A 42,518-nucleotide genomic window follows, 5' to 3' on the forward strand; every position below is an offset into this window, starting at 1 on the left:
AGCCCTGAGCATACACGGCCGCACCCGTGTGCAGATGTACAAAGGCGAAGCCGACTGGAGTCTGATAGCCGAAGTTAAGAACAACCCCCGCATGAAGATCCCGATCTTTGGCAACGGCGACATCGACACACCTGAAAAAGCACTAGAGTACCGCAACCGCTACGGTGTGGATGGCATCATGATCGGCCGGGCCTCTATTGGCTACCCCTGGATTTTTAACGAGATAAAGCACTACATGGCAACCGGGGAACAACTGCCGGGGCCAACCCTGGAGGAGCGCGTAGCTGTTTGCCGCCAGCACTTTACGCACTCGCTGGAGTGGAAAGGCGAAAAACTTGGCATTTTTGAAATGCGCCGCCACTACACCAACTACTTCAGGGGGTTGTCGCACTTTAAGCCGCTGCGCATGCGCCTGGTGCAGTCCGAAGACATAAACGAAATTTACGATACGCTGGAGGAGATTGCCCAGACCATGAGTTTCGTTTAATAAACCTTTTTATAAATTATTTGAATAAAAATGTCCTCCAAAAGGTTTTTTAGCCTTTTAGACTCCAGGGCGCTGGCAGCACCTGATCTGTTACCGGTGCCCTGCATTTGCATGAAAAGGTTTCGACCCTTGGCATAGAAATGGTTGTAAAGGTCTCCGAAGGGCATTTTCATTCGAATAATTTGATTGTTGATTTGAAGGCGCAACGCAGCTTTTACATTTCTTAATAACAACCAACAATCAGCAACCATCAATTAACTAAACACCATCAAAACAACTATTCCTCCCGCACAAGTCAAAACTGCCGTTCCGGTACTTACCTGGCTGCTGATTATCGTGCTCACCTTTATCTGGGGCACTTCTTTTATTCTGATAAAAAAAGGACTTGTCGTTTTTGCCTCCGATGAGCTGGGAGCCTTACGCATTGTCATTGCCTGCCTTTCGCTGCTGCCCTTTGCCATTGCCAACCTGCGCAAAATAGCGCCCGACCGCTGGAAGTTCCTGCTGCTGAGCGGGCTGCTGGGCAATCTGTTCCCGGCGTTTCTGTTTGCTTATGCCGAAACTGAGCTGGCAAGCGGACTGGCAGGTGTGCTCAATTCGCTCACGGCCCTGTTTACTCTTTTGATTGGTGCAGCCCTTTTCCGGCAGCGCATTACCTGGCTGCGTATGGCAGGCATTTTAGTGGGCATAGCAGGCACCGCCATGCTCATTTTTACCGGAAACGGAAATGCCGAAACGAGCAATGCCTTTTATGGGCTTTTTATTGTAATCGCCACCATCTGCTATGGCGGCAGCGCCAACATCATCAAGTTCAGGTTGCAGGGCATACACCCGGTCGTGATGTCGAGTATGGCTTTGCTGACAGTGGGACCTTTGGCAGCTGTTTACCTGGGCACAACAGATGCCTTTCACAAACTGCAGGTTACCGAAGGAGCCTGGGAAGCCTTGCTATATATTGCCCTGCTGGCAGTTTTCAGCACCGCCATCGGCCTGATTCTGCTCAACAAGCTCATCCATATCTCCACGCCCGTTTTCGCCAGCACCATCAACTACCTCATCCCGATTGTGGCGCTCATGTGGGGCGTGCTCGATGGCGAAACCATTCAGACCTGGCACTACCTGGGCATGGTGGTTATTCTGGCAGGCGTTTTTATTGTGAACAGGGCCAGGTAAAAATGCGTGCTTAGCAGCACCACAACTCACGGCATTGCTTATTTCTATTTCTGGTGGTACTTCAGCCTCCTACACCTCCTGCAACGGCACCTTTTTGGCTATGCTCATGCCAGGTTACAAAAAATGCCGGGCAGTTTTTATGGAGTTTATCGAAAACGACCTATCTGGCAGCAGTATATTTTCGTTTACGCATATTATTTACTTATTTGTGGAGTTAAAAACTTATCTATCCTGTTAAATGACGTTATTCCGGACAGTTCTTAGCTTCTTGTTAATTCTTTTAACTGCTTCTCAGGTCTTTTCACAGGAAGAAAACAAAAAGACTGCCATTGCTGAGCTTAAACTGCAGGCCGTAAACGATACGGCCTTTATGTTGCGCACCACCACCGAAACCGGAAACCTTGTAAAATATAACGGTCCGCTGCCACTACGCATAAACGGGTCATTGCAGGAAACCAGCTTCACCGAGGGCGAGGCAGTACTCTCACTGGCAGCCCCTGCCAACCTTATCCAGGTTACTGCCAACCTGGACACGCGCACCATTGCCCGCCTCTACCAACCTAATGCCGATTCTGAGCACGGGGTAAGAGAATTCCCGATGTGGGTCTCTATTCTGCCGCCGCTCCTGGCCATTGTGCTGGCGCTTATTTTCCGGGAAGTACTGCTGGCGCTGTTTGCCGGTATTTGGGTAGGAAGCTTTGTTATTTATGGCCTTTCTTTTAAATCGATGTTTACCGGCCTGCTCGCTGTGGCCGACACTTATTTAGTAGGCGCACTCACCGATACCGATCACGTGTCTGTTATTCTGTTTTCGATGCTGATAGGCGGCATGGTGGCCATTATCTCGAAGAATGGCGGCATGGCGGGTGTGGTAAACCTGCTTTCTGGCTATGCCAGGTCTGCCAAAAGCTCGCAGGTGGTGACCTGGGGCCTGGGACTAGCCATCTTTTTTGATGATTATGCCAACACCCTGATCGTGGGCAACACCATGCGACCAGTAACAGACAAACACCTGGTTTCCCGCGAAAAACTGGCTTATATCGTAGACAGCACGGCTGCGCCAGTGGCAGCCATCGCATTTGTAACAACCTGGGTCGGAGCCGAACTGGGTTATATAAAAGATGCTGCCAGTAGCTTGGGTATTCAGGAGGGAGCGTATTCTTTGTTCTTCAATTCGTTGCAATATGCCTATTACCCTGTGCTCACGCTGGTGTTTATGCTGATGCTGATCCTCATGAACCGCGACTTTGGATTGATGCACAAAGCAGAGACCCGGGCGCGTACTACAGGTGCGGTAAGTGCTATTCGCATAAACGAAAAATCGGAGGAAAAACAGCAGCAGGAGATGGCTGAGTTTGCTCCTGTGGACCCAAGCCGTAGCAGAGCTGTTAATGCACTGTTGCCTGTGCTCATCGTTATATTCGGAACCATAGTGGGCTTACTGTACACAGGCTTTAACCCTGCCGTTTGGGAAGATACTTCTCTTAGCTTTTTCCGGAAGCTTTCAGTTACCATCGGAGACTCCAACTCTTATGTTGCTCTTATATGGGCCTCTTTATCGGGGGTGCTGGCAGCCATAATATTAACCATCAGCCAGCGCATTATGAGCCTGTATGAAACCATGGAATCGTTGGTAACTGGTTTTAAATCGATGCTACCGGCTATTCTTATTCTGGTGCTGGCCTGGTCGCTGGCATCGGTTACAAAAGAGCTTTATACAGCCGAGTACCTCACCTCCCTTTTCTCAGGCAATGTGTCGCCACGGTTTCTGCCAGAGATCACCTTTTTTCTGGCAGCCATAATTGCTTTTTCTACTGGCTCCAGCTGGGGCACAATGGCTATTCTGTACCCGCTTATGCTGCCAGCCGCCTGGTATGTGTGCCAGCAGTTGGGCATGTCGCAGGAAGAAACAATGCCTATTATTTATAACATAATTTCGGTGGTGTTAGCTGGCTCCGTGTTCGGCGACCACTGCTCCCCTATTTCCGATACCACTATTCTCAGCTCCCTTGCCTCCGGTTGCAACCACATCGACCACGTAAAAACCCAGATGCCTTATGCCATAACTGTGGCTTTGGTGGCTAATCTTATCTGCACCAATCTCTCGAGCTGGGGCGTAAACTGGTTCCTGGTATACCTGATCGGGGCGGGTGTGCTCTGGCTCATTATCCGATTTCTGGGAACAAAGGTGGAGGCTGCGCCACCCACCCGGCAAGGGAAGCTGTTTTGACAGTGATGTGGAAGTGCTTCTGCAGAAAACTACAGCGTTAGTTCATAAAAGTCCTGCACCACTGCCCGGGCACCATAGCTTTCTTTGTTCGCAATAAGGCCTTCGTTCAGGTACTGCCCCTGCTGCTCTGTAGAGATGCCGAAGCTGAAGTATTTTTTGTGTGGATACACTTGCGTAAGCAGTTCGTGTATAAGAGCATCTAAGGCATAAGCGGCACGGCCTGCTGCAGTGGTGGCAATGTACTGGCAATGCGCTACTTGCGCTGTTTCGTATACTACTACCCCTGCTACCATAGCTCCTTGGTGCATCGCAACAAACAACTTTATGTTATCAGGGAAAAGAGAGACTAGTTTCTGAAGCTCGGCTGCTGAGTGCACAGGGGTTGTTTGATACTTGCTTTCCAGTAGTTCCTGCTCCATTTGCATGAACGTCTCGAGATCAGCGGAGGGAGCAACTAAAACACCTGTTTTTTCGGCTTTTGTTATTTGCCACCTCCTGGTTCTGGAGTAGCCTGGTTGCTCCTGCAACTCAATAACCGAACTTACATCGCGCCGGTAAAGCGCGGCCTGGTGCCGGAACAGCGCATACAGATCTTCCTCAGCTGGCAACTGATGGTAAATGTGCGGAATTGCTTTGTAGATTAACCTTCTGGACCCTTTCTCTCTGAAGTAGGAAAGCAATGCCTCGAACACCTCCAGCATCAGCGGCACTTTCATGCTGCTGCCGCTAATAATACTACCATACGTTAAACCGCCATGGGAGTAGATGGTATCGCCAGCCACATTGGCAGGCAGCAGCGCCACCAACTTACCTTTATGGAAGAACAGCAGCGAGTGGTCCTCAAACCTGTCTGCATGGTACTCCATGTAGTTTCGCTGTAACAGAAACGTGCCGTTTTTAGAGGAAGATACAAAAGCATCCCAGGCAGCTTTATGCTCCGGGCTATATCGTTCTATATGTACTGTTGCTGCTGAACCCACCTTCTTTAGATGTTAGACTTTAGATACCTTCTTTAGATGTTAGACTTTAGATGCTAGATTTTTGTTTGAATCCCTAAATCTTGAAATTTGAAAGCCTTCAAACAATTTATCACATCAATCATTTAGCCATTAAACCATTTAAAAATCAGCTTCCAAATTATTCTAATGAAAATAGCCTTCCGAAGACTTTTAGGCTTTTTTTCGCTTAGGGTCTGGTTCTATCAGACACTCGCAGGAGCTGCGCACACTGCGAGGTCTTACCGGCAATAGCTTTAAATCTACAAATACATTAACACATTAAACCATTAGCATATACGCAACCAATTATTCGAATGAAAATGGACTCCAGAAGATTATTAAGCTAAATCTGGTCAAGGGTCAAAGCTGCTCAAGCTCCTAAACTTTCTAACTTTAACCTCTCCAACTTTCTAACTCAGAAAATCACCTGTTCAGCACAATCCGGAAAGTGGTGCCTTTGCCTATTTCAGAGGACTTTACGGTAAGTTTTCCTTCGTGATAGTTATCGATGATGCGTTTGGCGAGGGCCAAACCCAAGCCCCAGCCTCGCTTTTTGGTGGTGTAGCCGGGCAGAAACACCGAGTCGATCTTGCTTTTGGGGATGCCTTTGCCGGTATCGGTAATATCGAGGGCGATGTAGCTTTTGCCGAGCAGCGAGAGTTGCAGGGTTATGCTGCCTCTGCCTTCCATGGCATCTACGGCATTTTTGCAGATGTTCTCTATTACCCAATCAAAAAGCGGCACATTAACCTTAGCTGTTATTTCTGGCGGAAAATCTGCCTCTATGCTAAAGGCCACTTTGCTCGAAATGCGGTTCTGCAGGTAGTTAATGGCATTGTGCGTTACCTGTAGTATGTTCTCGTCGCGGAGCAATGGCACAGAACCGATGTTAGAGAAACGCTCTGTAATAACCTCCAGGCGCCTGATGTCTTTCCAGAGCTCTGCTACAATGGGTTCATTTTCGAACTTGGGGCTGGTTTTCATGTACTCGTACCAGGCCATAAGCGAGGAGAGCGGCGTGCCCAGCTGGTGCGCGGTTTCTTTGGCGAGCCCTACCCACACCCGGTTCTGCTCGGCCCTGCGGGAGTAGCTGAAGGCAAAATAAGCAATCAGGGCGAAGCAGGCGATAACCACCAACTGCACATAAGGGTAATAGCGGAGCTGCGAGAGCAAATCAGAATCTTTATAAAAAACGTAATTAACCGAGCCTTCTGCCCAGGGCACCACAATCGGGTCGTGCTGCTCCTTCATTTTCAGGATCTGGCGCTGCAACAGCTGATTTTTTCTGGCCTCTGAAATGTTTTCCGGAAAATTAATGTTCTTTGTATCTAGAATATTCTCATATTCGTCTGTAAGAATAACGGGCACTGTATGATTGGAAGATAGTATTTCCTGCTCTATGAACACAATATTATCGTCGCTGGGGGCATTGATCATGTAGCGCAGGCCTTTGGCATACAGCTGCACCAGTTCGCGCTCACTTTCAGACAATTTACTTACTAGTATGTTGGTATAGGTAATGGTAGCAGCACCAATAATGAGGGCAATAACAACAACCAGGAGCTTTATCCTGTTCTTCTGAGAATAGATAAGTATCATGCAGAGTAAGACGAAAATTATCTGAAATTAGTATAAATTATTTATTAAGGGCAAGTAACTTTCATTTTAAAAAATCAGGGCGTAAATTTGCGTTCTAGTATTTACCTCATAACTATGCTTCAGAATTTCAAAGCAATCAGCCTCTCTTACAAGAAAGCACCGCTGGACATCAGGGAACTGATTGCATTAGATGAGATATCGTGTAGGCAATACCTCCAAACACTCAAAGGCTTTATTCAGGCCTCCGATATTCTGGTGCTCTCTACCTGCAACCGCACCGAAGTTTATTACAACTCCGATGCAGATTACAGCACCGAGATTGTAAAGCTGCTGGGCATTACCAAGGGCATCGAGAACATCAGCAAATATTTCGATTATTTTACCATACTGAACGAACACGACGATGCCGTGCAGCACCTGTTCGAGGTTTCGATGGGGCTGGAGTCGCAGGTGGTGGGTGACATGCAGATTACCAACCAGGTAAAGCAGGCTTACCAGTGGGCAGCCGACAACGAAACGGCAGGCCCTTTTCTGCACCGCCTGATGCATACGATCTTCTTTACCAACAAGCGTGTGGTGCAGGAAACTGCCTTCCGCGATGGTGCTGCCTCTACCTCTTATGCTGCCATTGAACTGATCGAGGACCTGACAGCAGAAATTACAGAACCTGCTATTTTAGTTGTTGGCCTGGGCGAGATTGGCGCAGATGTTTGCCGCAACCTGAAAGACAAAGGTTTTAAAAATGTAAAAATAACGAACCGTACCCTGAGCAAAGCTAAAATACTGGCTGAAGAGTGCGAGATGGAGGTACTGCCGTTCGAAGAAATAGTGCAAGGCTTGAAAGAGGCCGATGTTATTATCTCATCTGTAGCCCGCGAAATGCCTTTCTTTACAAAAGAAATGATTAAGCGCCTGAACGTACTTACCTATAAGTTTTTTATAGACTTGTCGGTGCCACGTAGCGTGGAGGCAGAAGTAGAAAGTATTCCGGGCGTGCTGGTTTACAACATCGATATTATTCAGAACAAAGCTTCTGAGGCACTGCAGCAGCGTATTAACTCGGTTCCTAAGGTAAAGGAGATTATTCTGGAGTCTATTGAGCAGTTTAACGACTGGTCGAAGGAGATGGTAGTGTCGCCTACAATCAACAAGTTGAAGAACGCCCTGGAGAGCATCCGGCAGGAGGAAATGGCGCGTTACCTGAAAAAACTGAGCCCGGAAGAAACCAAGCGCCTCGACAACATTACCAAGTCGATGATGCAGAAAATAATAAAACTGCCGGTGCTACAGCTAAAAGCAGCCTGCAAGCGTGGCGAAGCCGAAACATTAATTGATGTGCTGAACGACCTGTTCGATCTGGAAAATAAGTCGGTAGATACTTCGCACACGTTGTAATTGCAGCAAACTTACTATTAAAACAAAAAGGAGTGGTTCTGTTTAGAGCCACTCCTTTTTTTGTTGATTATGAAATATTAAAATAAGTGCATATTTTAATAGATATTATTATCTTTAAAAGTCAACAAACTTATTTAAAATGAAAAAACATTTATTCTTGTTCAGTCTTATGGCAGTTTTCTGCTTAGGCGCATGTACCAACCAGGCCCGTTATTTTTCCTTTCAGCCAGAGAGTGCGGCAATTAAAACTAACCCTAAAAAGGATGTAGCTCCCGAAGCTAACCAGGAACTTGCCCTGGTTGTTACTGCTGAATCTATGATCAGCGAAGAAGCTCCACAACCAGAAACTACTGATGCAGCAACGGTCTTGGCATCAGTTGAAAACAAGCCTATCGCCATTGCTCCTAAAATCTCTAAAGTAGCGCCTGACCTTGCAGCAAAAACAAGTATTACAGAAGCCGCCGCTGGTTTAAGCAAAAAGGAACTAAAAAAGGAAATCAAGAAAGTAGCTAAAGAAAAGAGACAAAGCAGCTCGGGCAAAAGTCAGTTAGTGGCACTTTTACTGGCTATTTTTGTTGGTGTTATTGGCATACACCGTTTTTACCTGGGGTATGTTGGTATCGGCATTGCCCAAATCTTAACCTTGGGTGGCTGTGGCATCTGGTCGCTTATAGACTTAATCCGAATTGCCATTGGAGACCTGAAACCCAAAGATGGTGATTACACAGAAAAGCTATAATATAATATAACGAATGAAGCAGTATCGGGTGTATTGGAATTATGGCAAGCTGTTTGGCTTAATTTGCTTACCGCTTCTGCTACTCTGCCTGCCTGCTTCTTTTTTTGATGAGGGTCAGTCGATGTGCCTGAGTGTATTGCTGGCTGATACTGAATGCCATGGCTGCGGCATGACGAGAGCCATCATGCACTTAATTCATTTCGATTTTGCCACAGCGCTGACTTACAACAAGCTTTCTGTTATAGTGTTACCTGTACTCATTTATCTGTGGGGCCAAACAATTTACCAGGAATTTCTTATTTACAGACGGCACCACGCGCAACTAACCTTAGAAAAGAAAAGAGCTGAAGCTTAAGGCAGTGCAAACCCTTAAAATTAAGTAAACGGCTATATTTTCTTAGTAAAAGAAAAAGTTAAAAGGCTCCCTGAAGTGATATCTGTACTTCGGGGAGCCTTTTAACTTTGAGTAACTTTTAAACGTTTGGGCCAACTACAATCCATATTTTCTTAAATATCTATGCAGCATTCTTCCAGACAATCGATTACATCTATTAATTTAGGAATCGAGAGGGAGTAGTAAATCTTCGTTCCGACTTTGAAAGAAGATAAAACACCTTTGTCTTTTAGCGTTATAAGGTGCTGAGAAGCAATTGCCTGAGGCAGATCCAGATACTTGTAAATCTCTGTAACCGTCATTTTCTCCTCCTTCCCCAGCAGATCTACAATCGCTAATCTTTTCGGGTGTGCCAGCACTTTCAGCATGGCAGCCGCTTTATCTATTTTCTTAGATTCAATTCTAGACAACAAACTTTTCATAATTTAAAATAATACCTAAACAGTTTCTACATACATTTAACATTCCTTGTCACATTTATACGGCACTTACAATATTTGGCTATACGCCGGTTAAAGCATTTCAATTATTTTATGAACTCATATAATGTAATCGGGCTAATGTCAGGCACTTCTCTCGACGGACTTGACATAGTACTTTGTAGGTTTACGTACGAAAACCAGAATTGGATATATAATATACTTAATGCTACTACATTACTATATGATGATTATTGGATTGACTCCCTCCGTGATTGCGAAACCTGCACTGGCCGAAAATTAATTGCACTTGACCATGAATACGGCAAGCACCTTGGCCAACAGGTAAAGGTGTTTGTGGAACAGCATAAAATTAAGGCAGATTTTGTGGCCTCACACGGCCATACTATCTTTCACCAGCCAGATCAGCATGTATCGCTGCAATTGGGCCATGGAGCCTACCTGGCAGCGCATGCGGGCCTGCCGGTTGTCTGCGATTTCCGCACCCTCGACATAGCGCTGGGAGGACAGGGCGCACCGCTTGTACCTACCGGAGATGAGCTACTTTTCCCGGAATATGATTTTTGCCTGAACCTGGGTGGCATCTCCAATGTGTCTTTTTCTTATAACGGGCAGCGGCTGGCCTTCGATATAAGCGCCTGCAACATGCTGCTGAACGCGTTGGCAAACGAAGCCGGACTGGCTTACGACGAAGACGGCCGCATGGCAGCATCAGGAAAACTGCACCAGGAGTTGCTCGAGCAACTGAATGCCCCTGCTTACTTTTCGGCGCCATACCCAAAATCGTTGGGCAAAGAGTGGGTGCTTGAAAACAGTTTGGCCACACTTCAGGCAGCGGCCATTCCACTTGCCGACAAGCTTCATACGAGTTGCCACCACATTGCCACCCAGATTAAACTGGCATTGCCCGTGCTGCACCAGCGGCGGCAGAAGATCTTAGTAACAGGTGGTGGCGCTTTTAACAAATACCTGGTTACGCTCCTCCAGCAGCACCTGGGCGACAGGTACTTGGTTGTGGTGCCTGCACCAGAGGTAGTGTCTTATAAAGAGGCGCTGATATTTGCTTTTCTGGGGGTACTGCGCTGGCAGGAGCAGCCAAACTGCCGCAGAACAGTAACCGGTGCTGCCACAGATTCTATAGGTGGCGCCATTTATTTTCGGTAACGCCTGCAACCCTGAGCAATAAAAACCCTTAATACCTTCTGGAGGCCATTTTTATTCGAATAATTTGGTTAAAAGCTGGTAATTAGTTTCAGATTGTATTTGAGATGTGACGTTTGAAGCTAAAAAAGCTGCAAAAGTGAAAGTCTGAAAACTTATAACGTTTAATTCAAAACTCCCTACCCTTGACTAAAAAAGCTTTAAATTCTTTCTGGAGGGCAATTTCATTTGAATAATTTCTTTTAGAACCTATAACACACAAAAGAGCCGGAGAAGCTCCGGCTCTTTTTTTCACCCTTATATTTTATATTCTATCCTTTTCTCTCTTTAAATCTCTGCACCTGCCACCTCTCTGTAAGATGATGCAAGTCAGGAACATCTAACTGATTTCTTTACCTGTTTTGAATTTTTAACGGGATATCATTTCACTTGTTATAAGAGAAACCTATTTATTTAACTTTTGGATAATAACATCAGGTGAAACGGAAGAAATGCTTGGTAAAGGCTACATATCGATTTCTCTATATACAACTAGTAGAAAGCTTGCCCGGGTTGTAACTTAAAAATCGAAATATTCGCCTTCCTGCAGTTCCACCTTTTTTTCCTCTTGTTGCTGTGCCTTTTTACTCTTAAAGATTTCGCGGAGCTTTTGCCCCTCCTGCTTTATGTCTGTCTTTATTTTCTCGCGCACCCGCTCTTCGTCGTAGCTTATTTTAAAGTTATCTTCCTTACCTTTTAACCTCAGAAAAAGCATGCTCCTGCCTGCATCAGGGTCTGCAGCCACTACACCATACACAGCGTCTTTATCGGCGCGCTTCTTCTGCAGCAACGGGAGCTTTATTTTGTAGTCCATATCCTGGTCGAAAGTGTGGGTGCCCGAAACTGACACCATAGGTACTGTAGACAGGTTGGAGCTAATATCCATTTCCGGTATGTAGATCGTGCGCTTCTGAATCCAGAAGTTGTTGTGCAGCTCCGAAAACCGCATATTGGCCAGCTCAGCACGCTTCACAAACACCGACATCTTCTGCATAGGAGCAAAGTTAATGAGCTGCCCATCGCGCACGGTAGCGGCTATTTCGGCTTGCATCAGGTCGGTTTTGGAGTTTAGCTGGCTATCGAAGTACAGTTCTGAGGCTATTTTGGCCGTCAGGCGGCCCCGCAGGTGGTGGTCCTGCACAAAGTCCTGCCCAAAGTTCTCGAACACGTAAAACAGGCTGTCTACCTGCATATTGGTAAGGCGGGTTTCGGTGGTAACCTTCAGGTGGTCGCGCTGCCGGGCATCGAGAGCACCACGAACCGCAAAGCTGCCGCCAATAGCGTTGAACGAAATATTGGGCGAAGAAATAACTCTGTTCCGTAATTCTATCTTTCCTTTTATGTTATCTCCTTTAAACCGCCTGAATTTTACGTTGCGGATGTTGGCGCTCAGGTCGAAAGCAACATATGGCGACACCACAAATTTATAATTACCGCCTCTCCCGTTTTTAGGAGCCGCTGCAACAGTCGTTACGGCACTCACTCCTCCTGTCCGTGCCTCTTCCGGGGTGTTAAATTTTTCACTTAGCAATTGGTCAAGGTCCAGGAGGTTACTATTGAAGTTGGCCTCTACGAGCAGCCGCTGCTTGTCTACCAGCAGCCAGGCAATAATGTTCCGGAACATGCCATTCAGCACAAAGTCGGACTTACCTAGCTTGCCTTTAAAATCGGATACAGCCACATCGCTGCGCTTAAACATAAAGTTGCCGCTCAGGTTCGTCAGGGGCAGCGGCAGTTCTTTTAGCGAGAGCGACACCTGGTGCAGCGTAACCTCTCCGGCTGTGTTAACGGCACCGCTGGCCGGGCTCTTTTTAAAGGCGCTTAGGTTGCCCTTGTACGACAGTTTAACATCTGCCAGTCCACTCCCGCCTTTTATCTCGCTAAGCTTCGCCAGCGTCAGCAGAAAGCCTACATCCAGCATCCCCTTCACATCGAAGGCAATAGTCGGGTTATCGAAGTTCTGGTAGCTGAGGCTGCCCGAAAAAGCTCTGCCATTGAGCCTGCCGCTCAAATCTTTCAGTTCCAGCACCGAAGTGCTGGCATTGTGTTTGGCACCGTTGCTGAAGGTGCCTGCAAAACTTACCTTCTCTACCTTCTGCTTTATATCAGGGTGATAAAATGAAGCATTGCGGCAGCCAAAGTTGAAGGAGATCTCAGGCGTTTTCTTGTCAGACATTTCGCCCTGAATACGGCCCTCAAAATAAACGTCGCCTTCGCTGCGGTACTGGCTGTAGGCACGGGTTACATCCTGCGGCAACAGCGACAGCAACGACTGCACATTGGTGTTCTTCCCCTCCAACTGCAGATCGAGCGCAGTAGGGCCGCCGTACCCGATCGTGCCACCTACCTGGTAGGCGGCTTCCTCAATCGTTACAACAGAGGGCTGTAAGGCAATGATTTTGTTCTGCCGGTTTATTGTCAGAAGGGTTTGCACCTCCACATTCTTTTCTTTGAAATACTCGCGCGTGCCCAACGCAATTATATTCACCTTTGCACTACCTGCCGTCTTCATTTCTATGGTTTCGGAAGACAGGGTAAGCGAAGCGTTCATTTGGTGCGCGTAGGCCTCGTAAATATGGTTCAGGCGCTCGTCGGTGTAGCTGAAGCCAACCTTGTGCAGGTTAACTTTTTCGAGGTTAAAAGAAAAGTCGCGTTTTTCAGTGTCGTCAGAGGAAACAGTGGCGGTGGTATCGCGGTTAAAAATTTCATAATTCACTTCCCCGGACTTTAGCACCCGCACCTGCAGTTCGCCGTTCTCTACGTACACCTGCCGCAAATTGTAGCGGCCCCGCACCAGGTCAAACAGGCTAAAGGTAAAATAAAGCTTTTCGGCATGCCCCAGCGAGGCTTTACTCTCCGGCAGGCTCTCCAGCACATTCACTCTATCGAGGGCAACGGCCACATGAGGAAACTTTTCGAAAAGCGACAGCGAAATTTTCTCTACCTCTACCTTTGTGCGGATGTGTTTATTCGCCTCTGTTACAAAAAGACCAATAATTTTATCCTGGTAAGCATAGATACCTCCAAATACAATACCTGCTACTGCCACCAAAATAAGGGCAGCATAGAATAGCACTTTTTTAACAACGCCTCTTTTCTTCAATGGAAATATCAGGTTTAAAGCACCTTATAAAAACCCAAAGGTACAATTTTAATAAAGGGGTACAAAGGGGCCTGAGGCCACAAAAAAAATTTTTACATTTTTTTTTCAAATGTTTTGCAGTTTCAAAAATATGCCCCATATTTGCATCATCAAACGGGGACAAAAGGTCTCTAAAAAGAAAAAACGGGGTGTTAGCTCAGCTGGTTCAGAGCACCTGCCTTACAAGCAGGGGGTCACTGGTTCGAATCCAGTACGCCCCACAAAAGGACAACTGCAAAGTTGTCCTTTTTTTATTTCTACCCTTCTCAGTATCAACAGCTTTTCTGCTTCTTCTCCTGCCAAAGCTTCTATCTTTCCTGATCTTTTAACGACCTGCCGCTGCTATTATTCTTCTTAAGCATTTAAGATGCTAGCTCCTTTGTCAGGTAAAAGCGGAAAGTTGATTCTCTTACATTATTTTTTTTACCTCCATCTGCATATCTCCCAAATCAATTAGCACCTCAGCAGATTATTCCAATGAAAATGGCCTTCGGAAGGCTTTTAGATCCTAAGGGTTAGATCTTCTCCAAGACCGATGTTCAACCTTTCTTCTGCTTGGCTCAGACACTCGCAGGAGCTGCGCACGCTGCGAGGTCTTAACCTGCTTTTCTTCAATTTAACCATGAAGCCATTTAACAATTCAACAACCAACCACCAGCCACTAAATTATTCTAATGAAAAAAGCCTTCCGAAGGCTTTTTGGCTATTGGAAGGCCCAGGGTAATCAGGCAGAGAGAAACTGCTGGTGTAGCGCCACAACCTGTGGTATGATGAGTTGTTGGTCGTCGTTATAGATGATATGGTCAGCTCGGGCTAATTTTTCTTCTTCGTCTAGCTGCTTGCTTATAATGGCTCTTATGTCTGCCTCCGTACGGTGTGCATCGCGGTGCAGCAGGCGCTTCATCCGGACTTCCAGCGGGGCAAATACAGTTATAATCTGGTCCATCTGCTTCCAGGCCTGCGACTCGTACATTAGGGCTGCTTCCTTCAGAACATAGGGAGCACTGGTCTGAGCTGCAGCCCACTGCTCAAAATCGATGCGAACGCGTGGGTGAACCAGAGCATTTAGCTGCGCCAGGCGCTCGGGGTTATTAAAGACAAGACCGGAAATGTAGGGCCGATTCAGATCGCCGGCTAGTGTATAGGCATCAGGACCAAAAGCGGCTGTCAGGTTATCTTTCAGTGTGGCATCGTGCTGCATCACCCATTTGGCCCTGGCATCGGAGTCGTACACAGGAATACCTAAAACCTGAAACATCTGGCAAACAATTGTCTTTCCGGCTCCAATGCCTCCCGTTATTCCAATCTTCAGCATATTACCGTTCTACTTCAACAACTGCTTTTACACGCTCTGGATATAGCCTTGCCCGCCGAGCGCCTGTTGGCTTCTGAATTAGCTCTGGCACCAGTGTGGAGTCGCGGGGGTTATATTTTGAGAAATCCAGCACAGCCCGAAACGTATCGCGGTTCATAATAGCCACGGAGTCTTCGAGCAGCTGGTAGCGCACCATCACAAACGAGGGCCTTAGGGTCAAGGTCCGGCCAACGGGTGCATTTACTATCTCCGGAATTATCTGACGCTCTTCCTGCACAAGCCCCTTCACGTTTACCGATATAACGGCCTGTGCGGTATTGGCCTTTACGAGTGGCTTGTTATCGAAGTTAATAGGTACCTCTACTTTAGCAGGAGCGCTTAGTGTAGCCGGCAGGCGTAGCAGGAACGGGTCAGGAATGCTGTTGACCATCGTAGACGGGCCAACAAATGTGATGGAGTCAGGTTCAATATTTACCGGGCCTACAACTGAAAAGCGGTCTTCCGTAATTTTTTGCTTCGGATCGAGGCTCAACCCGACGCGCCGCCTTATTCTCTCATCGAAGTCGAAATAAATGGTGTCGGTTACTACGAAGTTCAGCACCAGACCATCTAATGAGTTCACGAGGGCAGGCCGCAGCGAGGAGCCCAGCACATACTTATTGCGTGGCAGCGACTGCACCGGAATATCGGCAGGTTTCACATCTACCTTCAGCGACTTGCGAAGCAGTTTCCAGCCTTTGCCGGTTACGTTAATAACAATCTCTTCTGGCAATGGCTTTACAGGCACCAGCCGCGACTCAGGGTACAAAAACCTGATGGGGTAGGTCGTTTGGGTAGAGTAGCTTTTGTTGAGGGCATTGAGCAGCCAGAAAGTAGAGGCTGCCATAAAACAAAGCAATACTATTCTCCAGTATTGCTTTGTCTGTGGTCTAAAGGGCCTGAAGGCCCATAGAACTATATTTTTAAGTTTCTCAAACGGCAACTTTAGCAGTGTTTATTTCACCTTGGTTGTGGCTTCCATCGAGATAGAGGCCTTGTCAAACGTAAGGCGGATGCCTTTATCAACTTCCAGCAATACTGTGTCTGTATCTACTGCTACTATCTTTCCGTGCAAGCCACCTATCGTGATCACGTCCATACCTTTGGTAAGTTCGTCTCTGAATTTTTTCTGGTCTTTCACCTTCTTTTGCTGCGGGCGGATCATGAAAAAATAAGCTACCAGAATAATGGCTCCGAACATAACCAGCTGCACCGGGAAACCCTCGGATGCTGCCTGTAAAAATATAGTTTGCATATTTATAAAATGAGTGTGCTTTAACGCAGGATTTAAGGTTTAATTTTGTCTTATCGGACCTTCAGCCCCGGCTGTAGGATAAGTGCCTTCCACTGTGCCTTTCAGCGACAGTTGCACAATATTCGGCTCCGTGTTGGCCCGTACTGTAATAACAGGCTGCTGCTGACCAGACTTACCAGTACTGTTAAACTGCACCTTAATCTCGCCGCTCTGGCCTGGTGCAATCGGGTCTTTGGGTGGCTGTGGCACGGTGCAACCACAAGTAGCAGAGGCGCTCTCAATAACAAGTGGGGTAGTACCTGTGTTGGTAAACTTAAAGGTATGGTTTACCACTTCACCCTGCTTAATGGTGCCGAAGTTATGCTCTTTCTCCTCAAACGCTATAACCGCTCCGTTTCCTGAAGGGGCAGCTTCATTTTCAGAAGAAACCACGTTCGGGTTATCGATGGTGGCAGGAGCCTGCTCGGTAGTGGCAGTTGCCTCTCTGGCTGTCGCGTTATCGCCGGTATTGCTTTGGTCGCAGCTGGTTGCCAGTAGGGCAACAGCCAGGCTTAAAGAAAAAAACAGATTCTTTTTCATGATAATAGTCGATTATTAGGTTGCCTAAAGTTTGGCAATAATATTCTGGGTAAACTCTTTTGTGCTGGCACTTCCGCCCAGGTCGCCGGTGCACTCTTCTTTATGCGCTAAAGTAGCATCGAGGGCGGTTTCGATTTTGTAAGCATAGTCCTTCAGGTCGATGTGGTGCAGCATCATAATAGCAGAGCGCAACAGGGCTGTAGGGTTTGCCAGGCCTTTGCCGGCAATATCGGGGGCAGAGCCGTGCACTGCCTCAAAAATAGCCATATTGTCGCCGATGTTGGCACCAGACACTACACCGAGGCCGCCTACCAGACCTGCGCACAGGTCAGAAAGGATGTCGCCAAACAGGTTGGTTGTCACGATCACATCGAACTGCTCTGGCTTCATAACCAGCTGCATACACATGTTGTCGATGATCTTGTCTTCCATCTGAATGTTCGGGTAATCCTTCGCGATTTCTTTAGACACACTCAGCAGCATAGCACCGGCATGTTTCAGAATATTGGCTTTGTGGGCTACTGTTACTTTTTTGCAGCCGTGTCTGTCGGCATACTCAAAAGCGGCACGAACTATTTTTTCGCAACCTATTTTCGTTACCCTCGAAATAGAGTCAGCGATTTGCAGGCGCTCGTCAAAAATCTCCAGGCCAGAGTAAAGGCCTTCGGTGTTCTCACGGAAAAGCACCAGGTTCACGTTCTCGAAACGGGAAGTTATGCCGGGTGTGGTTTTGGCAGGCCGCACGTTCGCGTACAGGTCGTACATCTGGCGGAGCTGCACATTTATACTTTTAAAGCCTTTGCCTACCGGTGTGGTAATAGGGCCTTTCAGGGCTACTTTGTTTTTCTCAAGCGATGCCAGGAGTGTGGCTGGCAATAGCTCACCCTTCGCATCAAAAGTTGTCTGGCCAGCGTTCTCTTCTTCCCAGGTTACCGGCACATTGGCTGCACTAAAAATTGCTTTTACTGCTTCCGTGATTTCAGGTCCAATGCCATCGCCAGGTATAAGTGTTATCTGTGTCATGCTTTAAATTTCTTTTCTACTGTTAATTTCGTTGATCAGAGAGTCTACATCCCCTAATAGCTTTTCGGCCTTTTCTTTGGCATCCTGTATTACCCGCTGTCCTTCCGATTTGGCAGTAGATGGCATCATGTCGCGGTTCAGCATCAGTTGCTCCAACAGGTCAGAAAGATTATCGCGGTATTTCTCCAGGCGATAGCTGAACCAGCTACGGGTTTCAATTCCTTTCTCGGGGGCAAACAAAATGCCAACTGCTGCGCCAACGGCTGCACCTGACACAAAGGCTACTAAGGCTGTTGTCGTCTTACTCATAGTTATTCCAAATTATATAGTCGCGTACGTGTTTTTCTCTTATACGATTGTAACAGGAAGCTTACTTATTATCGATCAAACCTCTACCCGACTTACGGATATCGCCTTTGGTGGTAAGTTCCTGTGCCATTTTATCTAATACACCATTAACGAATTGTTTGCTTTTTGGTGTACTGTAGAGTTTAGATATTTCTATATACTCGTTAATGGTTACTTTTACGGGTATACTCCGGAAGATGTGCATTTCGCAAAGCGCCATTTTCAGAATAATCTTGTCGAGAGAGGCCACACGCTCCACATCCCAGTTCTTTACACTACCCGAGATCAGGGCTTCATACTTTTCGTCATCCTGGAGGGTCTGGTGGTAAAGCTCCTCAAAAAAGGCTTTGTCGTCGTCCCAGTTAGCAGAAAGGTCCAGCAGTTTCAGGTCTTCTCCGGTGGCTTCCTCGCCAAACAATTTTACCGTTTTGTTAACCAGGCTCTTCACAATGGCCTTGTTTTCGAACCAGTTCAAATCCTGCTCCTCAAACAAAGATTGTAAGTTTTTTTCTTTAAAAATAATGTTTTTAAAAATATGTTTGGTTACTTCCAGGTCGGCTTCTGGCGTAGGTTCCGGCAGGGCCAGGTAGTTCAGGAAGGCCTCATCCTGCTTCAGCACGTTCTTGTAAGCCAGCCTGATTTCGCTTATATCGGAGCCCCAGCTAATGCTTCTACGAATAATATGCTCCTGGTACGATTTGTTTTCCAGGATGCGCTTCACCACAGTGTTGCGCAGGAACTTCTTAACCTCAGGGCCTTTCGACTCCGTAAAGCGTTTCTCTTTTTTCTCTTCTTCTTCCTCGATCAGGCTAACCAGCAACTGCAGAATCTGCAACGTAGCCAGGTAATGGTCGTAGATGCGCTCTACCGCCCCAATCATCTGGTTAGCATAATAGGTATAATCTTTCTTGAGCTGATTATTGTACCAGCCAATTGCCCTGTTTACCGCACCTAGTATTTCTTTATCTGTTTCGTCGGTTTCGAACTGCTTCGTTTCGTGCCACTCTTTAAACAGAAGTGTAGCGATCTGCTTTTTACCTTCTAGCAGCTTTTTGTCCTGCACCTCCATAGAGTTGAGGTCTGGTGCGAAATCTTCGCTTATCTGGTCTAACGCCAGCAGATAATCTGAACCTTCGGCCTGCATGTAGGCATAGATGGCTTGCATTGCCTTGATTCGTAATGTTCTGCGGTTGAGCATAATGTTAAATGTAAAGAACGTTTTGTTTTGAACTTGTAAAAATATGAAAGCACCAGGTACTGCTGTTGCTGGGTTTAGTTATGCTTTTGTTAGGTATTCTGTTGCAGAAACAACTGCTTTTTAACGCAAAAGTGCCACAGGTAGTGCAGCACTTCTTTTCCGGAACCATTTTCTTAATAAGTAGACTTTAACTTGCTGATCTCAGCAATGCGTTTTTCAGCCATTCTGATGGCAGCCTGCTGGGTCGGTATGCCTTCTTCTTCGGCTTTTTGAAGCAGATCGAGAGTATAGCCGTAAATGCGCTCTGCCTGTGCGTAGGCGCGCTCGCGGTTATAGCCCACTAACTCAGCATATACATTTATAAGGCCACCAGCGTTTATCAGGAAATCAGGGGCATAGTAGATACCTCGCTCCAGCAGTGCCTGTCCATGCACAGTTTCGTCGCGCAGCTGGTTGTTGGCACTGCCTGCTATAACACGGCACTTGAGCCTGTTTATGGTTTTATCGTTAATAGTGCCGCCAAGGCCACAAGGCGAGAAAATATCTACATCCAGGTCGTAGATCTCGTCCATGCCCACTACCTGTGCTCCGTACTTAGACGACACATCGCGCAGGCGGTCCGCATAAATATCTGTTATAAATACTTTTGTGTTCTCCTTTGCTAGAAGCTCTACAAGAAATGCCCCCGCATTGCCTACCCCCTGCACCGCAATCTTTTTGCCCTCGAGCGAGTCGGTGCCGAATGCTTTTTTGGCAGCTGCTTTTATGCCCATGTACGTACCATAGGCCATTACCGGCGAAGGATCTCCGCCACCACCCATGGTCTCGGGCATGCCAGCCACATGCTCCGTCTCCATCCGGATGTACTCCATGTCTTTAGAGGTAGTCCCGATGTCTTCTGCAGTAACAAAACAACCGTTCAGGTTCTTGATAAACCGCCCAAACTTCCGGAACAAAGCCTCCGACTTGTCTTTGGCGGCATCGCCTATAATCACGGCCTTGCCGCCGCCAATATTAAGCCCCGAAATAGCGGCCTTGTAAGTCATGCCACGCGAGAGGCGCAGCACATCTTCCAGGGCTTCGGCCTCTGAGGCATAGCCCCACATGCGTGTACCACCCAACGCAGGCCCCAGCACAGTACTATGTACCGCAATGATCGCCTTCAGGCCTGTGTCTTGGTCGTGGCAGAAAACAACCTTTTCGTGGTTGTGCTCTGCTAGCTGACCAAAAACTGACAGGTCCTGCTGCTGCTGTTTTACTTCTTTCGTCTTTACCATTCATGCAAATGATTAATGGTTGCTTATCTTTGTACAGATATGGGTGATGCAGCTTGCCGTTTGCGAGCGCAAAATTACTCCTTTTTTTCAAGAATTCAATTTGTACTTTGCTTGTCTACGTAAAAGGCAGGGTGCCTGAAGCTATAAAACTGTGAAATCGTTAAGCTACCTCAATAAATACCTGCTAAAATATAAAGCGCGGCTCTTCTGGGGGCTCGTGTTTACCATTATCTCCAACTACTTCCAGATTCTGCCGGCGCAGGTGGTGCGCTACGCCTTCGACCTGATAAAAGAAGGCATTAACCTGCACCAACTCTACGAGGGCATGAGCCAGCAGAGCACCATCTACGATACTTTTGCGAAAAGCATTCTGGTGTACGGTATCGTTATTCTGGCTATGGCGCTGCTGCGTGGCCTGTTCCTGTTCTTTGTGCGCCAAACACTCATCGTGATGAGCCGCCTGATTGAGAACGACCTCAAAAACGAGATTTACGAGCACTACCAGAGCTTGCCGCTCAGCTTTTACCGCAAAAACAACACCGGCGACCTGATGGCCCGCATCTCAGAAGATGTAAGCCGGGTGCGCATGTACCTGGGGCCTGCCATTATGTACGGGCTCAACCTGGTGGTGCTGTTCATCATGGTTATTCCTTATATGCTGTCGGTTAACGTAAAGCTGACACTGTATACCCTGTTGCCCTTGCCGGTCCTCGCCATCAGTATTTACTATGTCAACAACATTATTCAGCGCAAGTCTGATGAGATTCAGCGAAGCCTCTCTGGCATTACTACCTTTGTGCAGGAGGCTTTCTCGGGCATCAGGGTGCTGAAGTCGTTTGTGCGCGAAGACGATTCTCACAATAACTTCACCACTGCCAGCAACACTTATAAAGACAAATCGCTGGATCTGAACTTCGTAAACTCACTCTTTTTTCCGCTGATTCTGTTCCTGGTGGGCCTGAGCACGATCATTACCATTTATATTGGCGGACAGGAAGTGATGAACGGCAGCATTACCACCGGTAATATTGCTGAATTCGTGATTTACGTGAACATGCTGACCTGGCCTGTAACCGCCCTGGGCTGGACGGCCAGCCTGGTGCAGCGTGCGGCAGCCTCCCAGGAGCGCATCAACGAGTTTCTGAATACTAAAACCACCATCATCTCCCGGAAAGATTTCAGCAAGGATATTCAGGGCGATATTGTGTTCGAAGACGTGAATTTTATTTACCCCGACACGAATATCCACGCACTGAAGAATGTGTCTTTCAGAATACAGCACGGCGAAACGCTGGCGGTAATTGGCAACACCGGCTCCGGCAAGAGCACCATTGCCACGCTGCTGCCCCGCATGTTTGATGTAACCAGTGGCCGCATTTTGATTGATGGCGTGGATGTACGCGATTACAACCTCATGAGCCTGCGCAGCCAGATTGGCTATGTACCGCAGGATGTATTCCTCTTTTCCGACACTATCAGCAACAACATCGGTTTTGGCTTGCCCGAGATTCAGGAGGAGCAGATGGTGCAGGCCGCTAAAGATGCCGACGTGTACGAAAATATAATCCGGTTTCCGGAGCAGTTCGAAACAAAACTGGGCGAGCGGGGCATTACTTTGTCTGGGGGGCAGAAGCAGCGGGTTTCTATTGCCAGGGCCCTGGTGCGCGAACCCAGCATCCTGATTCTGGACGACTCGCTCTCGGCTGTAGATACCAAAACAGAAAATGCCATTCTGAACAGCCTGCAGCGCATTATGGCCAATCGTACTTCCATAATTATTTCGCACCGGGTATCGTCGGTGAAGCTGGCCGACCGTATTCTGGTGCTGGAAGACGGGGTGATTGTGCAGCACGGCACGCATGAGGTGTTAATTCAGGAGCAGGGGCTTTATAAAGAGCTGTACGAGCGGCAGTTACAGACCGAAGATATGGACTAATACCAGCTGTTTTTGCATCCCTTTTCGGCAATTAAAGCAATTAGAACCGGCTGGCTGGAATTTTTTGTGACAGATTCTGTTATAGAAACGTATAGTTATCTGAATATCTAAAAAAATCCTGATTTATGGCCATCGACTTACAACAAATAGGGAAAAGGTTTAGGTTTTACACTCACCTGAAAGAGCTTGAAATTCCAGAAATTCAGAAGATAACGGGCAGCGATACCCAGGTACTGGAAAATATTATCTGCGGACAGGATTACATGTTAGATGAACTGGTCGCGATTATCAAGCATTTTCCTGATTTGAACTCGAAATGGCTCATTTACGGCGAAGGCAGCATGTTTAAGCCTATGAACGAAGACGGCACCTGCACCGGTAACCACCCCAAAGACTGCCTCAAAAAAGACAAAGCTCAGTATTTAAAGCAAATGCAGGAAATGCTGCTGGAGCTCGATGCCGCTGAGGTAGCCAAAGGCCATAAACCGGATATGGATGCCCTTCGCGCTAAAATTGTAGAACTTAAAGACAGCACCAGTACAGCAGCCGAATAACCTAGTGCTTCGCCAAATAAGAAATTAAAAATTATGCTGGCGCGAGCGGTCTCGCTCGTGACGATTATTCCGCGGCCTCTGGCCGCTTTGAAGTACTTATGCAGGTAGCATAATTCTATAAATTATAATGGAGGAGCACTAGTGCTCTTCCATTATATTTTATAGAATTGCCAAAGCTGGAGAATTGCTTCTTATGCTTCATTTCTAATTTTGAATTTCTAATTTTTAATTTGGCGCTGCACTAGTTGCAGTAGTTACCTATAAAAAGCCGGCATTTGAAAGAATGGCCGGCTTTACCTGTTTTAGCTCCGGCCTCCCAGTTTATTTCAGACCTGTAAATGTTTTGGTGAAGCAAGAGCAGGAACTTGATTATTCTAACAAAAAAGCCCTTCAGAAGGTAATTTTGCGTTTTGGCATCAAGGGTAGCTACTTATTTACAGCCCGCCCAGACCCTCGCAGGAGCTGCGCACGCTGCGAGGTCTTTATTTTGAAGCTTTTAGACGCAGCCGCTCCGACAGCGCCGGGGTTTGCAGCTCACGTAAAGCATCTGTTGCTATCCAGCGGGCACTCTTAGTTGGTTGCTGCTTTATCTCTTCTGCTGCGGCTATGGCTGCCTGGTTGAGCGTAAGGCTTCGCTTGCCAATTTGGCGGAGTGCCCAGTTTACGGCCTTCTTCACAAAATTGCGGTTATCATCGGCTTTTGCGATCATCAGCGGGAAGAACTGCAGAAACTGCTCGTCAGGACTTTTTTTTGCATGCAGGGCAAGCGTGGCCATCATAACAAAGCTGGCGCGTTTCTGGTATTCCGGTTCCCGCTGCGCCCACTCTTTGGCTTTGCTAAAGGCAAAAGGCGTTCTGTCGAATAGCACGCCGCAGGTCTGGTCGCACAGGTCCCAGGAGTTAAAGTCACTTACCCATTGCTCCATCAGGTCTTCTGTTACCTGCTTTGGGTCGGCCAGGTAAACCGCCAGCAGCCTTGCCTCATGCACCTTTGTTTGCCACAGCTCCAGTGCCAGCTCGTGGTTGCGTTTCAGTTCCTTCGCCAGCTTCTGAATAACTGGCATTCTGATGCCCAGCGCATGTTCTGTTGAAATGCCAAAGCGGCTCATGCCCTCTCTGTCGGTCGGGTTGCCAAGCGTTTCCAGTTGTGCCAGTACAGCTGCTGCATTCATGCGAGGAAGTTATTTAGTTAAATGGTTATATCGCCAACAACTAAAACAAAAGCCTTGGCTTAAAAACGCTCCATATCCTTCTGGAGGCCATTTTCATTTGAATAATTTGCAGCAAGGTTAAATTATTCAGATGAAAATGGCCTCCAGAAGCTTTCCAAGGTTTTTTAGGTCAAGGGTATTCAGGTTAGCTATTTCTGCACCGGCACTTCTACCACTCCTTTCTTATCTTCCGGGAACCACTCTACATAGAAGGGCTCCAGCTTCAGGTTGTTCTTTTCGGCGTGGTTAAAGAGGGCTTCGTAGAGCTTGTTCGGGGCCAGCATGTAATGGGCGTTTACCTCTGCCCGCAGCACCTGGCGGCCACCTGGCACAGTTCTGAACTCGAAGCCACCAGGCAACTGCTGTGTTGTGTCTGGCACCAGCACCCCGATAAAGGCGCTGATGGTGTCGCTGGCTTCGTCGGGGTTATTGTAGTAGATATTGGCTGGTACGCCGTCTAATTGTTTCTCGTCCAGCACCTGCGCAACCTGCCGGAAAGTGTTGCCGAGCACTTCGTCTTTGGTGTGGCCCCTGAAAGGCTTACCGGCTACAAATAATTGCTGAGAATTTGTGCTGGTAACGGTGGTGCCACTAAAACCTCCTAGCCAACCGTAAAAAATGGCTCCTGCTGCTATCAGGAGCAACATGATGCCTAAAAATTTTCTGTTCATAAGTTAATCATATTCTTGTACTGCATCTGGTACAGCTGGGCATAAAAACCATTGTGCCGGAGCAGCTCTTCGTGGTTACCGGTTTCTTTTATCTCGCCTTTGTCCATTACGATAATCTTATCGGCTTTCTGAATGGTGGAAAGGCGGTGGGCAATCACAATAGAGGTTCTGCCGCGCATAAGCTGCTCGATGGCGTATTGTATGAGTTCTTCGGTTTCGGAGTCTACGCTGGAGGTGGCTTCGTCCAGAATAATAATCTGAGGATTGTACACCATGGCCCGCACAAAAGAGATCAGCTGCCGTTGCCCACCCGATAGCGTGGCGCCACGCTCCATAACCGGGTAATGCAGGCCGCCGGGCAGACGCTCTATAAACTTACGGGCTCCCACCAGGTCGGCGGCGTGCCACATCTGTTCCTCTGTAATGTTGGTGTTACCCAGGCTAATGTTGTCGGCAATGGTGCCGGAGAAGAGGAACACATCCTGCAGCACCACGCCAATATGATGGCGCAGCGCACTCAGGTCATACTCCTTCAGGTCGTGCCCGTCTATTAAAATATGGCCGCTGTTTATTTCGTAGAAGCGGTTGAGCAGGTTAATAACCGAAGTCTTGCCCGCGCCTGTGGCTCCTACAAACGCCACGGTCTCTCCTGCTTTCATCTCAAAAGAGATATTCCGTAACACCCACTCCTCGTCCTGGTAAGCAAACCACACATTTCTGAAAGAGACATCGCCTTTTATGGTATCAGGTGTGAAAGAGCCGTTGTCGGCGATCATTTCTTTGCTGTCGAGCAGGCGCATGAGGCGCTCGGTGCTCACCACTCCCAGTTGCAACGTATTAAAGCGGTCGGCGATCTGCCTGATAGGCCGGAAAAACATCTGGATGTACATGATAAATGCCATGAGCGTGCCCAGCGTAATGCTGTCGTCGAGCACACCGTAAGCGCCGTACCACACCAGCAGGCCCAGACCGGCTGCTGCTATAATCTCGGCTACCGGAAAGTAAATAGAATAGTACAGCACAGAGCGGATGTTGGCGCGTGTGTGTTCTTTGTTTATCTCGCGGAACTTCTGCATCTCACGCTCCTCGTTGTTGAAGATCTGCACAATGCTCATGCCCGTAATATGTTCCTGCACAAACGAGTTGAGCCTTGCTACTGCCGTCCGCACTTCCTGAAATGTGTCCTTTATCTTCTCTTTAAAAATGTAGGTGCTTATGAGCATCAGCGGGAAGGTGGAAAGGCTTATCAGCGTCAGCTTTACATCGATGTAAAACATAAAGCCCACGATAAATACCAGCTGCAGAATATCGCCGATCATAGCCGCCAGACCTTCGCTGAACACGTCGGACAGGGTTTCTACATCTGACACGTTACGGGTTACCAGGGTGCCGATGGGGGTGCGGTCGAAGAACTTGAGGCGCAGGTTCAGGATGTGCCGGTAGAGCTTTACCCGGATGTCGCGGACTACGTGCTGCCCCAGCCAGCCGGCAAAATAAGTATGCAGATATTGCACGATGGCGTGCACCACCAACAGCACAGCCAGTATTACAAACATGCGGTTCAGTCCTTCCCAATCGTTTCCCAGAATATCGTGGTCTACGGTGTACTGAATCAGGAACGGGCGCACAGCCGAGAGTACGGCAGAGGCAAAGGTTAAGAAAACGATAAAGTTAAATGTCTTGATGTAGGGCTTCACAAAAGTGAACAGCCGCTTGAGCACATCAGCGTCAAATGCTTTACCTGTTGCTTTGGGCGTATTTTCCAAAATAGAGAAGTCTTTGTTTTCGTAGAATCCAAGCTAACGCAAAATCAGTCTCTACTGTACGTGCTCCTGATCCTAACAGATCGTAAAGTTACGATTTTTTAGATGGGATATTGCTCCTGCCCCACCCCGAATTTGCCGCTGCCTAAGCCTCTTCTGTACCTGCCAACAAAAGCAAGGCCCCGACTGAAACAGCCGGGGCCTTGCTTTTGTTGGCTCTTGCTCCTGTTGGGCGCTTCGCCAACCTGGAAATCAGAAATATTGAAATTTGTATTGTTACTTATCTAACACGATTTTGATGGTTTTTACTTCGCCAGCCGTTACAAAGCGGGCTATGTAAATACCTTTTACCAGCTTGCTGCCGCTTAACTGGTAGGCATGTGTGGCACCTGCCATGCCTTCGCCTGCAGCCAGCGTGTTTACCAGCACACCTTTGGCATCGAACAGCTCCAGGCGGTAATCGCCGGCTTCTTTTAAGGTAAAGCTGATGCGGGTAGACTCACCAAACGGATTCGGGTAAGCCACCAGGCTGTTGTCTTCGGCTTGCAGGACCTGTGCTTTCTTCTGGTTAGAGGCAGAGGCAATAGCAGCCTTAGCACCGCATGGCCCTACGGAGCAGCCATGTGCCAGGTGTGCTTTTACAGCACTTGCCGCTATACAAATTTCCTGGCCGTTGTGGCAAACAAGTACTTTGTCGTTTTTGTTGCCGCAACGCGCATCTACAACCGTTATGGTAACAGCACCAGCAACAGGGCAACCTTGTGCCGTAGTAGCAGTAACCTGAATGGTGTAAACTCCGGCAGCAGTTGGCGTAAACACTGTAGTAGCACCTGCTGTTTTGCTTAAGCCGGCAGCCCCCGACCATACGTAATTGCCTGCACCTGCAGCCGCCGTTAGTGAAACGCTCTGCGATTCGTAACCCAGCACAATGGTGTTAGCACCAGCCCCTCCTGAAACAGAAACAGCCAACGCAGATGACACACCGGTTACAGTTACCTGTTGTGTGGCAGTAGCTTTGTTGCCGGCTTTGTCTGTTACCGTCCAGGTTACGGTGGTGGTGCCGGCCGGGAAGGTGGCAGGAGCATTGTTTTTCACACTGCCTATTTCGCAGTTGTCGTTTACAACAGGTGTGCCTAAGGCTACAGTAACTGCGCCGCATGCGCCAGTTGTGCCGCTCAATGTAACCGCAGCAGGTGCTACTATAGTAGGGAGTATGGTATCTGGTGTAGTGCCGATAGTTACTGTTTGTGCCACAGACTCGCAACCAGTAGCTGCTTTCACCTGCAGGGTATACGTGCCGGCTGTTAACCCGTTAAACACATTTTTGGTGCTGTACGCTCCGCCGTTAAGCGCGCAAAGGTAACCTGCTATAGAGTTTATGGTGATAGTACCGTTGCTGCCACCTACACAGCTCACATCGGTTTTAGAGAACGTAAAAGTAGGCAGCGCGTTAATTACCATATCGGCTGCGGCAGATACCAGGCCATAATCACCTACTACCACTCTAAGCTTATAACCTGCTCCTGCCGGTATGCTGGCTGGTACCGTGGCTTTTATTTCAGCTACGTTAGCATCTGTGAACGTGGTAAGAGTAACCGGTGCGGCAAAACTGCCAGTAGCATCAGACAGCTGCAACGCGAAAGTAGTACCTGGCTTGTAAAAGCCAATGGCATTAAACGGCACTGTTAGCTCGGAGCCATGGCAGTAAGAAATAGTGCCGGCAGGCGCAAACTGCAGGTCGTTAGTTCCTAAGTAAGTCAGCAGGTTTTTATGCACGTTGGCTACATCTTCCGCAGGAGCCCAGTCTTCGTAGTGGCCCTGGAAGAAAGTTAAGGTCAGGCCACCTATTATTACAGTACCTGCTCCCCATTGCTTCTCGGCCAGATACACCTCATCAGACTCAAGATCCTTTATAATGTTAGTCAGGCCAGTGCCAAGTACTTTATGGTGCGAGAAGGCGCTGCCTGTCCAGTCGTTGGCCACTGTTTTAAGCGGACCTCTGAAGATAGAGTGGCTGGCGTTTGCTTTCTCCCCGTAAAAGCCATAAGAGCCATCTTCAGCCCACATAAGCTGAACATCATCAAACCCGATAGTAAGAGCATAAGGGCCTTCGCTTGGAGCAGCGTTCACCAGAAGTTTACCACCATTTTTTACCCAGGCTTCCATGGCCGGACGGTTGGCATCCAGGAACTCGAGCATCTCTTCGGTGCCGCAGTTGCTTCCTTCAATAAAAATAAACTCGTTGCTTGCAGAAAACAAAGTGGCCGGATCGGTTGTCTCGAAATGTTGCTGCTGCCAGTTGCCAGCACCAAATACGGCATCCATCGCTACCTCATTGCCGCTCAGTTCCCAGAACGCGCCACATGTATTGGTGCGTATATACACGTTGCCCTGAGCATATGCCTGCACGCTGCCTGTTACGAAAATCAGTAAAAATAAAAAGCGTAAAATTGTCTTCATATAAAAATTGCTTGGTATTAATTAGAAGTATTTACAAAACCATAAGCCTCGAAGCCGGTTACGCCTTTGCTGGTGCGGTGCAGTGTTAAGTCACTTTCGGCAGGTTGAGCAGATGCCGGCAAAGTGGTAACCAGCAAAAGGCTAAAGCTAAAAAAGAAGCTCAGCAGCATTCTGACAGTAGCAGGCCAGGGCAAGACGGCAGTTACAGCCTTACAGCGATTTTCGTTTTGTCTCATATGTATCTGTTAAAAAGGTTAGCTTTCATTTCCATTGATGATTATGAACAACCAAACAGGCATAGCAAGCCCGTTCAGCTTAAAAGCTGATTTGCCAGATAAGTGACAGTTGTATAAGCATGAGCAAAAAAATTTGCACCCTATACGGCACTTTTCAGTAGCCAAAAATTTTTGGCGTAGAACATCATGTAGTATTTGTTGCTCTGTTTAGGACACAATGAGACACATATCTCACCTATAGAGCAAGGTCAGGGAAAGCGTAAATTTGTTTACATATAGCAACTATGGGTTAATAAAGGCACTAGTGCTTTGGTAAAAGCGTGTAAATTTTAAGTCTGCTAAAACAGCAAATAAGTTCTATACAAGCTACTTCAAGACCTTCTTACAACTAAACTCTTAAAGCTATTTAAAGCGCTTACCAAACAATAGCCCTGTGTTATAGTAAGTGTACCTGCTAAAATTCTAAGCTTAACTGCTAATTATATTTTTATTTTAATAATTAAATTTTATATAAATAAAATTTAATTATTCTGGTGTTTGCTGTAATTGTGTGTAAATATAAGATATATTATATACACACAAGAGGTAAGAGCTTATTTTTTCAATTATTTTTTATACCTGTTTTCAGGTAATGCCCGGAAACACATTATTGGCTTAATTTAATGTGTTATGTAGGATTAGACATTTCTTAGTAGCTGCCGCACCTTGGGCATTAATAGCAAAGCACTTCAACGATCCAGTACAAATTTATGGATTCAAAACGGGCTTCAGAGGCTATAAAAACAGAAGTTTATGCTTGAAATGATGTAAGAATTTGCTGCGGATATTCAACTTTAGCCAGATAGAGGCCTTCGGCAGGAGCAGCCCCGCTTGCGTTTTTACGATTTTGGCTGGCAACGGCGGCTTCGAACTCCGCTATACTGCGTTTGCCTTTTCCAACATCTATCAGCGTACCAACCACCAGCCGCACCATGCCCCGCAAAAACCGGTTCGCCCGAATAGTAAAGAGCAACTCATTGCCTTCCTGCTGCCACACCGCCTCATAAATGTTGCAGTTATAATGTTTGGTATCGCCTTTCACTTTTGAGAAGGTAGTAAAATCATGGTAGCGGAGCAGCACAGCAGCAGCCTCGTTCATGTGCTGCACGTTTGGCTGGCAATTTAAGTAATAGGCATGGTACCGCTGAAAGGGGTCTTTGGCCAGCGTAATGCGGTAATGGTAAGTGCGGGCAAAGGCATCGAAACGGGCATGCGCCGCATCGGGTACGGCATAAAGCTGTTTTGCTACTATATCGGGTGGCAACAGGCGGTTAAAGCGGTAGCAGGCTTGTTTAACCTCCAACGGCTCCGGCACATCGAAATGCACAAACTGCTGACTGGCATGCACACCGGTATCGGTGCGGCCACTGCCTACAGAACTTATCGGGTAGCGCAGCACTTTGCTCAGGCAATCGTCGAGCACCTCTTGCACAGTATGGGCATTGGGCTGTGTTTGCCAGCCATGGTATCGGGTGCCGTCGTAGGCTATTTCCAGAAAGTACCGCATGCCGCAAAGGTAAGAAGAGTTTATTTAGTTAAGAGTTATGAGTTAAAAGTTAAAAGTTTTTTGTGGTTGTAGATTGTGTATCTTGACTTACCGGAATCAGGAATTACATCAGCTTGAGTAACACGATCACGTATCACGATTCTCGTATCACGATGCACGAATTTTATCATCTCTATAGCAATGGATTAAATATAGATAAGTTATGTCGCCTTCTATCAACTGTTTTTTATTCTTACCAACTCCCTCTAACCAACCATATAACAATTCAACCATATAACAATTAAGCCATTTAACATTCAGCAACCAATAACAAAATTATTCCAATGCAAAATGCCTTCCGAAGCTAAAAACGGCCTTTTGGTGCCAAGGGTCTCAGGCTTTTTCATAGATAACAGCTACTCCCTGGCCTACGCCTACGCACATGGTGGCCAGGCCGTAGCGGGCATTGGGGCGGCGCTGCAGCTCGTGCAGCAAGGTGGCGGTTATGCGTGTGCCGCTTGCTCCGAGTGGATGGCCAATAGCAATGGATCCTCCGTTAACATTCACCTTATCCGGGTCCAACTCCAGTTGCTGCATACAAGCTACTGCCTGTGCTGCAAAGGCCTCATTCAGCTCCACCAGATCAATGTCTTTTAGCTTCAGGCCGGCCCGTTGCAGGGCTTTCTGAACAGCCGGCACTGGCCCCATGCCCATGTAGGCAGGATCTACGCCAGCAACAGCCATAGCTACTATGCGGGCCATCGGCTGTAGTTGCAGGCGCTTCAGCAGTTCCTCTCCCACTACCAGGGCTGCGGCTGCGCCATCGTTTATACCCGATGAATTACCGGCTGTTACCGTACCTCCCTCACGAAAAGCAGGCGCTAAAGTAGCCAGTTTCTCTAATGAGGCAAGCCGTGGGTGCTCATCTGCAGCAAAAATATGCGGCTCGCCTTTTGGTTGCGGCACCTGCACGGGCACAATTTCGGCACTAAATTTACCGGCATGGGCGGCGGCTCTGTATTTCTGCTGCGACTGGTGTGCAAACTTATCCTGGGTTTCACGTGAAATGCTGTATTTGCTGGCTACGTTCTCGGCTGTTTCGCCCATGCTATAAGGGTAATGGAGCGCAACGAGGTTAGGGTTTGTAAATCGCCAGCCAATGGTGGTGTCGTAGAGTTCGGCGGTTCGGGCAAAGGAGGAGGCTGCTTTTGCCAGTACAAACGGCGCTCGCGTCATACTTTCTACACCACCGGCTATATAAGCCTCACCATCGCCACAGGCTACGGCACGTGCAGCATCTATAACAGCTTGCAGGCCAGAGGCACACAACCTATTAACAGTTAGCCCCCCGATCTCCTGCGGAAGCCCGGCCAGCAGTAGCGCCATGCGTGCCACGTTCCGGTTGTCTTCTCCGGCCTGGTTAGCGGCTCCCAGTATCACGTCTTCCAAAAGTTGCGGGTCGAGGCGGGGGTTGCGTAGCAGGAGTTGCTGTAACACATGCGCTGCCAGGTCGTCGGGGCGGACGGTGCTGAGCGAACCTGCAAATTTTGCGACGGGCGTGCGAACCACATCGAGTATATAAGCCGTTTTCATTGTTTTTTATTTACAGGTGAAGCGCTTGAATGGAATTTTGCCTACTTTTGCGTGATTTTGCAAGTTAAGTTTACTCCATTATGATCCAAAGAATTCAATCTGTATTTCTATTTCTGCTGGTACTGGCCATGGTTTCGTTGTTGTTTGTCGATATCTGGTCTAAAACAGACTCTACTTCCGGCCAAACAGTGGTACTTACCGCTTTTTCTATAGATACGCATTTCCTGAACGAACAGGGGGAGGCCACGAACACTGGTGCCACCCAATCGCAGGGCGCTATTGCTATTGGCCTGCTGGCTATTGTTGCGGCTGTAATTGCGCTGTACGAGATTTTTCAGTTTAAGAACCGACTTACTCAAATGAAGCTCGGCCTCTTTAATACGCTGGTGCTGGTGGCGCTGTTTGGCACCTGCTTTTACCAGGCCAACTACATCGCCAACGATATGGTTATGTCTGATATGTCGGGCATTTACGAGCCAGGCTTTTACATGCCGGTGCTGGCGCTGCTGCTAAATGCCCTGGCAAACCGTTTTATTAAAAGAGACGAAGACCTGGTTCGCTCTGTAGATAGATTACGCTAAGGAACAGCAAGTAGGCAATAGCAGCATAATTTGAAATCTATTTCAGAATCAGGTTTCAAATTATGCTAATGAAAACAGCCTCCGGAAGGATTTTTAGTTGAATGCTGCCAAGGGTCTACCCACTTATTTTATTTGCTCGCAGTACTTCTGCAAACAGGTTTTAAGAGTAAGATGTAAAGGACCAGAGGCTGTAGAATAGCAGTTACAGCGAAAGGCGCTTGTTATTGATTTCTGACTTGGCGCAGCAAATTGCTTGTCCTTCTAAAACGTTCTTTCAGGAGTATTACACATACAAAAGGCCTCTGCTCAAATGCAGAGGCCTTTCTTTTTTACCTTGAAAATAAACACCAGAAAAATAGCTGTTGCCAGTTTACCTGCGCCGGGAGTTTATGAATTTCTCCATTTCCTGAATGCTGGTATCGAATTTAAAGGCATCGTACACGTAGTAGAAGCGTTCTTTGTCGCAGATGCGCTCGTAAGCAAACTTCGCAAACTCTACCCGTGAACCTTCGTATTCGAACTGCTCCAGGAGTTCCTTCAGATCTTCGGAGGTAATGCTGTTGCTCCGAACTGCCTCCCGCGCAATGGTAAGTTTGGTGCTTTCGAGCTCCCGTGCTTTAATTGATTCTAGCAGCTTATCGAAGTCGTAGCGCGTTATGGCGTTTTGGCAGTAGTCATCGTCTGCAGGAGTCTGCACCGCTGGCTCCTGCAGTTGCTCTTGCTGCTGTGGTGTACCGTACTCGCCGGGGTAGTGGCGGGGCTGGTTTGGCTGCTGCGGAAGTGGTGCGCCCACGGGCGGCCGCAGCGGCACATCAGCCAGCCTTTGTATGCGAACCCTGCCATTGCGCCCGACAACTACCAGCCTGTAATTCGATTCAAAACCGACCGGCAACAGCACCCTGGTACCGGTTCTGTAAATGCCGTAGCGCCCCCTTATGCTGAACTCCACCAGGTGCTGCCCCGGCTGCAGGTTGGCCACCCGCACCACATTTCTGGCAACAGAATTAACCAGCTTGCCATTGAGGTACATCTGGAACGGCTCGCCTCTTTTGGTGCTGAATGTTACGGCTGAGGCTTGGGTAAAAAGCGGCAACAAGACCAGCAGGAGCGGAAGTAGAAGCTTTTTCATAGAAATATAGGTTTTAACTCATACTTCTGATAAGCCAATTATTATGCCAGATACTGCACCAAAATGCAAGGGTATTGTCGCTAAATCATGTACCAATCTGCTTCATCGCACAAATGTCAAAGTTTGTAATTAACCCCAAAGCCTAAAGATTTGTAGAGATGGAATAAGCCAGTAATGCCTTGGTCCCAATCATAATTGGAGGAGTTTCTGCCTGTGAGGTTATATTTATAAAAGTAGTACTCGGCAAAACCTTCGAACCGACTGCTAATTCTATAGTCTATTCCAATTGCAGCTGTAACGAAATTATTTGCTCCTTTATCTTTTACAGCTAAAATGGTACTGCATTCGCCATGATGCATTTCTTCAACTGTAGTTTTGGTAGTACCTCATGCGGGCATAAAAGTATGGCCCAATAAATTGGCATTTGGGCAATACTTAAAGAAGGTACCATTATAGCTAGGAGCAGATAGGCTAGTGCTTTCATACGCTATTCATAAAGCAAAAACCGCAGAAGCTGAAGATATAAGGTTCAGCTTCTGCGGTACTGTTAAGGAAAAAGCACCTTATGCGATAGAGTAGCCAAAGGCAATATTATTTTTGTAGGCCGAAACGATACTTAATGCCAAAGGCCGGACTAGCAACATTCATTTTTCCGCCATCTCCTCTGTGATTAGGCTCCGTAGGATAATAAAGCCCTCTGAAGTCAGCTGACACGGCTAGGGGAAGCTTCCCTAAGCCTATTTCTACACCAGCTATAAATCCAATTCCTCCTCTTATCAAGGTGCCACTACCAGGAGGCTCTAACCAGGATTTAGAATTAAGTAAAAATATTCCTCCGCCAGCTCCATAATAGATCAATAAATTACGAGACTTAAACATCCTGTTGTGTCGCTCATACATCAGCGAAAGCTGGTAGGCATTATTATTGGCAATCACCTTGGATACCCCTGCCTCTAACGCACTTTGTATACTTACAAAGTATTTAGCAGTCAGACCTAAATCGTACTCGCCAACCAGATTTAAACCTCTAACACCCACTGCCAGCTTGTATGGCGGAACAGTTGCAGCATTAATGACTTTCTGAAGTCTTAATGAATCCTCTTGTGCCATAACCCGATTTATAAATGGAAAGAGTAGCAGTAACGTTACTGATAAAATACGATTCATTAAAACTATTTTTTAATACAAAAATAAATATAATCCCCTCCAGCACCTTCATTTAGATCTTGAGGAAGTTTTACCCATCCTGTTGGAGGAGAAATAGAACTACTATTACCGTAAAGGACCCCAACTTCTTTAATAGTACCAGGATACGAAGTATACATATCGCATTTTTCCTGATATGCATAAATGTACTTTCCTCCTGCCCCATCATTAAGATCTGGTGTATGAAATCCAAATGCATCTTTTACTTCAATTGGAGGTGAACATAATGTAGGCCAGCCATTAAGTCCTCCAATAGTGTAGCTCATAACTATAATATTTTTTACAGGTACATAACCTCCGTATGATTGGTCAGTTACCCAATTTGATGATCCTCGTACTTGACCTGGATCACGCGTAAAAGTCAAGTAAATGTATTGCCCTCCAGCACCCCTATTTAAGTCTGCATTAATTTTATGATAACCTGCTAATGAAGGATTAATAGAAGCTGAGCTGCCTTTGATAATCTTTAGATCTTGAATTGCATTAGTGGGATTATGAGCAAAATAATATCCATAACCTACACCAACAGAACTAACAAAATTAGAGGTCACTCCACCGCCAGAACCACCACATCCATAACAAGGATCAGGGGGGTAATTACCTTCGCCTGGATCGAGTATATCGCAACCTGTACACGGATCACCAGGACCAAATGCGGTCATTGTACCTTCTACCTGATCATACTTAGGGCGGGTCGGCCTTTCTTTACCGCCATAATCCGGCAATTGCACCTCTTTACTTACATATTGACCAGATTTGTCCGTCTTGTATCTTTCATCTTTATCGCCTGCTTTTTTTGCTGCCTGCTCCGCCTTTAGCTCGTTGAGCAAAGGTGTTATAGTTTCTTCAGCTTTTTCGCAGCCGAACAGCAGCATGTTACTTGCAAGAAACAAGAAGAAAAGAACTCTTAATAAGGATGTTCTGCTAAAAAATGGGGGGGGGGAATTTTGATTTCATTAATTTAAATAAGATTTTGTTGAAAGATGAAGCAATATAATGCCTTTCTAACTAAAAAAAGTGGAAATTAACAACCTTTTGGTAACATATGTTTCAGTACAATCAACTGCGCTTTATTTTTTCAACCTCCTCTATTTCAATCATTTATTATCTTTAACAATACTTTATCTGTAACATCAGACAAGGTTCCTGCTAAAAATAATTACAGAATAAAAACCAAAAAAGCTCACAGGCCTGATGTACCTGTGAGCTTTTTAAATTCAAGAACTGCCGTTGCGGCTGCTTCTTTAAGGTATAATCAGCCTTTATAATAAAATTCGCCGTGGCTGCTCCTAATGGTGAGTTCGTTTGCTTTGCTGCCTTCTACATGGCCAATTACCTGCGCCTCCACGCCAAACGAGCGGGAGATGGCAATCAGGTCATCCGCGTATTGCTCCGGCAGGTATACCTCCAGGCGGTGGCCCATGTTAAAGACCTTGTACATTTCTTTCCAATCGGTGTGGCTTTGCTCCTGAATTATGCGAAACAGCAGCGGAGTAGCAAAAAGGTTATCTTTTACAATATGTACCTGATCGGTAAAGTGCAGCACTTTGGTTTGGGCACCACCGCTGCAGTGCACCATACCGTGTATGTGCTGTCGGTATCCTTTTAGTATTTCTCTTACAATAGGCGCATACGTACGGGTTGGCGATAGCACCAGTTTGCCTATCTCCTGCCCTGTCTCTTCGTTTACATCTGTGAGCCTATAGTTGCCGGAGTACACCAGGTCTACGGGCAATTCCGGATCGTAGCTCTCCGGGTAAGATTTGGAAAGGTATCTGTGGAACACATCGTGGCGGGCCGAGGTAAGGCCATTGCTGCCCATGCCGCCATTGTACTCGTCTTCGTAGTTGGCCTTGCCATAAGAGGCGAAACCCACTATCACATCGCCTGCCTGAATATTGTGGTTCGAGATTACTTCATCGCGGCGCATGCGGGCGGTAACGGTGCTGTCTACAATAATGGTGCGTACCAGGTCGCCTACATCGGCTGTTTCGCCACCTGTGCTGTAGATACCGATGCCGTTGTCGCGGAGCATCTGCAGCACTTCTTCGGTGCCGTTTATAATGGCGGCAATCACTTCGCCGGGTATCAGGTTTTTGTTGCGGCCAATGGTAGACGAGAGCAGAATGCCATCGGTTGCGCCTACACAGAGCAGGTCGTCGGTGTTCATAACTACGGCATCCTGGGCAATACCTTTCCAAACGCTCAGGTCGCCGGTCTCTTTCCAGTACATGTAGGCCAGCGACGATTTGGTGCCGGCACCATCTGCGTGCATAATGGCGCAGTAGTCCGGGTCGCCGGTAAGAATATCGGGTATAATTTTACAAAATGCCTTCGGGAAAAGGCCCTTATCGATGTTTTTAATAGCGTTGTGAACGTCTTCTTTAGAGGCTGAGACACCACGACGCAAATATCTGTTTTCCATAGTGCTGGATGGTTTGCCTGTAAATTTAACAAATCCTTTGCAGGAGAGAGATAATAAAATTAAAAAGTTAGGAATTGGCTGGCCTGGCAGAAGCATTTACCAGATGTATAGGTGTAGCTAATAGCCGGTCTGGCTGCTGTACCAGACTTGGGAACTGTCGGAGTAGCAGCATTCAGGATAGAAGACCCTTGACTTGATTTCCGGCAAAACGCTTTGGAAGGCTGATTTGATTTGAATAATTTGAGTGTATAACATATGAAGGGGTATTCATATTGTAATACTTCTATTAAGCAAGGTTCCATCTGCCTTAGCTGCAGCTCAATCCGGTGCCCTCCTGCTGTTTTGTTCTATTAGCAGAAGTCTTAGCGCTCACGGCCGCGAGGCCTCGTCCTTGGCCATCGGCGCTGCACATCTTTCCTGCCCTGCGGGCTGCCTGCGGCACCGGAAACATGTGAGGCGCCTCAAGCCAAGGACTGGGATTTGATCGATAGCCAAGGCTGATGCCACGCAATAGCCTTTTATCACTAATAGTTCTATATAGATACCCCAAAATATGTTATGCACTCGAATAATCCTTTTGCCATTTAACCATTCAGCAATTAACAACCAACTACCAATTATTCTAATGAAAATGGCCTTCCGAAGCTATTTCATGGTTCTGGGTGTCAAGGGTTACGCCATTACTGCATAAAATAAAAGCCTTAGAAACCAACAGTTAATGCGGTTGCCAAGGCTTTTGGTTTGTAACGTATTCTTAAAATTAATCTGCTATCCGGATTACCTTAAACTCGGTGCGGCGGTTGCGTTGGTGCTGTTCCTCGTTAGTGGCATTTTTTATAACCAGCCTGCTCTCGCCATAGCCTTTGGCCGTAATGCGTTCCTGATCTATGCCTTTAGAAACAATGTAAGCCACTGCAGACTCCGCTCTGCGCTGCGACAGGTCCATGTTGTAGGCATCGGAACCGCGAACGTCGGTGTGTGAGCTAAGTTCTATCGAAATGCGTGGGTTGTCGATGAGGATTTGTACCAACTTGTCGAGTTCCAGCGCTGCATCTTCCCTGATGTCGGCTTTATCCAGATCATAATAGATGTTTTCGAGTACAATCGGTTTTTCGCGCACGATCTCGTTCAGCACCAGCGTTGCTGTCAGGCGCACTTCGTTCACTTCTTCGGTCAGTTCGCTTTGTGGTGGCATTTTACCTACGGTGGTAATGCGCTGGCGTGCCGTAAAGAAGCCTGATTTCTCGGCTACAACCGAATAAGTAGAGGCACTGTCGAGGGTAAAGGTGAACTTGCCGGCGGCATCGGTGCTTGTTTCGCGGAGCCTTTTGCCGCTCTCGTCCTGCAGCACCACAATATTATCGGGCACCAACACCTGCTGGCGGGCACCATCGCGGCGCAGGAACAGGGTACCATCTACAAAGAAGTTCACCTGCTTCTTAACCGACCTGCTGAAGGCATAAATATCGTCGCCGCCTTTACCACCTGCTCTGTTAGAGGTAAAAAATCCGTTCTCCACATCTTTAAACACAAGACCGAAATCGTCGCCTGTTGAGTTGATGGGCGCACCCAAATTCACGGGTTTACCGTCTTCGATCCGGAACAGGTCGAGCCCGCCCAGCCCCGGCAGGCCATCGGAGGCAATATACAAGGTGCCATCGGGAGCTACGTGCACAAAGGTTTCGTTGCCGGGCGTGTTAATCTCAGGCCCCAGGTTAACGGGAGCTGAAAAACGGCCTTTTTCGTCGAGGGTGGTTTTGTAGATATCGGTACCGCCCTGGCCACCTCTGCGGCTCGACGAGAAGTACATGGTTTTGCCATCGGGCGAGAAAGCTGGCGAAGAATCCCAGGCACGAGAATCGTTGATGCTCAGAACCTTAGGCTCTGACCAGGCACCAGACCGGAATGTGGAGGTGAACAGGTTTACATTCTGGCGGCCTTTGCGCGTGCCTTCGTTGCTGCGGGCAAACACCATTATCTGGCCATCGGCAGTAAAAGCAGGCAAAGCATCGTGCATGCCATCTAAGTTCACGCCTTCGAACTTGCGCACAGTGGTACCGATAGCTTCTAAAGAGTCGCTCAGGTTGGCGGCATAAATATCTATAAAGCCTTCGCCGTTGCCCATGTACAGCTTGCCGGCTCCTCTTGTAGATGAAAAAACCAGTTCGTTGTTTAAGATCAGCGGAGCAAACTCAGAACCTTCGGTGTTCAACGTTTCGAGGTGCTCAATCTCGAACTCCGGGTGCTTTTTCAGGATGTCTGACAAGGAGGCAAAGTTCTCTACTTCGCGGGTTGCCAAGGCTTTTAAGGTGGCGTTGCGGGCTACTTTCACGTATTCCTGCAATTGCCGCTGCGACTCCTCGTACTTACCGTTAGCCTTCAGCGACATGCCGTAGTGGTAATACAGGTCTTCTTTCCGGAAGTTGGCGCCCAGTGCTGCTCTGTAAAATGGCTCTGCCTGCTCCAGCCTGTTCGATAACCGGTACGATTCGGCTATTTTGTAGTTCACCTCCCCTTTTCTGTCGGTTTTGCCTAAGGCCTGCGAGTAATACTCGATGGCCCGCTGATACTGTTCCTGCTCAAACCGCTTATCGCCCTGGTTCAGGTAGCGGCCAGTACCGCAAGCCCCCAGCAAAAGCAGTAACAGCACAAAAACTGGCAATCGCTTCAGGCTGGAAGCGGGCAACAGGAATGATGGTAGCTGAAGCATGAACAAGTCTGTTTGAATTAAAAATATTTAGAAAGCCAGCTGTTACCGGCAGGTCGTGGCCAGGCAGACTGCAGCTCTCCTAAATTATTCACTAAAGTATCGAAGTATAATGAATTTTCGCGAATCTCGCCAGCAGATACTTTGTCTTTTAACTGGCTAAGTGGCACCAGTTGCACCTCGTCGTTCTGCAAAAAGGCCAGCCTGGTGCGGTCGAAAAGCGAAATGCCGAACTGCCTCTCGAGCTCACGCACAAAATTCACGGAGCTGTCTATGGAGCATCCGCTGGCAGAGGTGGCGCTCTCGTTGTTGGCCAGCACCAGGAACTGGTGGTGCAACAGCGTAGCCGATGCCTGCAGGCCTGTGCCGTGGCTACTCCACTCTGATGCAAAACGTTCTAACATCGGTTTTATTTCAGCCTGCTCTGCTTCTGTGAATGGGCGGCTGGCCTGGTAAATCCAGAGGCGGGCATGTGGCGGCAGTTGATCGAATGGGATATACATATTACGTGCTTATACTACTATATAGAAATACCTGTTGCAATTTACAACAGGTATATGATTTTGTTTTTGTTATCTGAATTAACGAAAATTTCACGAAGCTGCGTCTATTGGCAACTCCTTTTTTCAAGGATTATTCAGATAGACATTAGATACTAAATACTAGATATAAGATACTAGATTTTGTCCGAAGCTGGTTTACTCCCCTCAGACGCTCGCAGGAGCTGCGCACACTGCGAGGTCTTTGCTGCTCATATACTCAGATTAACCATTTAACAATTCAACCATTTAACAATTCAACCATTTAACCATTAAGCAATCAGCAAGAAATTATTCTAATGAAACAGGCCTTCCAAAGGTTTTTATGAAGTAAAAGGCTCAGGGCTTAACGACTCAGACCTTCTGCCTGCGCAATGAGTTCTGCTATATCGAAAACCTTTACTTTTTCTTCCTGCTCTTTGTTCTTTACACCGTCTGTCATCATTACCATACAGAAGGGGCAGGCGGTGGCTATTACGCTGTCGCTGGTGCCAAGTACTGCCAGGGCTTCTTCGGTGCGCTCTATGTTTACGTCTTTTTTGCCGGGCTCTGGCTCTTTAAACATCTGGGCACCACCGGCACCACAGCATAAGCCATTGGCACGGCTGCGCTTCATTTCTACTAGGTCGGCATCGAGGGCAGCCAGCACCTCGCGGGGAGCCTCGTAAATATCGTTGGCGCGGCCCAGGTAGCAGGAGTCGTGGAACGTGATGCGGCGCCCCTGGAATGCCTCGCCTTTCGCAACCCGCACTTTGCCTTCGTTTATAAGCTGCTGCAGAAATGTGGAGTGGTGTATTACTTCGTAGTTGCCACCCAGGTCGGGGTATTCATTTTTAAGCGTGTTAAAACAATGCGGACAGGCAGTCACGATTTTCTTCACATTATAAGCATTCAGTACCTCGATGTTGGTGAGGGCCTGCATCTGGAACAGGAACTCGTTGCCGGCACGCTTTGCCGGGTCACCGGTGCAGCTCTCTTCGGTACCCAGCACTGCGTATTTAATGCCTACATGCTCCAGTATCTGCACAAAAGCACGGGTTACGCGCTTGTATCGGTCGTCGAAAGCACCTGCACATCCTACCCAGAACAGTATCTCTGGTTCCTCGCCATTAGCAGCCATCTCGGCCATGGTAGGCACTTTCACTAGTCTT

The 42,518-nt window shown here is 47.5% G+C and carries 36 protein-coding genes and 1 tRNA gene (1 of these 37 only partly in view); 11 read left to right on the plus strand and 26 right to left on the minus strand.

Annotated elements, in window-relative coordinates:
* From dusB to FVR03_RS00465, 3 genes are all read left to right on the plus strand, one after another.
* Positions 1 to 487, plus strand: the final stretch of a protein-coding gene (gene dusB, locus FVR03_RS00455) for a tRNA dihydrouridine synthase DusB (RefSeq protein ID WP_147919783.1). 497 nt of this gene lie to the left of the window's left edge; the window shows 487 of its 984 coding nt (coding positions 498-984); the start codon falls outside the window, past its left edge; it ends in the stop codon at positions 485 to 487.
* A 336-nt stretch (positions 488 to 823) separates the two neighbouring features.
* Positions 824 to 1,660, plus strand: a complete 837-nt coding sequence (locus tag FVR03_RS00460) for a DMT family transporter (RefSeq protein WP_439651029.1) — start codon at positions 824 to 826, stop codon at positions 1,658 to 1,660.
* Between the two features lie 238 nt (positions 1,661 to 1,898).
* Positions 1,899 to 3,890 carry a Na+/H+ antiporter NhaC family protein gene (locus tag FVR03_RS00465; protein WP_147919785.1) on the plus strand — a complete coding sequence of 664 codons (1,992 nt, stop codon included), beginning with the start codon at positions 1,899 to 1,901 and terminating at the stop codon, positions 3,888 to 3,890.
* Positions 3,891 to 3,919: 29 nt separating this feature from the next.
* On the opposite strand, the gene FVR03_RS00470 is transcribed toward FVR03_RS00465, so the two are convergent.
* Entirely contained in the window at positions 3,920 to 4,870 is a 951-nt protein-coding gene (locus FVR03_RS00470) for a GNAT family N-acetyltransferase (RefSeq protein WP_255473976.1), read from the minus strand.
* Positions 4,871 to 5,311: 441 nt separating this feature from the next.
* Positions 5,312 to 6,487: a sensor histidine kinase gene (locus FVR03_RS00475; RefSeq protein WP_147919786.1), complete on the minus strand. Its 1,176-nt coding sequence runs from the start codon at positions 6,485 to 6,487 to the stop codon at positions 5,312 to 5,314.
* Positions 6,488 to 6,601: 114 nt separating this feature from the next.
* Here FVR03_RS00475 and hemA point away from each other — a divergent pair, with 114 nt between their 5' ends.
* From hemA to FVR03_RS00490, 3 genes are all read left to right on the plus strand, one after another.
* Positions 6,602 to 7,882 carry a glutamyl-tRNA reductase gene (gene hemA / locus FVR03_RS00480; RefSeq protein WP_147919787.1) on the plus strand — a complete coding sequence of 427 codons (1,281 nt, stop codon included), beginning with the start codon at positions 6,602 to 6,604 and terminating at the stop codon, positions 7,880 to 7,882.
* Between the two features lie 316 nt (positions 7,883 to 8,198).
* Complete coding sequence (locus tag FVR03_RS00485; RefSeq protein ID WP_147919788.1) at positions 8,199 to 8,621, plus strand: TM2 domain-containing protein; 423 nt, start codon at positions 8,199 to 8,201, stop codon at positions 8,619 to 8,621.
* A gap of 13 nt (positions 8,622 to 8,634) precedes the next feature.
* Entirely contained in the window at positions 8,635 to 8,976 is a 342-nt protein-coding gene (locus FVR03_RS00490) for a DUF2752 domain-containing protein (RefSeq protein WP_147919789.1), read from the plus strand.
* A 152-nt stretch (positions 8,977 to 9,128) separates the two neighbouring features.
* Here FVR03_RS00490 and FVR03_RS00495 read toward each other — a convergent pair whose 3' ends face one another.
* Positions 9,129 to 9,425 (minus strand): ArsR/SmtB family transcription factor, encoded by a 297-nt coding sequence (locus FVR03_RS00495; protein ID WP_255473977.1) that lies wholly within the window; start codon positions 9,423 to 9,425, stop codon positions 9,129 to 9,131.
* 123 nt (positions 9,426 to 9,548) lie between these two features.
* Between FVR03_RS00495 and FVR03_RS00500 the strand changes: the two genes are divergently transcribed.
* Positions 9,549 to 10,619 carry an anhydro-N-acetylmuramic acid kinase gene (locus FVR03_RS00500; RefSeq protein ID WP_147919790.1) on the plus strand — a complete coding sequence of 357 codons (1,071 nt, stop codon included), beginning with the start codon at positions 9,549 to 9,551 and terminating at the stop codon, positions 10,617 to 10,619.
* Between the two features lie 556 nt (positions 10,620 to 11,175).
* Here FVR03_RS00500 and FVR03_RS00505 read toward each other — a convergent pair.
* Positions 11,176 to 13,758, minus strand: coding sequence for an AsmA family protein (locus FVR03_RS00505; protein WP_147919791.1), 2,583 nt, complete (start codon positions 13,756 to 13,758; stop codon positions 11,176 to 11,178).
* Between the two features lie 185 nt (positions 13,759 to 13,943).
* On the opposite strand from FVR03_RS00505, the gene FVR03_RS00510 reads away from it, so the two are divergent.
* A tRNA-Val gene (locus tag FVR03_RS00510) sits at positions 13,944 to 14,018 on the plus strand.
* A 503-nt stretch (positions 14,019 to 14,521) separates the two neighbouring features.
* On the opposite strand, the gene coaE is transcribed toward FVR03_RS00510, so the two are convergent.
* From coaE to FVR03_RS00550, 8 genes are all read right to left on the minus strand, one after another.
* Positions 14,522 to 15,112, minus strand: a complete 591-nt coding sequence (gene coaE, locus FVR03_RS00515) for a dephospho-CoA kinase (protein ID WP_147919792.1) — start codon at positions 15,110 to 15,112, stop codon at positions 14,522 to 14,524.
* A 1-nt stretch (position 15,113) separates the two neighbouring features.
* Positions 15,114 to 15,998: a YbbR-like domain-containing protein gene (locus FVR03_RS00520; protein ID WP_255473978.1), complete on the minus strand. Its 885-nt coding sequence runs from the start codon at positions 15,996 to 15,998 to the stop codon at positions 15,114 to 15,116.
* 108 nt (positions 15,999 to 16,106) lie between these two features.
* On the minus strand, positions 16,107 to 16,406 hold the full coding sequence (gene yajC, locus FVR03_RS00525; RefSeq protein WP_147919794.1) for a preprotein translocase subunit YajC: 300 nt from the start codon (positions 16,404 to 16,406) through the stop codon (positions 16,107 to 16,109).
* Positions 16,407 to 16,445: 39 nt separating this feature from the next.
* The gene (locus tag FVR03_RS00530; RefSeq protein WP_147919795.1) at positions 16,446 to 16,985 is read right to left on the minus strand and encodes a DUF1573 domain-containing protein; all 540 of its coding nucleotides are present in this window, start codon (positions 16,983 to 16,985) and stop codon (positions 16,446 to 16,448) included.
* A gap of 24 nt (positions 16,986 to 17,009) precedes the next feature.
* Entirely contained in the window at positions 17,010 to 18,008 is a 999-nt protein-coding gene (locus tag FVR03_RS00535; protein WP_147919796.1) for an isocitrate/isopropylmalate dehydrogenase family protein, read from the minus strand.
* 3 nt (positions 18,009 to 18,011) lie between these two features.
* The gene (locus FVR03_RS00540) at positions 18,012 to 18,317 is read right to left on the minus strand and encodes a YtxH domain-containing protein (protein ID WP_147919797.1); all 306 of its coding nucleotides are present in this window, start codon (positions 18,315 to 18,317) and stop codon (positions 18,012 to 18,014) included.
* Between the two features lie 61 nt (positions 18,318 to 18,378).
* The gene (gene nusB, locus FVR03_RS00545) at positions 18,379 to 19,521 is read right to left on the minus strand and encodes a transcription antitermination factor NusB (protein ID WP_255473979.1); all 1,143 of its coding nucleotides are present in this window, start codon (positions 19,519 to 19,521) and stop codon (positions 18,379 to 18,381) included.
* Positions 19,522 to 19,727: 206 nt separating this feature from the next.
* A complete protein-coding gene (locus tag FVR03_RS00550) occupies positions 19,728 to 20,831 on the minus strand; it encodes a Glu/Leu/Phe/Val family dehydrogenase (protein WP_147919799.1) in 1,104 nt (367 codons plus the stop codon).
* Between the two features lie 151 nt (positions 20,832 to 20,982).
* Here FVR03_RS00550 and FVR03_RS00555 point away from each other — a divergent pair, with 151 nt between their 5' ends.
* Positions 20,983 to 22,767 (plus strand): ABC transporter ATP-binding protein, encoded by a 1,785-nt coding sequence (locus FVR03_RS00555; protein ID WP_147919800.1) that lies wholly within the window; start codon positions 20,983 to 20,985, stop codon positions 22,765 to 22,767.
* Between the two features lie 125 nt (positions 22,768 to 22,892).
* On the plus strand, positions 22,893 to 23,321 hold the full coding sequence (locus tag FVR03_RS00560) for a hypothetical protein (protein WP_147919801.1): 429 nt from the start codon (positions 22,893 to 22,895) through the stop codon (positions 23,319 to 23,321).
* 482 nt (positions 23,322 to 23,803) lie between these two features.
* Here the strand turns inward: FVR03_RS00560 and FVR03_RS00565 are convergent, their stop codons facing one another.
* From FVR03_RS00565 to FVR03_RS00595, 7 genes are all read right to left on the minus strand, one after another.
* Complete coding sequence (locus FVR03_RS00565; protein ID WP_147919802.1) at positions 23,804 to 24,493, minus strand: DNA alkylation repair protein; 690 nt, start codon at positions 24,491 to 24,493, stop codon at positions 23,804 to 23,806.
* A 188-nt stretch (positions 24,494 to 24,681) separates the two neighbouring features.
* On the minus strand, positions 24,682 to 25,203 hold the full coding sequence (locus tag FVR03_RS00570) for a GyrI-like domain-containing protein (protein WP_147919803.1): 522 nt from the start codon (positions 25,201 to 25,203) through the stop codon (positions 24,682 to 24,684).
* Positions 25,200 to 26,969, minus strand: a complete 1,770-nt coding sequence (locus tag FVR03_RS00575; RefSeq protein WP_147919804.1) for an ABC transporter ATP-binding protein — start codon at positions 26,967 to 26,969, stop codon at positions 25,200 to 25,202. The genes FVR03_RS00570 and FVR03_RS00575 overlap by 4 nt, the downstream gene beginning before the upstream one ends.
* Positions 26,970 to 27,242: 273 nt before the next feature.
* Positions 27,243 to 29,426: a T9SS type A sorting domain-containing protein gene (locus tag FVR03_RS00580; protein ID WP_147919805.1), complete on the minus strand. Its 2,184-nt coding sequence runs from the start codon at positions 29,424 to 29,426 to the stop codon at positions 27,243 to 27,245.
* A 17-nt stretch (positions 29,427 to 29,443) separates the two neighbouring features.
* Positions 29,444 to 29,662 carry a hypothetical protein gene (locus tag FVR03_RS00585; protein WP_147919806.1) on the minus strand — a complete coding sequence of 73 codons (219 nt, stop codon included), beginning with the start codon at positions 29,660 to 29,662 and terminating at the stop codon, positions 29,444 to 29,446.
* Between the two features lie 790 nt (positions 29,663 to 30,452).
* Positions 30,453 to 31,208: a tRNA pseudouridine(38-40) synthase TruA gene (truA, locus tag FVR03_RS00590; RefSeq protein ID WP_147919807.1), complete on the minus strand. Its 756-nt coding sequence runs from the start codon at positions 31,206 to 31,208 to the stop codon at positions 30,453 to 30,455.
* Positions 31,209 to 31,580: 372 nt separating this feature from the next.
* Positions 31,581 to 32,780: a thiolase family protein gene (locus FVR03_RS00595; RefSeq protein WP_147919808.1), complete on the minus strand. Its 1,200-nt coding sequence runs from the start codon at positions 32,778 to 32,780 to the stop codon at positions 31,581 to 31,583.
* Positions 32,781 to 32,860: 80 nt separating this feature from the next.
* On the opposite strand from FVR03_RS00595, the gene FVR03_RS00600 reads away from it, so the two are divergent.
* The gene (locus FVR03_RS00600; RefSeq protein WP_147919809.1) at positions 32,861 to 33,361 is read left to right on the plus strand and encodes a DUF4293 domain-containing protein; all 501 of its coding nucleotides are present in this window, start codon (positions 32,861 to 32,863) and stop codon (positions 33,359 to 33,361) included.
* 370 nt (positions 33,362 to 33,731) lie between these two features.
* Here the strand turns inward: FVR03_RS00600 and FVR03_RS00605 are convergent, their stop codons facing one another.
* From FVR03_RS00605 to FVR03_RS00635, 7 genes are all read right to left on the minus strand, one after another.
* Positions 33,732 to 34,490 (minus strand): proline and serine-rich protein 1 family protein, encoded by a 759-nt coding sequence (locus FVR03_RS00605; protein ID WP_147919810.1) that lies wholly within the window; start codon positions 34,488 to 34,490, stop codon positions 33,732 to 33,734.
* A 591-nt stretch (positions 34,491 to 35,081) separates the two neighbouring features.
* Positions 35,082 to 35,657, minus strand: coding sequence for a hypothetical protein (locus FVR03_RS00610; RefSeq protein WP_187269978.1), 576 nt, complete (start codon positions 35,655 to 35,657; stop codon positions 35,082 to 35,084).
* A gap of 5 nt (positions 35,658 to 35,662) precedes the next feature.
* The gene (locus FVR03_RS00615) at positions 35,663 to 36,571 is read right to left on the minus strand and encodes a hypothetical protein (protein ID WP_147919812.1); all 909 of its coding nucleotides are present in this window, start codon (positions 36,569 to 36,571) and stop codon (positions 35,663 to 35,665) included.
* A 380-nt stretch (positions 36,572 to 36,951) separates the two neighbouring features.
* Positions 36,952 to 38,121: an AIR synthase related protein gene (locus FVR03_RS00620; protein WP_147919813.1), complete on the minus strand. Its 1,170-nt coding sequence runs from the start codon at positions 38,119 to 38,121 to the stop codon at positions 36,952 to 36,954.
* 760 nt (positions 38,122 to 38,881) lie between these two features.
* A complete protein-coding gene (locus FVR03_RS00625) occupies positions 38,882 to 40,831 on the minus strand; it encodes a CHU_0125 family OmpA-like outer membrane integrity protein (RefSeq protein WP_147919814.1) in 1,950 nt (649 codons plus the stop codon).
* A 17-nt stretch (positions 40,832 to 40,848) separates the two neighbouring features.
* Positions 40,849 to 41,331, minus strand: a complete 483-nt coding sequence (locus FVR03_RS00630) for a hypothetical protein (protein WP_147919815.1) — start codon at positions 41,329 to 41,331, stop codon at positions 40,849 to 40,851.
* Between the two features lie 382 nt (positions 41,332 to 41,713).
* Positions 41,714 to 42,511, minus strand: a complete 798-nt coding sequence (locus FVR03_RS00635) for a (Fe-S)-binding protein (RefSeq protein WP_255473983.1) — start codon at positions 42,509 to 42,511, stop codon at positions 41,714 to 41,716.
* Positions 42,512 to 42,518: the final 7 nt, after the last annotated feature.

The organism is Pontibacter qinzhouensis, assembly GCF_008017455.1.
Classification (GTDB): Bacteria; Bacteroidota; Bacteroidia; order Cytophagales; family Hymenobacteraceae; genus Pontibacter; species Pontibacter qinzhouensis.

Bases quoted from the DNA above. Each gene is read 5' to 3' on its own strand.
- FVR03_RS00465 (WP_147919785.1), top strand. From the start codon at position 1,899: ATGACGTTATTCCGGACAGTTCTTAGCTTCTTGTTAATTCTTTTAACT.
- FVR03_RS00475 (WP_147919786.1), bottom strand. From the start codon at position 6,487: ATGATACTTATCTATTCTCAGAAGAACAGGATAAAGCTCCTGGTTGTT.
- hemA (WP_147919787.1), top strand. From the start codon at position 6,602: ATGCTTCAGAATTTCAAAGCAATCAGCCTCTCTTACAAGAAAGCACCG.
- FVR03_RS00485 (WP_147919788.1), top strand. From the start codon at position 8,199: ATGATCAGCGAAGAAGCTCCACAACCAGAAACTACTGATGCAGCAACG.
- FVR03_RS00490 (WP_147919789.1), top strand. From the start codon at position 8,635: ATGAAGCAGTATCGGGTGTATTGGAATTATGGCAAGCTGTTTGGCTTA.
- FVR03_RS00500 (WP_147919790.1), top strand. From the start codon at position 9,549: ATGAACTCATATAATGTAATCGGGCTAATGTCAGGCACTTCTCTCGAC.
- coaE (WP_147919792.1), bottom strand. From the start codon at position 15,112: ATGCTGAAGATTGGAATAACGGGAGGCATTGGAGCCGGAAAGACAATT.
- FVR03_RS00520 (WP_255473978.1), bottom strand. From the start codon at position 15,998: ATGGCAGCCTCTACTTTCTGGCTGCTCAATGCCCTCAACAAAAGCTAC.
- yajC (WP_147919794.1), bottom strand. From the start codon at position 16,406: ATGCAAACTATATTTTTACAGGCAGCATCCGAGGGTTTCCCGGTGCAG.
- FVR03_RS00530 (WP_147919795.1), bottom strand. From the start codon at position 16,985: ATGAAAAAGAATCTGTTTTTTTCTTTAAGCCTGGCTGTTGCCCTACTG.
- FVR03_RS00535 (WP_147919796.1), bottom strand. From the start codon at position 18,008: ATGACACAGATAACACTTATACCTGGCGATGGCATTGGACCTGAAATC.
- FVR03_RS00540 (WP_147919797.1), bottom strand. From the start codon at position 18,317: ATGAGTAAGACGACAACAGCCTTAGTAGCCTTTGTGTCAGGTGCAGCC.
- nusB (WP_255473979.1), bottom strand. From the start codon at position 19,521: ATGCAAGCCATCTATGCCTACATGCAGGCCGAAGGTTCAGATTATCTG.
- FVR03_RS00550 (WP_147919799.1), bottom strand. From the start codon at position 20,831: ATGGTAAAGACGAAAGAAGTAAAACAGCAGCAGCAGGACCTGTCAGTT.
- FVR03_RS00560 (WP_147919801.1), top strand. From the start codon at position 22,893: ATGGCCATCGACTTACAACAAATAGGGAAAAGGTTTAGGTTTTACACT.
- FVR03_RS00565 (WP_147919802.1), bottom strand. From the start codon at position 24,493: ATGAATGCAGCAGCTGTACTGGCACAACTGGAAACGCTTGGCAACCCG.
- FVR03_RS00570 (WP_147919803.1), bottom strand. From the start codon at position 25,203: ATGAACAGAAAATTTTTAGGCATCATGTTGCTCCTGATAGCAGCAGGA.
- FVR03_RS00580 (WP_147919805.1), bottom strand. From the start codon at position 29,426: ATGAAGACAATTTTACGCTTTTTATTTTTACTGATTTTCGTAACAGGC.
- FVR03_RS00585 (WP_147919806.1), bottom strand. From the start codon at position 29,662: ATGAGACAAAACGAAAATCGCTGTAAGGCTGTAACTGCCGTCTTGCCC.
- truA (WP_147919807.1), bottom strand. From the start codon at position 31,208: ATGCGGTACTTTCTGGAAATAGCCTACGACGGCACCCGATACCATGGC.
- FVR03_RS00595 (WP_147919808.1), bottom strand. From the start codon at position 32,780: ATGAAAACGGCTTATATACTCGATGTGGTTCGCACGCCCGTCGCAAAA.
- FVR03_RS00600 (WP_147919809.1), top strand. From the start codon at position 32,861: ATGATCCAAAGAATTCAATCTGTATTTCTATTTCTGCTGGTACTGGCC.
- FVR03_RS00605 (WP_147919810.1), bottom strand. From the start codon at position 34,490: ATGAAAAAGCTTCTACTTCCGCTCCTGCTGGTCTTGTTGCCGCTTTTT.
- FVR03_RS00610 (WP_187269978.1), bottom strand. From the start codon at position 35,657: ATGAATCGTATTTTATCAGTAACGTTACTGCTACTCTTTCCATTTATA.
- FVR03_RS00615 (WP_147919812.1), bottom strand. From the start codon at position 36,571: ATGCTGCTGTTCGGCTGCGAAAAAGCTGAAGAAACTATAACACCTTTG.
- FVR03_RS00620 (WP_147919813.1), bottom strand. From the start codon at position 38,121: ATGGAAAACAGATATTTGCGTCGTGGTGTCTCAGCCTCTAAAGAAGAC.
- FVR03_RS00625 (WP_147919814.1), bottom strand. From the start codon at position 40,831: ATGCTTCAGCTACCATCATTCCTGTTGCCCGCTTCCAGCCTGAAGCGA.
- FVR03_RS00630 (WP_147919815.1), bottom strand. From the start codon at position 41,331: ATGTATATCCCATTCGATCAACTGCCGCCACATGCCCGCCTCTGGATT.